The 57,671-nt window shown below is 61.0% G+C and carries 47 protein-coding genes and 3 pseudogenes (2 of these 50 cut by a window edge); 24 read left to right on the forward strand and 26 right to left on the reverse strand.

Annotated elements, in window-relative coordinates; all coding sequences use genetic code 11:
- The 6 genes and pseudogenes from CXY70_RS05000 to CXY70_RS05025 form a co-directional block, all read right to left on the reverse strand.
- On the reverse strand, positions 1 to 1,949 hold the 5' portion of the coding sequence (locus CXY70_RS05000; protein WP_104191289.1) for an FdhF/YdeP family oxidoreductase. Its footprint begins 400 nt before the window's first position; 1,949 of the gene's 2,349 nt are visible here — the first part of the coding sequence; it begins with the start codon at positions 1,947 to 1,949; its stop codon lies beyond the left edge, outside the window.
- Between the two features lie 67 nt (positions 1,950 to 2,016).
- Positions 2,017 to 2,301, reverse strand: coding sequence for a hypothetical protein (locus CXY70_RS05005; protein ID WP_104191290.1), 285 nt, complete (start codon positions 2,299 to 2,301; stop codon positions 2,017 to 2,019).
- A 289-nt stretch (positions 2,302 to 2,590) separates the two neighbouring features.
- Positions 2,591 to 3,049: a carboxymuconolactone decarboxylase family protein gene (locus CXY70_RS05010; protein ID WP_104191291.1), complete on the reverse strand. Its 459-nt coding sequence runs from the start codon at positions 3,047 to 3,049 to the stop codon at positions 2,591 to 2,593.
- 50 nt (positions 3,050 to 3,099) lie between these two features.
- Positions 3,100 to 4,002 carry an alpha/beta fold hydrolase gene (locus CXY70_RS05015; protein WP_104191292.1) on the reverse strand — a complete coding sequence of 301 codons (903 nt, stop codon included), beginning with the start codon at positions 4,000 to 4,002 and terminating at the stop codon, positions 3,100 to 3,102.
- A 1,101-nt stretch (positions 4,003 to 5,103) separates the two neighbouring features.
- A pseudogene (locus CXY70_RS05020) lies at positions 5,104 to 5,328 on the reverse strand (ferritin-like domain-containing protein); the annotation flags it as partial.
- A gap of 295 nt (positions 5,329 to 5,623) precedes the next feature.
- Entirely contained in the window at positions 5,624 to 6,292 is a 669-nt protein-coding gene (locus CXY70_RS05025; RefSeq protein WP_104191293.1) for a metalloregulator ArsR/SmtB family transcription factor, read from the reverse strand.
- Between the two features lie 100 nt (positions 6,293 to 6,392).
- On the opposite strand from CXY70_RS05025, the gene CXY70_RS05030 reads away from it, so the two are divergent.
- Together CXY70_RS05030 and ribA are read left to right on the forward strand one after the other, a co-directional pair.
- Positions 6,393 to 7,622, forward strand: a complete 1,230-nt coding sequence (locus tag CXY70_RS05030; protein WP_104191294.1) for an NAD(P)/FAD-dependent oxidoreductase — start codon at positions 6,393 to 6,395, stop codon at positions 7,620 to 7,622.
- A 101-nt stretch (positions 7,623 to 7,723) separates the two neighbouring features.
- Positions 7,724 to 8,314 (forward strand): annotated as a pseudogene (ribA, locus tag CXY70_RS05035) (GTP cyclohydrolase II); the annotation flags it as partial.
- 477 nt (positions 8,315 to 8,791) lie between these two features.
- On the opposite strand, the gene CXY70_RS05040 reads toward ribA, so the two are convergent.
- The 8 genes from CXY70_RS05040 to CXY70_RS05075 form a co-directional block, all read right to left on the reverse strand.
- Positions 8,792 to 10,312: a tripartite tricarboxylate transporter permease gene (locus tag CXY70_RS05040; protein WP_104191296.1), complete on the reverse strand. Its 1,521-nt coding sequence runs from the start codon at positions 10,310 to 10,312 to the stop codon at positions 8,792 to 8,794.
- Between the two features lies 1 nt (position 10,313).
- The gene (locus tag CXY70_RS05045; RefSeq protein WP_104191297.1) at positions 10,314 to 10,841 is read right to left on the reverse strand and encodes a tripartite tricarboxylate transporter TctB family protein; all 528 of its coding nucleotides are present in this window, start codon (positions 10,839 to 10,841) and stop codon (positions 10,314 to 10,316) included.
- Positions 10,838 to 11,830 carry a tripartite tricarboxylate transporter substrate binding protein gene (locus CXY70_RS05050; protein ID WP_198417296.1) on the reverse strand — a complete coding sequence of 331 codons (993 nt, stop codon included), beginning with the start codon at positions 11,828 to 11,830 and terminating at the stop codon, positions 10,838 to 10,840. The genes CXY70_RS05045 and CXY70_RS05050 overlap by 4 nt, the downstream gene beginning before the upstream one ends.
- A 156-nt stretch (positions 11,831 to 11,986) precedes the next feature.
- The gene (locus CXY70_RS05055; RefSeq protein WP_104191299.1) at positions 11,987 to 13,165 is read right to left on the reverse strand and encodes an acetyl-CoA C-acyltransferase; all 1,179 of its coding nucleotides are present in this window, start codon (positions 13,163 to 13,165) and stop codon (positions 11,987 to 11,989) included.
- A complete protein-coding gene (gene fabG / locus CXY70_RS05060; protein WP_104191364.1) occupies positions 13,165 to 13,941 on the reverse strand; it encodes a 3-oxoacyl-ACP reductase FabG in 777 nt (258 codons plus the stop codon). The genes CXY70_RS05055 and fabG overlap by 1 nt, the downstream gene beginning before the upstream one ends.
- 47 nt (positions 13,942 to 13,988) lie before the next feature.
- Positions 13,989 to 15,179, reverse strand: a complete 1,191-nt coding sequence (locus CXY70_RS05065) for an acyl-CoA dehydrogenase family protein (RefSeq protein ID WP_104191300.1) — start codon at positions 15,177 to 15,179, stop codon at positions 13,989 to 13,991.
- Positions 15,176 to 15,628: a thioesterase family protein gene (locus CXY70_RS05070; protein WP_104191301.1), complete on the reverse strand. Its 453-nt coding sequence runs from the start codon at positions 15,626 to 15,628 to the stop codon at positions 15,176 to 15,178. Before CXY70_RS05070 ends, CXY70_RS05065 begins: the two co-directional genes overlap by 4 nt.
- A complete protein-coding gene (locus CXY70_RS05075; protein WP_104191302.1) occupies positions 15,621 to 16,829 on the reverse strand; it encodes a CaiB/BaiF CoA-transferase family protein in 1,209 nt (402 codons plus the stop codon). Before CXY70_RS05075 ends, CXY70_RS05070 begins: the two co-directional genes overlap by 8 nt.
- A gap of 149 nt (positions 16,830 to 16,978) precedes the next feature.
- Between CXY70_RS05075 and CXY70_RS05080 the strand changes: the two genes are divergently transcribed.
- From CXY70_RS05080 to CXY70_RS05110, 7 genes are all read left to right on the forward strand, one after another.
- Positions 16,979 to 17,905 (forward strand): LysR substrate-binding domain-containing protein, encoded by a 927-nt coding sequence (locus CXY70_RS05080; RefSeq protein WP_104191303.1) that lies wholly within the window; start codon positions 16,979 to 16,981, stop codon positions 17,903 to 17,905.
- Positions 17,906 to 18,014: 109 nt separating this feature from the next.
- Positions 18,015 to 19,181 carry an acyl-CoA dehydrogenase family protein gene (locus CXY70_RS05085; RefSeq protein WP_104191304.1) on the forward strand — a complete coding sequence of 389 codons (1,167 nt, stop codon included), beginning with the start codon at positions 18,015 to 18,017 and terminating at the stop codon, positions 19,179 to 19,181.
- A gap of 9 nt (positions 19,182 to 19,190) precedes the next feature.
- Positions 19,191 to 20,171: a tripartite tricarboxylate transporter substrate binding protein gene (locus CXY70_RS05090; protein WP_199183370.1), complete on the forward strand. Its 981-nt coding sequence runs from the start codon at positions 19,191 to 19,193 to the stop codon at positions 20,169 to 20,171.
- A gap of 3 nt (positions 20,172 to 20,174) precedes the next feature.
- Complete coding sequence (locus CXY70_RS05095; protein ID WP_104191305.1) at positions 20,175 to 20,627, forward strand: MaoC family dehydratase; 453 nt, start codon at positions 20,175 to 20,177, stop codon at positions 20,625 to 20,627.
- Positions 20,628 to 20,801: 174 nt separating this feature from the next.
- Positions 20,802 to 22,166: an MFS transporter gene (locus tag CXY70_RS05100; RefSeq protein ID WP_158250913.1), complete on the forward strand. Its 1,365-nt coding sequence runs from the start codon at positions 20,802 to 20,804 to the stop codon at positions 22,164 to 22,166.
- Positions 22,167 to 22,240: 74 nt separating this feature from the next.
- On the forward strand, positions 22,241 to 22,993 hold the full coding sequence (locus tag CXY70_RS05105; RefSeq protein ID WP_104191306.1) for an SDR family NAD(P)-dependent oxidoreductase: 753 nt from the start codon (positions 22,241 to 22,243) through the stop codon (positions 22,991 to 22,993).
- The gene (locus CXY70_RS05110; protein WP_104191307.1) at positions 22,983 to 23,753 is read left to right on the forward strand and encodes an SDR family NAD(P)-dependent oxidoreductase; all 771 of its coding nucleotides are present in this window, start codon (positions 22,983 to 22,985) and stop codon (positions 23,751 to 23,753) included. The genes CXY70_RS05105 and CXY70_RS05110 overlap by 11 nt, the downstream gene beginning before the upstream one ends.
- 20 nt (positions 23,754 to 23,773) lie before the next feature.
- Here CXY70_RS05110 and CXY70_RS05115 read toward each other — a convergent pair whose 3' ends face one another.
- Positions 23,774 to 25,645: a helix-turn-helix domain-containing protein gene (locus CXY70_RS05115; protein ID WP_146066064.1), complete on the reverse strand. Its 1,872-nt coding sequence runs from the start codon at positions 25,643 to 25,645 to the stop codon at positions 23,774 to 23,776.
- Positions 25,646 to 25,899: 254 nt separating this feature from the next.
- Between CXY70_RS05115 and CXY70_RS05120 the strand changes: the two genes are divergently transcribed.
- The 4 genes from CXY70_RS05120 to CXY70_RS05135 all read left to right on the forward strand — a co-directional run bounded on the left by CXY70_RS05120 (position 25,900) and on the right by CXY70_RS05135 (position 31,226).
- Positions 25,900 to 27,033: an alcohol dehydrogenase catalytic domain-containing protein gene (locus CXY70_RS05120; protein WP_104191367.1), complete on the forward strand. Its 1,134-nt coding sequence runs from the start codon at positions 25,900 to 25,902 to the stop codon at positions 27,031 to 27,033.
- Positions 27,030 to 28,529, forward strand: coding sequence for an NAD(P)/FAD-dependent oxidoreductase (locus CXY70_RS05125; RefSeq protein WP_104191309.1), 1,500 nt, complete (start codon positions 27,030 to 27,032; stop codon positions 28,527 to 28,529). Before CXY70_RS05120 ends, CXY70_RS05125 begins: the two co-directional genes overlap by 4 nt.
- The gene (locus tag CXY70_RS05130) at positions 28,526 to 29,533 is read left to right on the forward strand and encodes an alpha/beta hydrolase (protein ID WP_199183371.1); all 1,008 of its coding nucleotides are present in this window, start codon (positions 28,526 to 28,528) and stop codon (positions 29,531 to 29,533) included. Before CXY70_RS05125 ends, CXY70_RS05130 begins: the two co-directional genes overlap by 4 nt.
- Before the next feature lie 187 nt (positions 29,534 to 29,720).
- Entirely contained in the window at positions 29,721 to 31,226 is a 1,506-nt protein-coding gene (locus tag CXY70_RS05135; protein WP_104191310.1) for an NAD-dependent succinate-semialdehyde dehydrogenase, read from the forward strand.
- A 231-nt stretch (positions 31,227 to 31,457) separates the two neighbouring features.
- Here CXY70_RS05135 and CXY70_RS05140 read toward each other — a convergent pair whose 3' ends face one another.
- The 3 genes and pseudogenes from CXY70_RS05140 to CXY70_RS18635 all read right to left on the reverse strand — a co-directional run.
- Positions 31,458 to 32,102, reverse strand: coding sequence for a TetR/AcrR family transcriptional regulator (locus tag CXY70_RS05140; RefSeq protein ID WP_158250914.1), 645 nt, complete (start codon positions 32,100 to 32,102; stop codon positions 31,458 to 31,460).
- Positions 32,103 to 32,151: 49 nt separating this feature from the next.
- Complete coding sequence (locus CXY70_RS18290) at positions 32,152 to 32,535, reverse strand: hypothetical protein (RefSeq protein WP_233205756.1); 384 nt, start codon at positions 32,533 to 32,535, stop codon at positions 32,152 to 32,154.
- Between the two features lie 280 nt (positions 32,536 to 32,815).
- Positions 32,816 to 33,004, reverse strand: a pseudogene (locus tag CXY70_RS18635) (alcohol dehydrogenase catalytic domain-containing protein); the annotation flags it as partial.
- 112 nt (positions 33,005 to 33,116) lie between these two features.
- Between CXY70_RS18635 and CXY70_RS05150 the strand changes: the two are divergent.
- From CXY70_RS05150 to CXY70_RS05170, 5 genes are all read left to right on the forward strand, one after another.
- Positions 33,117 to 33,995, forward strand: a complete 879-nt coding sequence (locus CXY70_RS05150; RefSeq protein ID WP_104191313.1) for an alpha/beta fold hydrolase — start codon at positions 33,117 to 33,119, stop codon at positions 33,993 to 33,995.
- Positions 33,996 to 34,038: 43 nt separating this feature from the next.
- Positions 34,039 to 35,568, forward strand: a complete 1,530-nt coding sequence (locus tag CXY70_RS05155) for an NAD(P)/FAD-dependent oxidoreductase (protein ID WP_199183372.1) — start codon at positions 34,039 to 34,041, stop codon at positions 35,566 to 35,568.
- Positions 35,569 to 35,606: 38 nt separating this feature from the next.
- Entirely contained in the window at positions 35,607 to 36,374 is a 768-nt protein-coding gene (locus CXY70_RS05160) for an SDR family NAD(P)-dependent oxidoreductase (RefSeq protein WP_104191314.1), read from the forward strand.
- A complete protein-coding gene (locus CXY70_RS05165; RefSeq protein ID WP_104191315.1) occupies positions 36,371 to 37,264 on the forward strand; it encodes an SDR family NAD(P)-dependent oxidoreductase in 894 nt (297 codons plus the stop codon). Before CXY70_RS05160 ends, CXY70_RS05165 begins: the two co-directional genes overlap by 4 nt.
- 103 nt (positions 37,265 to 37,367) lie before the next feature.
- The gene (locus CXY70_RS05170; protein WP_158250915.1) at positions 37,368 to 38,342 is read left to right on the forward strand and encodes a tripartite tricarboxylate transporter substrate binding protein; all 975 of its coding nucleotides are present in this window, start codon (positions 37,368 to 37,370) and stop codon (positions 38,340 to 38,342) included.
- 395 nt (positions 38,343 to 38,737) lie between these two features.
- On the opposite strand, the gene CXY70_RS05180 is transcribed toward CXY70_RS05170, so the two are convergent.
- A complete protein-coding gene (locus CXY70_RS05180; protein WP_233205748.1) occupies positions 38,738 to 39,775 on the reverse strand; it encodes a LacI family DNA-binding transcriptional regulator in 1,038 nt (345 codons plus the stop codon).
- A gap of 340 nt (positions 39,776 to 40,115) precedes the next feature.
- Between CXY70_RS05180 and CXY70_RS05185 the strand changes: the two genes are divergently transcribed.
- Positions 40,116 to 41,498, forward strand: coding sequence for an MFS transporter (locus CXY70_RS05185; RefSeq protein ID WP_104191317.1), 1,383 nt, complete (start codon positions 40,116 to 40,118; stop codon positions 41,496 to 41,498).
- Positions 41,495 to 42,922: an amidase gene (locus CXY70_RS05190; protein WP_233205749.1), complete on the forward strand. Its 1,428-nt coding sequence runs from the start codon at positions 41,495 to 41,497 to the stop codon at positions 42,920 to 42,922. Before CXY70_RS05185 ends, CXY70_RS05190 begins: the two co-directional genes overlap by 4 nt.
- A 317-nt stretch (positions 42,923 to 43,239) precedes the next feature.
- Here the strand turns inward: CXY70_RS05190 and CXY70_RS05195 are convergent, their stop codons facing one another.
- The 7 genes from CXY70_RS05195 to CXY70_RS05225 all read right to left on the reverse strand — a co-directional run bounded on the left by CXY70_RS05195 (position 43,240) and on the right by CXY70_RS05225 (position 52,916).
- The gene (locus CXY70_RS05195; protein ID WP_146066065.1) at positions 43,240 to 43,920 is read right to left on the reverse strand and encodes a hypothetical protein; all 681 of its coding nucleotides are present in this window, start codon (positions 43,918 to 43,920) and stop codon (positions 43,240 to 43,242) included.
- 359 nt (positions 43,921 to 44,279) lie between these two features.
- Positions 44,280 to 47,324, reverse strand: coding sequence for a glycoside hydrolase family 38 C-terminal domain-containing protein (locus CXY70_RS05200; RefSeq protein ID WP_104191319.1), 3,045 nt, complete (start codon positions 47,322 to 47,324; stop codon positions 44,280 to 44,282).
- A gap of 54 nt (positions 47,325 to 47,378) precedes the next feature.
- Entirely contained in the window at positions 47,379 to 48,263 is an 885-nt protein-coding gene (locus CXY70_RS05205) for a carbohydrate ABC transporter permease (RefSeq protein WP_104191320.1), read from the reverse strand.
- 3 nt (positions 48,264 to 48,266) lie between these two features.
- The gene (locus CXY70_RS05210) at positions 48,267 to 49,217 is read right to left on the reverse strand and encodes a carbohydrate ABC transporter permease (protein WP_369851870.1); all 951 of its coding nucleotides are present in this window, start codon (positions 49,215 to 49,217) and stop codon (positions 48,267 to 48,269) included.
- Positions 49,218 to 49,270: 53 nt separating this feature from the next.
- Positions 49,271 to 50,641 carry an extracellular solute-binding protein gene (locus CXY70_RS05215; protein ID WP_104191321.1) on the reverse strand — a complete coding sequence of 457 codons (1,371 nt, stop codon included), beginning with the start codon at positions 50,639 to 50,641 and terminating at the stop codon, positions 49,271 to 49,273.
- Between the two features lie 120 nt (positions 50,642 to 50,761).
- Positions 50,762 to 52,054 carry an ROK family transcriptional regulator gene (locus CXY70_RS05220; RefSeq protein ID WP_233205750.1) on the reverse strand — a complete coding sequence of 431 codons (1,293 nt, stop codon included), beginning with the start codon at positions 52,052 to 52,054 and terminating at the stop codon, positions 50,762 to 50,764.
- A gap of 169 nt (positions 52,055 to 52,223) precedes the next feature.
- On the reverse strand, positions 52,224 to 52,916 hold the full coding sequence (locus CXY70_RS05225; RefSeq protein ID WP_199183373.1) for a TetR/AcrR family transcriptional regulator: 693 nt from the start codon (positions 52,914 to 52,916) through the stop codon (positions 52,224 to 52,226).
- A gap of 274 nt (positions 52,917 to 53,190) precedes the next feature.
- Between CXY70_RS05225 and CXY70_RS05230 the strand changes: the two genes are divergently transcribed.
- The 4 genes in view from CXY70_RS05230 to CXY70_RS05245 are tightly spaced (at most 43 nt apart) and all read left to right on the forward strand, a layout consistent with a single transcriptional unit that may run on beyond the window.
- Complete coding sequence (locus tag CXY70_RS05230) at positions 53,191 to 54,816, forward strand: class I adenylate-forming enzyme family protein (protein WP_104191323.1); 1,626 nt, start codon at positions 53,191 to 53,193, stop codon at positions 54,814 to 54,816.
- Entirely contained in the window at positions 54,813 to 55,595 is a 783-nt protein-coding gene (locus CXY70_RS05235; protein ID WP_104191324.1) for an SDR family oxidoreductase, read from the forward strand. Before CXY70_RS05230 ends, CXY70_RS05235 begins: the two co-directional genes overlap by 4 nt.
- A 43-nt stretch (positions 55,596 to 55,638) precedes the next feature.
- Positions 55,639 to 56,937 carry an acyl-CoA dehydrogenase family protein gene (locus tag CXY70_RS05240; RefSeq protein WP_104191325.1) on the forward strand — a complete coding sequence of 433 codons (1,299 nt, stop codon included), beginning with the start codon at positions 55,639 to 55,641 and terminating at the stop codon, positions 56,935 to 56,937.
- Positions 56,937 to 57,671 carry the 5' portion of a phosphotransferase family protein gene (locus tag CXY70_RS05245; protein ID WP_199183375.1) on the forward strand. It continues 366 nt past the right edge of the window, so the window shows 735 of its 1,101 coding nt (coding positions 1-735); it begins with the start codon at positions 56,937 to 56,939; its stop codon lies off the right edge, out of view. The genes CXY70_RS05240 and CXY70_RS05245 overlap by 1 nt, the downstream gene beginning before the upstream one ends.

The following is a 57,671-nucleotide window of genomic DNA, read 5'->3' on the forward strand; positions in this document are numbered from 1 at the left end:
AGGCGTCCAGTCGGGCACTCAATGTATTCGAGCTCGTTGACCGTGATCATGGCTTTGCCGGTTGGCGTGTTGAACGTCCGTGAATCACGCGGCCCGTGGGGAAGGATGAAACCGTTGTCCCGGTGGAGTCGCTCATTAAAGTTGTCGAAACCCTCGATAACGTGTTCGATGTGATCGCGGATCGTGTCATAGTTTTCCTCAAACCCGGCCCAGTCGATGGGCCCATCGTCGCCGAATACCTGGCGCGCGATCCGAGTGACGATTGACACTTCGGAGAGTAGCTTGTCCGAAATCGGCTTGATTTTGCCTCTGGTCGCATGGATCGCGCACACGGAGTCTTCGACAGAGAGCATCTGCGGGCCCCCTGCCTGGATGTCGATCTCGGTGCGCCCCATGGTTGGCAAGATCAGCGCTTCGTCGCCCACCGTGAGGTGGTTACGGTTCAGTTTCGTTGAGATCTGCACGTTGAGGCCCACAGAACGGAATCCTGCTTCGGCAGCTGCGGTATCTGATACCGCGGACACCAGGTTGCCACCCATCGCAATCCACACCTTGGTTTTCCCTGCGAGCATCGCTTCCACCGACTGAACGGTGTCGAAGCCGTTCTCGCGTGGAGGATCGAAGTGAAATTCTTTCTGCAGGGCATCCAAGAATGCCGGAGGCATTTGTTCCCAGATACCCATTGTGCGATCGCCTTGCACATTACTGTGACCACGGATCGGAGAGGCGCCTGCGCCGGGCTTACCGATGTTTCCCCGAAGTAACAGAAGGTTCATGATTTCTTTAATGATGGCAACAGCGTCTTTGTGCTGAGTGAGCCCCATCGCCCAGGTGATGATGACTTTGTCTGCCTTCATATACCGCGCAGCAAGCTCGTCGATCTCTTCCGTCGTAAGTCCGGTTGCTCGAAGAACCGAGTCGTGATCGAGCGTGGCGACATGTGCCTTGAACTCCTCAAGCCCCGCGCAGTGTTCCTCGATGAACGCGTGGTCGAGTACCGTTCCGGGGTGTGCGGCTTCGGCTTCGAAGACGCGTTTGGAGATTGCCTTCATCAACCACCCGTCGCCGCCGGCGCGGATCTGCAGGTACTGGTCGGCGAGACCTGTTCCGTGGCCGATGATACCTTTCACCTTCTGCGGGTTCTTGTAGCGGATCAAGCCAGCCTCGAGGAGCGGGTTGACCGCAACAATATCCGCGCCGGCCTCCTTCGCCTCCTCGAGGGCCGTGAGCATTCTGGGGTGGTTCGTACCAGGGTTTTGCCCCATTACGATGATCAGGTCCGCCTTAGCGAAGTCCTTATAAGCGACCGTGTTCTTTCCGATGCCAATGGACTCGCCCATGGCTAGCCCAGTGGACTCATGACACATATTGGAACAATCGGGGAGGTTGTTGGTGCCAAGTGACCGGGCAAGCAGCTGATAGATGAATGCGGTCTCGTTGGCGGTGCGACCACTGGTATAGAACGTCGCCTCGTTGGCAGAATCAAGGGCTTTCAGCCGGTCGCCAATAAGCGTGAACGCATCATCCCAGCTGATCGACTCGTAGTGGTCTTTGCCTTTCGGCTTGTAAACAGGCTCGATCAGTCTGCCTTGCATGCCCAGCCAGTACTCCGACTTCTCCAGCAAACTGCTTATGGAGTGTGCCGACCAGAAGGTCGTCGGAATAGCCACCGGCGTAGCCTCCCAGGTAACGGCTTTCGCCCCGTTCTCGCAGAACTCGAACGTCTTGCGGTGATCCGGATCCGCCCAAGCACAACTCATGCAGTCGAAACCGTCCTTCTGATTCATATCGGTTAGCAGCTTCAGACTGCGACCAATACCCATCTCTAAAAAAGCCGGCCCCATGGAATGGGTGACACCGGGCACTCCGGCAGCCCACGTCTTCGGATCCCCAACCACCATTTCAGTGGCATTTTCGTTGATATCCTCGATCGGGGCTTTCGCACTCATACCGCACCACTTTCTTGTAGTCTTGCCGGTATTTCGACGACGTGTTTATCGCCGGAATAGATCACCATCAAACTTTCCTGGGGAAGCCCTCCGATATCATTCGCACCTCGGACGCCAGTTCGGCAGCGAAAAAGAGTGGAGCCCGATCATTTTCGGCAATCAGGCCCTGGGACACGAGGAAATCGGCGGCCAAATCATAGTCGCCATCGAATGCGCGAATGGTCACCGCGAGAGAAATCCCCTCATCCCTAACCTTCAGTGGTTTCACGCGGGTAAAAACATCTTCTTGCATAACTATCAAATCATCCGCCTTAAAGCAGACAACTTTTCGTCGGGCCACGCTCCCACTCATATTTCAGTCCTATCAGCTAAATGAGAACCATGCAACCGTGCCCCCGGCAGTACACATCGGTACCTTGGCCACGTTGAAATCATCAGAACTCAACGGCGCACGCCATTTGGAAATAAAACACCGAACACTACGGCGTACACGGCCGTCCCGATCAAGTCGGGGCCAGGCACCATTACGCGATTAGAGGCGAGAACGGTACGTTGACGGACGGCTGACAGCCGTCCAAGGTGCGGCCTTATGTTCTTTCACGTGTACCGCGGTACCCACCGATCGTGGGCGCAGCGGATTGTTAGGCCGTTTGCGCTGGAAGGCTCTGGTGAGTGCTGACCGCCAGGCGGTTCCACACGTTGATCGCGGCAATGGCCATCAACAGCTGCACGATTTCCCTCTCCTCGAATGATGTCCTCACCTTCCCCCACAATGAGTCCGACACACCGCCGTTTCCGATGAGCGTCACAGCGTCAGTGAGTGCGATGGCTGCGCGTTCGCGCTCGGAATACACGTTCGGCGCCTCTTCCCAGCCAGCCAACACATCGAGGCGGCGCTGATCGATGCCCGCGGCGCGAGCTTCACGCCCGTGCATGTCCAGGCAGTGCGCACATCCGTTGATCTGCGAAGCACGAATTTTTATAAGCGCCAACAGAGGTTCACCCAGACTTCCCGCGTGGATGTACTTCTCAAGGGCGATCATCGGTTTATAAGCCTCGGGATCGACGTCCGAGACGGAGAGGCGTTGCTCAAATGACATTGTCGTTATCCTTCTGTCCGTGTTCGTGGTGCGTGTACTCCGAAGGGTTCCTAGTGCGAGTGTCGCCCGATGAAGTCATCGATCAGATGCACAACAGTGTCCAGCTGTTCATCCAAGACGAAGTGCCCGGCGTCGAGCAGGTGCAGTTCAGCAGACGGAAGATCATCGAGGTATGCGCGCGCTCCTGCTTCAGGAAAGAACTGATCGTTACGCCCCCAGGGCAAAAGCATGGGGGGCTGATGCTCGCGCATCCATGCTTGCCACGCGGGATACAGCGCGACGTTGGACTGATAGTCATAGAGCAAATCAAGCATGATCTGCTCTCGCCCCGCTTGATCGAGCCAGTGTTGATCCAAAGTCCATACGTCCGGATCGACGGACTCTGGGTTAGCCGTTCCCTCAAGATGTTGGGAGCGCGTTGCCTCAGCTGTAAGCGCTCCGCGGATGACGGGCTCCATTTCCTCCTGATTTATCCAGTACTGAACCACAGGCTGCATATTCGGTCCCAGTCCGGACTCGTAGGCGTTGCCATTTTGTGCAACGACTCCCTGAATCCAATTCGGATGTCGCGCCGCGATGCGATACCCGATAGGGGCCCCAAAATCGAAAACGTACATAAAGAACTCGTCGATGCCAAGGGTGACCAGAAACGCTTCGATAACCTCGGCTGTGTGATCGAAAGAGTAAACAAAGTCGCCGCCGCCACTACTCGAGCTGGGAGCACTGCTGTAACCAAACCCCGGATAATCCGGTGCAATGAGGTGCACCCGATCGCTGAGCCGATCCATCAGGCGCGCGTACTGGTGCGACGCAGCAGGAAAACCATGCAGCAGTACGAGCGTTGGCGCGTCCGCGGGGCCAGCCTCCCGATAGAAGATCTCTAGCCCATCGACGGAAATGGTGCGATGCCGCACGCCCGTGAGCTGATCAGTTTCCGTTGTGAATTCGGCCATACTGTCCTCGTTTCGCTCGTCTATGTCTATAATTCACACTTTCACTCGCGGTAGCTTGTGTCAACACGTCCACGACGCGCTGCCATCCGTGCTCTCGGACGAGTCGGGAGAGCATTACTCGATCGTGGCCGCCATCACCGCTGCCAGCAGGCACACAACGTAATCGATCTCACAACCGCCCTCAGGCAACGGCTTGGCGATACCTCGGTCATCATCTGCGCAGTGTCCTGATCAGGATTTCTGACCCGACTGGATCGTCGCATCTAGTTGTACCGGGCCATCAAGTTGGTGACACTCGCTGGAGCGAGGTGGATCCACTGCCCGTGTGGATACATTCTGTGCCGTATTAGTTGAAGCCACGGGTCAAGGGTTTGGGTGCGCTCAGCGCTGCTGGTGACTAGCCAACGGTACGGTCATTCGGCTTGGAGTGTGGTTGAAGCGGTAAACCTTACCGTTGGTCCACGGGCAGCGCGGTTTGATGAAGCGCTGCTTCGCGCCGACGGCCGTCACGGCATCCTTGAAAGCACGGGATTTCCGGTACACGGTGCGGGCTGCACTGTCTCAGAATGATTTTCTTGGATCGCTTCCCGCAACAGAACGCACCACGCGATCTTCCCCAAAACACCCATTTCCGCGCGGTATCGGTCAGGGGTTGAGCTGCGCGCGGCACATTAACTGATTGTTGGAAGTATAAATCACTGAGCGATGGCCTTAGCAGAAAGACCACAAGCAGCCGTAATAGATCGAGCAGGAGGACCCATAATGACCAGAATTTTCGCGGCGATATCCGCGGGATCATTGATGCTTCATGACTACAAACACTGCCTCCGTGCCGGGATGATGGGAAATCGGACGGAACTGTTGAAGCACAAGCAGTCTACGAACGAGCACCGACGCGGTGAAATCACTTCTCACCACGTCACGGGCGCTATTCGGTTGTGCGATCCATGGTCAGAGTCGTTCACGACGTACTAATGCCGCCGTTCTCGTCACCGTTCTGCGAACAGGGCGGTCGTTGCCAGTCCCACGCTCCCGCGCGCGGCACCGGCCGGGCGGCCACGTCACCGCCGACGTGATGATCGACAAACGCCCCGCAGAGGCTTATGCGTGGGTCTGCACCGCCGATTGCGGCTGCCGATTCTCAGCGCTCACCATCCAGGCGTACTGCTCCAACTTCTCAATGAAAACGTGCAGAATATCGGCGCTGGTGGGATCTTCCTCGTCGACGTCATCGTGCACTGCTCGTATGTTCTCCACTGTGAGGTTCAGGCGTTGCGTAATGAGGTTGATGGCGTCCGTGGTGAGTACCTCGCCGGTGGAGGTCTCTCTTCATGATATGACCATCAACTTAAAGACCGTACCGAGCTGTAATGACCAGGCAATGCGACTGATCCTGTTGAGAGGACAGCTCACAAAAGAGAATGTTCACCAAAGCACAATCGTGTCGGGACTTCGTTTCGGAATATAAAACGACGCCGTGAAATTAGTCGTCTTTACAACCAGATGGTCACAACCGCTCTTTGGGAGCGAGGTGTCGACGAGACCACCGGACTCGTTGGGTGATGACGTTCACGACCCACGGATAAACCGGATAGACCGACGGAAAGACAAAGCCCTCCGCCTAATCGGCACTCCGGGCGATATGCACGCAACAGTATCCATCTCTCGGCGCAAATTGGACTTTGCGCCTGCTCTCGCCCGCACCTTCCGCGACGCCGACCAGTAGGGCTAGGTTGGCCGCGCAGATAGTCTCGGTGTGGCCCTTGGCCAGCTGGTGGAATGGGCAGTTGTGCAGAAGCAGTCCGCCATCACCATCGTCCTGAGGTTCGTATCCGATTGACTGCAGTACCGCATCCAATGAGCCGGCACTCATGCCCAATGTATGACCGTGTTCTACAGACACCCGAGTAAGCGACTCCTGGGCGGGCTCCCCTGTACGATCGGATTGCTCAATGGCGGAGATTAACAGCTCCCCGGCCAGAGCGTAATGTCGGCCCGGAACGGACACGACGATTTCGTTGGCCGCACGCCGGTATAGCTTGGCGGGCCGTCCAGCGCCAGGACCAGTTCGGCCCGTGCGGCGCTGGAATTCGGTGTCTAACAGCCCGCATCGAGCAAGTCTTTCCAGGTGAAACGCTACCGTCCCGCGCGGAACGCCCAGCGCTTCGGCCGCCTCATCACGGCCCATCGGCACGGCACTTTGAGAGACAAGATCGAACAAGGAGCGCCTCAGCGGATCGCTGAGCGACGCTATTGCAAACATGTCGTCCGACTGTGATTGTTCGTTCATAGTGATGATCGTAACTCTAAAACAAAGTATCTTGACAAAAGAAACGGGTGGCTCCTAAAGTTGGGCTACGAAGCTCGCCAGCTCACAGTAAAGAGGAAACATGTCGGATTCTCAGAGTTATGTCATCGTCGGAGCAGGGCTCGCGGGTGCGTCCGCTGCTAGGACGCTGCGCGAAGAGGGCTTCACCGGGCCAATCCAACTGATCGGCGCCGAAGCGCACCGGCCTTATATCCGGCCGCCTCTTTCGAAGGACTACCTCAGCGGATCCAGCGACCGCGACTCTGTATACGTTGATCCCAAGGATTGGTACGCGCAGCATGATGTTGAGTTACTCCTCGGCACTTCTGTCGCCCGCGTTGATGCCGGCCGCCAGCTCATTCATACTGACGCCGGTGATGAATTCGCTTACAGCAAGTTGCTCATAGCCACTGGCTCGTCACCTCGCCGCCTGTCGATCCCCGGGGCAGACCTCGAAGGGGTGCACTACCTGCGTACCCTAGAAGACTCCGACACCCTACGCCCTCTACTTGCGACCGGAAGCTTGCGACTCGTCCTGATCGGCTCGGGCTGGATTGGCATGGAAGTGGCTGCGACGGCACGCACCCTAGGAAACGACGTGACGATTCTCGAACGCGACCCAATCCCCCTGGCGAACGCGCTCGGCGACGAGCTCGGCCAGATGTTCGCCGATCTCCACGAACACAACGGCGTCATCCTGCGACGTTCGGTGTCCGTTGAAAGCGTTCTCGGAAAAGACGGCCGAGCTAGCGCTGTGAGACTCGAAAGCGGAGAGGTCATTCCCGCGGACCTCGTTTTGGTCGGCATTGGTGCCACGCCCAACGTTGAGCTCGCCAATTCAGCGGGGCTAACGATCGATAACGGCATCTCCGTCGATGCATCCCTTCGCACAAACGACCCGGCAATCTACGCAGCAGGCGACGTTGCCAATGCCTACCATCCTCTGGCGAAGCTGCAACTGCGCAGCGAACACTGGGCCAATGCGTTGAATGGTGGGAAGGTTGCAGCGCGGTCGATGCTCGGCCAAAACGTGTCCTTCGACGACATCCCGTACTTCTACACCGACCAGTTCGACGTCGGAATGGAGTACTCCGGATTCGGCCCTCTAACCCGGGGAGCCGATGTGGTGTACCGAGGCGACCGTGCTGGTCGCGAATTCATCGCCTTCTGGGTGGCGGATGGGAGAGTTGTGGCCGGAATGAACGTGAATGTCTGGGACGTCAACGAAGCCGTGCAAGGCATCATTCGGCGCGGCAACCAAGTCGATCACGCCAAACTTGCAGATGCCGACGTGCCACTGGAATCACTGTAATCATGGCCGAAACATGTTTCAGTACCAACTCTTCGAGGGCACCCACCCCCGCGCTCTCGGCGGAAGAAGACAGTATCCGTGCTGTGCGTGCAATTGCAATGTCAGGTGTCAGGTTTGAAGTTGAAACGACTGTTCCGACCAAGCACGGCACTTTCCAGTTCCGCGCCTACCGCGATCTCGTCACGGGCAGCGAACATCTCGCCATCGTGTCCGGCAGGCCAACCGACGGCTGCCTTGTCCGCGTGCACTCAGAATGTCTGACCGGCGAGGTTTTCAAATCCCAGAAATGTGAATGCGGCCCACAGCTCGACTCCGCCCTCAACACGATCAATCAATACGGCGGCATCGTGATCTACATGCGCGGCCACGAAGGTCGCGGCATCGGACTCGTCAACAAGCTCAAGGCCTACCGACTGCAAGAAGCCGGCTTAGACACGCTCGATGCGAACCTCGCGCTCGGACTCCCCGCGGACGGCCGTGACTACTCTGCCGCGGCTGCCATCCTTCACAACCTCCAGCTTCAGGCAGTGCGTCTCCTCACTAACAACCCCGACAAGGTCGACCAGCTCACCGAACACGGGATCACCGTCCTCGAGCGCATACCACTTACAGCAGGTGCTCATCCGGCCAACTCCGCCTATCTACGCACCAAACGTGACCGCATGGGACACCTTCTTCAACACGCGCTCTAATCCTGAAATCCGAAACCTCGTCGAGAACACTCTCGACTGACCTGACCGTGACCGTGACCGTGACCGCACAATCATCATTCGTACCCCACTCGGATTTCTGGGCTCGCGGTCGGTTTATCAAGCCCTATCATCACCGTTATAACAGCCGGCCGCCGAGGAGCCCAGCGTTGCGGAGCCCGTCGTCGAGGCAGAACCAGTCGACACCGCGCAGTCGCGCTGCGACACGCCCTCATGTACATAAAGGAGATGAACCAAAGCCCACTCTTCCACCGTAATCACCCATTAATCGTGCTCGGATGGCTCAGTTTTCACCGTCGATTCTGACTCGATTTCTAAGCGTCGCTGACATCCCCGACCGGCTGACCACCGACACCCCACATCACCACAGCCGCTCGCCGAGTGCGACAGGCTGAAAGCCGTTCTAAGAGGCGACTGACCCTCGTACTCGACACCGGAAGCGAGGTGAGCTGACTCCAACTACTTCGCATCCACACTCACGCGCGACAGAGTCTGTGCAGCCTTGACCCGACGCCGTCGGCTGATGAACGAGTAGGTCAGAGACACCGCGAGCGCCCCGAAGATCGTCGCCGAGATCGGATCAGTCACAAAGATACCGAAGCTGCCGTCGGATATGAGCATCGACTGCCGAAACGACCGTTCCAGGATCGGTCCGAGAATGAAGGCCAGTACGAGCGGCCCGGGGTCGAAACCGGTCTTGATCATAATCCAGCCAAAAACACCGAAGATCAGCACCACCCACATGTCGAACGGGTTGTTATTGATCGAGTACACGCCCACCATGACCACCATGAGCGCGAAGGTCGCGAGGATGCCGGTTCTCACCCGCAGCATCTGGATAAAGATACCGATCAGTGGGATATTGAGAATCACGAGCATCACGTTGCCGATGTACATCGACGCAATAACGCCCCAGAAAATGTCCGGCCGATCTTCGATCAGCGACGGGCCGGGTGTGATCCCCTGCAGCAGCAATGCCCCGTAGAGCATTGCGAGCACCACGTTGGACGGGATACCGAGAATCAGCAACGGTATGAAAGCGGATGTCGACGATGCGTTGTTCGCTGTCTCTGGTCCGGCAACCCCCTCGATCGCTCCTTTGCCAAACCGTGACGGGTCTTTCGCTCGACGCTTCTCGAGCGCGTAGGAAGCGAGGGATGAGATAACCCCACCTCCCCCGGGCAGAACACCGATCACGAAGCCGAGCAGTGAACCGCGCGCGATGGCGCCGGAGGAGTCCCGAAAATCCTTGCGTGACGGCCAGATGTTCTTGATCTTCGTCGTGATCGCCTGCGCCTTTTCGGTGCGTTCGAGGCTGTGCAAGAGCTGGCCGACGCCGAACAGACCCATCGCGATCGCCACGAAGTCGAAGCCGCCGAGCAGGGAGGGAATCCCGAAGGTGAAGCGGGCCGTGCCCGTGATCGGGTCCTGACCCACGGTCGAGAGCAGCAGGCCGATCGCGGCCATGCACAGGCTCTTCATCGTGGAACCCGTGCCGAGGGACGTCACCAGAAAGAGCCCGAGTACCATGATCGCGACATAGGAGGCGGGACCCACTGCGACGGCGACCTGCGCCAGCAAGGGCGCGAGAAATGTCAGCCCGATGATGGCGACGGTGCCGCCGATGAAGCTGCCGATCGCGCTGATTCCGAGCGCGGGGCCAGCGCGGCCCTGCTTGGTCATCTGATACCCATCGAAGGTAGTCACCACGGATGCCGCCTCCCCCGGAATGCGCAGCAGCACCGAGGTGATCGTTCCGCCATACATCGAACCGTAGTAGATGCCCGCGAGCATGATCACGGCACTCGTGGCGTCCATCGTGTAGGTGATGGGCAGCAACAACGCGATCGTGGCCGTCGGCCCGAGGCCCGGAAGCACGCCGATGGCGGTGCCGATTATCACACCCACAAAGACGAACAGTAAGTTCATGGGCTCGAAGGCAACGGAGAATCCGAGACCCAGGTTGTTGAAGGCGTCCATGTCACATTCCGATCAGTCGGGTGATGGTGCCCGCGGCGATGTCGTCGGGAAAAGGAACACCGAGCAGAACCGCGAAGCCCACGTAGAAGACGGCGGTGCCGCCACCGGCGAGCGTGAGGGCGAGCCGCCAGGATTCCTCGCCGAACACCCGCAGCCAAAAAAGAAGAAGCAAGAAGGCGGGCACGACGAAGCCGATCGCCGTGAAGAGAAGGATGAAGACCACGAGGCTCAGCACGCCGCCCATGAGCAGTGTCGTCCGCCGCGTCCACTTCTCGTAGGCCTCAATATCGGGAATGACGGTGAGTATGGCCGCCGAGATCGAGACCGCGATCGAGACCACCAAGGGCCAGAGCCCCGGCCCGGGGTTGGTGAGTTCGCCCAGTCCGAGACGCCAGGATCCGATCACGGCGGCGACCCCGGTAGCCAGCAGCACAACAGGGACGAGTCGGAAGCGGCCCTGGTACCGGCCAGCCGTTGCGAACGGAGCAGGCTCGGCGACTTGGACGGCCTCGAGGGTGTCCTCGCTCATTCTTGTCCAAGGATGGGTTCGTAGAGTCTCTGCATGTCAGCGAAGACCTTATCGAGGGCTGCTGCGCCGCTGAACTCCGCCGGAACGAACATCTCGCCGATCTGGTCGATGACAGTCGCGTCTTCCGAGCAGGTCTTGAGTTCTGACTCAAGGGTGGACACGATGGAATCTGGCATGCCCTTCGGTCCCATAACTCCAAAAACGGACACCGCGTTGACCAGCTCAGGGAATCCCAGCTCGGCCAGGGTAGGCACGTCCGGGTACCAGTCCGCCCGTTTGGGGCTGCTCACCGCGAGCGGCACGAAAGAGCCCTCGTCGATGCGCGATTGCACGTCTTGGTGGTCGGTGATGAAAAGCGCATCCACGTGACCCCCGAGCAGGCTGGTGGTCATCTCCGCGTTGCCCACGGCGGGAACGGCAATCACCTCAATGTCGTATTCCTCATATAGCCGCTGCAGCTCGATTGCCGCAGAGGTGGTCGCGCCCGGAACGGCAACACTGAGCTTGCCAGGGTTCTTGTCAGCCGCCGCAAAGAAATCATCGGCGCTCTCATAGGGAGAATCCTCACCGACAACCAACACGGTCGGCATCTGCGCCATCACACCAACCGAGGTGAAGTCTTCGATGCTGTAGTTGAGCTCGTTAATCATGGGGTTCATCACCAGCGGGCCGTTCGTACCGAGCGTGAGTGTGTAGCCGTCAGGTTTGGCGCTCGATACGTCCTGCATGGCCAGTCCACCGCTACCGCCCGGCTGGTTCTCGACGACAAATGTCTGCCCGAGCCCCGCCTCGAGGCAGGAGGCGAACGCGAGGGCCGTCACTGTGGACGGCCCTCCCGCCGCAAACGGCACCACGAAGGTAACGGGTTTCGACGGGTATCCGCCTTCGGCCTCCTGCGCCCCGGCAGAGCCGGAGGCGCTACAGCCCACGAGGCCCATCATGGCCAGTCCGGCGAGCGCGGGTAGGAATACAACAGTGTTCTTCTTCAAAGCTGACCTCATTGTCATCTGTTTGGTGCCTCATGGCGGAGTAATTAGCGCAGTGTTTCGCGTCAGCCCATTTCACTCTTGCAGAATCATAAATCCATTTCCAATACTATTTTGGGGTCGGATTGATACCCGTGGCATATAAAAAAGTGTCTAGGTTTAGACCCGTTCGAGCAACATCGCCGTTCCCTGGCCGAGCCCCACGCACATCGTGGCCAGCCCCCTGCGGGCGCCCTCGCGTTCCATCCGGCCCATCAGGGTGATCGCGATCCGTGAGCCCGATGAGCCGAGTGGATGCCCGAGGGCGATCGCCCCGCCATCACGGTTCACGACCTGTGGGTCGAGCCCAAGGCGCCGAATACAGGCCAGCGCCTGCACAGCAAAAGCCTCGTTGAGCTCGATCGCTCCCAGATCATTGACAGACCACCCCACGTGGTCGAGCACCTTAAGGGTGGCCGGCACGGGTCCGATCCCCATGATCTGCGGCGGCACCCCTGCCGATGCTCCGTGCACGATTCGGGCGCGTGGCGTGAGACCCAGCCGTTCAATGGCACTCTCACTCGCCACGATCACGGCAGAGGCTCCGTCATTGAGCGAGCTCGAATTACCGGCCGTCACGATTCCGTCCGGCCGCACGACCGAGCGCAGGCCCGCGAGGGTCTCGAGACTCGTGTCCCGACGCGGCCCCTCATCGTGCTCCACCAGACCCTTCTTCGTCGCCACCGGAACGATCTCGGCCGCAAAACGGCCGCCATCGATGGCCGCGGCGGCCCGCTCGTGGGAGCCAAGGGCAAAAGCATCCGCGTCTTCGCGGGTGATGCCATCGACACGGGCGAGCTCCTCGGCCGTTTCCGGCATCGAGAGAGTGGTCGTCGAGGCAAATTTCGGGTTCACGAATCGGGCACCGATGCTCGTGTCAGCGATCTCGCCCGGTCGTCCGAAGGCCTTGTCCGGCTTGGCGAGCACCCACGGCGCCCGCGACATCGATTCCACCCCGCCGGCCACGACGACGTCGGCGGCTCCGCTCTTGACCATCTGCGAGGCGAGGATGATGGCACTCAAGCCCGAGGCGCACAGACGGTTGACGGTGAGCCCGGGGATCTCGTCGGGATAACCGGCGAGCAGGCTCGCCATGCGCGCCACGTTGCGGCTGTCTTCGCCGGCCTGGTTGGTGTTGCCGAGAATTACCTCATCGATCACGGCGGGGTCGATGCCGGTGCGGTGCACAAGCTCGCCGAGCGCAAGAGCCGCAAGATCGTCCGAGCGGATGCTCGACAGGCCTCCGCCGTAGCGGCCGACGGGCGTGCGCACCCCTCCCACCAAAAAAGCCTCGGCCATCAACGCGCTCCCCCATTGATGTAAAGCGTTTGGCCGGAGACATAGGAGGAATCGTCGCTCGCGAAGAATGCGATAGCGGCTGCGACCTCGTGCGGTGCCCCGACCCGGCCGAGCGGCGTGCGCTCGGCGACCGCTTTCTGGTGTTCCTCCGCGGTGCTGCCGACCCGCTCGGCGGTGGCCGCGGTCATGGCCGTGGCGATGTACCCCGGTGCGACCGCGTTGACGGTGATGTTGAACGGCCCGAGTTCGAGGGCGAGCGTAGCCGTCAGCCCCTGAATCCCGGCTTTGGCCGCCGCGTAGTTCGCCTGTCCCCGGTTTCCGAGCGCCGAGCGGCTGCTGAGACTCACGATCCGGCCGTAGCGGGCGGGAACCATAAATTTCTGAGCGGCCTGAGCGCAGAGGAAGGCACTCGTGAGGTTGGTGACGAGCACCGAATCCCAGTCGGCACGCCCCATCTTGAACAGCAAGTTGTCGCGGGTTATGCCGGCATTGTTCACAAGAATGTCGAGTCGACCGGCGCGGGCGAAGACCTGGCTGAAGGCTTTTGCTACCCGGTCTTCGTCGGTGACGTCGCACACGAGACCACTGGCCGACCCGCCCGCCGCGACAACGGCCTCGGCTTGGGAGATCTGCTGGGCCGTTTCGGCCGCGCGCTCTCCATTCAGATCAAGGATGGCCACGTGCGCGCCTTCCGTTGCGAAGCGCAGTGCCGTCGCCGCCCCGATACCCTGCGCGCCGCCGGTAATGACCGCGACCCTGTCGGTGAGCCTATTCATGAAATCTCCCTGCTTGGTCTGTTGTGGGACGCTCGTGGGCCGGAGGCTCATGAGAATGCCGAAATTCCGGTGATGTCACGGCCGATTAGCAATGATTGGATCGAATCTGTTCCCTCGTAGGTGTGCACGACCTCCATGTCGGTGAGGTGCCGAGCCACGTGATTTTCGAGTAGCAGGCCGTTGCCTCCGAGCATGTCGCGGGCCTCCTGGCAGATCCAGCGCCCCTTCTGAGCCGTGTGCATCTTGGCGAGGGAGGCCATGGCCCCCGTCATCTTGCCCTGGTCAGCGAGCGTGGCCAGCCGAAAGCATAGGAGTTGCATCGCCGTGAGTTCGGCGAGCATATTGGCGAGTTTGTTCTGTACGAGTTGATAGCTGCCAATGGGCTTACCGAACTGCACGCGGTCGCGGGCATACGCGACAGCGGCCTCGTAGGCGGCGATGCCGTGCCCGAGGGCTTCCCAGGAAGCCCCACCGCGGGTGGAATTCAGAACGCGCACGGCGTCTGTGAAGGAGTGGCCGTTGACGAGCCTGTTCTCGGCGGGGATGCGCAGGTTGGTGATCACGATGTCCGGCTGCAGGATGGCTCGCTTGCCGACTTTGCCGGTGATGACGGTGGCGTCGTAACCCTCGGGGAAGGAACCGTCGGTGTTCTTTTCCATGACGAAGGCCTTGACCTTGGCGTCGGCTTCGTCGCGGGCCCAGATCACGACGACGTCGGCAAAGCTCGCGTTACCAATCCATCGTTTGGCGCCGTTGAGAACATAGTGGGCGCCGTCGAGTCGTGCGCTCGTTTCGAGCGCTACCGAGTCGGATCCGTGGTTGGGCTCGGTAAGCCCGAACGCTCCCACGAGGTCGAGCGCCGCGAGTCCAGGCAGCCATCGCTGTTTCTGCTCCTCGCTTCCGAGCATGTTGATAGTTCCCATGGTGAGGCCGGACTGCACGCCGATGAAGGTGTTGATCGAACCGTCGGCGCGGGACATTTCGAGGGAGGTCATACCAGCGCCCAGACGGCTCAGTCCCGGACATCCGTAGCCTTCTATTGTGCCGCCCACTATGCCGAGCCCGGCGATCTTCGGGATCAGTTCGAAGGGAAAGGCGGCGCGGTCCCAGTAATCGTTGATGATGGGAAGCACCTCGGCGTCTGCGAAGGCTCGCACTTTGAGGCGGATGGCGCGCTCCTCATCGTTGAGGAAGTCATCGACGAGGTAGTAATCACTGTTGATCTCGGAGTCGGTCATGCTGTTCCTTTCGGTTGGCTCTGTTGGCGCGGTTGCTGTGGGGCTGCAGCGGCGATGAACCATCGGGCGAGGGAGCCGCGCTCCGCGGCGTCGAGCCGCCGCGCCTCACCGTTTTCGGGGTGCAGTGGCACCATCACGGTCGAGGCGTCGAGCACCGGGTGGCCGGCCTGAATCCCCGAATACTGCAGGGTGTAAGACTTCGATCCCACCCGGCCGACCCATACGTCGATCTCGACGGCGGCGCCGAACTCGATCGGGCGCCGAAAGCTGAGTTGCAGGGCCGCCACGACCGTCGGCGAGCCGACGTGGTCGTAGCCGGTGAGGGCTTGTGCGCGCCAGGCCAGCCGCGCTTCTTCGATCAGGGTGGCCACGCGAGCGTTGTTCACATGGCCATTGAGGTCCTGGTCGCTCCACCGCACCCCTACCCGGGCACGGAACGGCTCAGTCAACGAGCTGCGCCTCGCGTGTGCCGAGCCACGAGCGCACAAGGGCAGAACTCTCGTTGAGGTGCGGCGGGGCCAGATCGTAGGTTACGGGGGTCTGCGAGAAGGTGACCGGATGCCGCACGGTGGGAATGCGGCGATCCCCGGTTCCCGCCAACACGACCGGCTCGAGGCCGAGCCTTTCGGCGAGCTCGATTCCGCCCTTCACATCCTGGATCGGTGCACAGGGCAGGCCCAGGTCGGAGAGAAACTCGAACCAGTCGGCGGCCGAACGCTGGAGAAGCTGGAGTTGGAGAATCTCCCGGAGTGGACCACGGTTGGAGTTGCGCTGCTGCGGCGAGTTGAATCTGGCATCCGTTGCCGTCTCCGGAATGTCGAGTGCCGTGCACAGCCTTGCGAATTGAGAATTATTGCCCGCCGCGATGATGAGCATGCCGTCACCCGTTGGCATCGGCTCGTAGGGGTAGAGGCTCGGGTGTTCATTACCCATGCGGGTAGGTATGACGCCGCCCGTGACATAGGCGGCGGACTGGTTGACCATGCCGGAAAGAGCGGATGAGAGCAGGTTGAGTTCCACGCGCTGCCCGCTTCCGGTGAGGTCCTTGTGATGAAGCGCCCCCAGCACGCCCATTCCCGCGTGCAGCCCGGTGATCACATCGAACATCGCGAGGCCCGCCCGGTACGGCTCGGTGTCCTGGCCGCCTGTGAGGCTCATCATGCCGGAGACCGCCTGCACGAGCAGGTCGTATCCGGGCAGTCCTGCACCAGCGCCGGTTCCGAAGCCTGTGATCGAGGCGTAAATCACCTTGGGATTGCGGATGACGACCGAGTCGTAGTCGAGAAAAAAGCGATCGAGTCCTCCTGGCTTGAAGTTCTCCACGAGCACGTCGGCCCGCGCGGCGAGTTCGTGTGCCACCGCAAGATCGGCCGGATCGTTGAGGTCGAGGGCGATCGAGTGCTTGTTGCGGTTGACCGAGAGGTAGAAAGTTGCTTCGTCGTCTCGCACTGGCGGGATCCATCCCCTGGTGTCGTCTCCCTGCAGACTTTCCACCTTGATGACCGTTGCCCCCATATCGGCGAGAAGCATCGTGCAGTACGGGCCGGCAAGAACGCGGCTAAAGTCCGCCACGATGATTCCGCTCAGTGGCCCGCCGCCCGGCCGACCGAATATGCTGTGCAGCTTCTTTGCTGCGCCAGATTCATCCATTGAATGGCTCCCTGTTCGTCTGTCGTGCCTCCACTGTTGCAAACAGAATTACGCTCCGTCCAATATCAATTGCGCGGTCTATTGATACCCTCGGGGCAATAATGCATAAATCATTGACAGTTTCATGAGCTTCTCGCAATAGTGGAGGCATGGAAATCCAGCAAATTCGAGCATTTCTTGCCGTGGCCGAGGAACTGCATTTCGGCCGCGCGGCCGAGAAACTCTTCATTGCGCAACCTCCGCTGAGCCGGGCGATCCAGAACCTGGAACGCGAGCTCGGAACGTTGCTCTTCGCCCGCAGCACCCGGTCGGTACGCCTCACGCCGGCCGGTGAGGCCCTCATACAACCGGCCACGGACATCCTCGATGGTGTCCGCCGAGCGGCGGTCGCGGTGGTATCGGCGGGAAAGGGCGAGACGGGCCGCGTGCGGGTGGCCTTCGCAGGAGCGTCGTCTCATGTCATGGTGGGCAAACTCGCCAAACTCGTGCGTGAGACCCATCCGGGAATCGACTTCGAGCTCTACAGTTCCAATTTCGCGATCCCCGCGCTCGACAAGGTGATCAACAAGCAAATGGAGATCGGTCTCGGTAGGTGGAACTTCATCCCGGCCGGCATCGAACGCCGCGTGATCGCCTATGAAAACCTCGTCATCGCGATCCACTCCAGCCATCCGCTCGCCGATCGGCAGTCGGTGTCCATGAAGGATTTGGTCGGCCAGCCCTTCGTGACCCTGCCGCGGGACCCCGGGGCGATCCTGCGCGACCACTTGACGCGGCTGGCGAGTACGGCCGGTTTCGTGCCATCCATCGTGCAGGTGGCCCCTGACACGTGGACCCTCGTCTCCCTGGTCGCGGCCGAGATCGGCATCGCGCTCACCGTCTCGACGGTGGCCGAAAACGTGCACTACCCTAGCGTGGTCTTTCTGCCCCTCGATGACGAAATGCAGCCCATCCTGTTGCAGCTCGTGTGGCGTACCGACAACGACAGCCCGGCGCTGCGCGAAGTCTTGAGGCTCTCTGAAGAGGTGCTCCCCGATCCACCCGTAGTTTCCCGCACCGAGATTCATGCTGAATAGAGATCAATAACCGAGCGATTTAGTATTGGAGCAAAAATAGATTTGCTGGCACAGTCGAGAGTGTGTTGCTGGTGACCCAGCACGCCGATTCGGCAAAGGAGCCACTCATATGCCCGCGACCACCTCGGATATTCTGAACCTCGACGGGCTGTTGAGCTCAGCAGAACGCGAACTGCGCGACACGGTTCGCGCCTTCGTGCGTGAGCGCATCGCGCCCTACATCCAGGGCTGGTACGACTCGGCGCACTTTCCGATCGAGATCGTGGAGCAGATGGGCGCGCTCGGGCTGCTCGGCATGCATCTCACGGGATACGGCTGCCCCGGCCGGTCGAGCGTGGAGTACGGCCTCGCCGCCATGGAACTCGAAGCCGCGGACTCGGGCCTGCGCACCTTCGTGAGTGTGCAGGGCTCGCTGGCCATGAGCAGCATTCATAAGTGGGGCTCCGAAGAACAGAAGAACCGGTACCTGCCCGAGATGGCAGCCGGCCGCCTGATCGGATGCTTCGGGCTCACCGAGCCGACCGCGGGGTCCGACCCGTCGAGCATGGCCACAACCGCCCGCCGTGATGACAACGGAGGCTGGATAATCGCAGGATCCAAGCGGTGGATCGGCCTCGCATCCGTTGCTCAAATCGCGATCATCTGGGCCATGACCGACGAGGGCGTGCGCGGTTTCATCGTGCCGACCGACACACCCGGCTTCACTGCGACGCCGATCGAGGCGAAACTCTCGATGCGGGCCTCCATACAATGCGACATCCTGCTCGACGACGTTCGGCTTCCCGACACCGCGCTACTGCCGGGGGCGCGCGGCCTGAGCGGACCGTTCGCGTGCCTGAATGAGGCCCGATATGGCATCATATGGGGCGCGATGGGCGCCGCGCGGGACAGCTACGAGGTGGCTCTGGCATATTCCCTCGACCGCATGCAGTTCGACAAGCCCCTTGCGGCGTACCAGATCACTCAGGTCAAGCTCGTGAACATGCTCCTCGAGATCCAGAAAGGCACGCTGCTCGCCATTCACACCGGTCGTCTGAAGGACGCCGGCGTGCTCGAGCCCGTGCAGATTTCGCTCGGCAAGCTGAACAATGTGCGGGAGGCCCTCAAGATTTGCCGTGAGGCCAGATCTATTCTCGGCGGTAACGGCATCACCCTGGACTATTCGCCATTGCGGCACGCGAACAACCTTGAGTCCGTGCGCACTTATGAGGGAACCGACGAAGTGCACACCCTCATCCTCGGCAGCCACGTCACCGGCATTCCGGCCTTCCGGTAGGCGGTCATCGTGCGCAAGTCCCACAGAAATCTTCTGCTGCCCTCTGCGGCCGTCGCTCTCGCCGTCGCTCTCGCCGGCTGCCAGGCCGGCGCGACGGGCGGCAGCGAAACCTACCCGTCACAGCCGGTTACGGTACTCATGCCGTACGCGGCCGGCGGCCCGTCCGATCTCACCGCCCGGTCGATTTCGTCCTGCCTCGGCGACGGTTTCGGCGAGACCTTCGTGGTGCAGAACAAGGCGGGAGGCAGCGGGGCGGTCGCCATGCAGGAACTCGCGAGTGCGAAGCCCGACGGCTACACCCTCGGCCTGGGCACTGCGGGGACGCTCGTAATGACCCCGATGGTGAACTCCCTGGCCTATTCTCTTGACGACTTCACCCCGATCGGCGTGATGGCCGAGAACCCCACACTCATCGTCGTCAGTGACGATTCTCCCTACGAGAACGCGGAAGCGTTCTTCGCGGCGGCCGAGAAACGTCCGGGCACCCTCACGATGGGCGTGCCCGGAGCAACGAGCCCGGCCGCGATCGAACTCAAGCGCCTCAAAGACCAATACGACGTCGAGGTCGTGGCCGTGCCCGCAACGGGAAATGCCGAGATGACTACGAACCTGCTTGGTGGTCACGTCGATGCGCTCTTCATCAACGATCACCCCGACGTTATCTCCCGCATCGATGAGGGCTCATTTCGGGCCCTGGCCGCGACGACGCCCGAACGGCTACCGTGGCTGCCGGAGTTGCCGACGCTTGCCGAACTCGGCTTCACCGATCTCGTGGATGCGACATCCGTCTTTGGACTGTTCGGCCCTCGCGATCTGCCGACACCCGTGGCGGACGCGCTCGAAGGCGCACTCGAGGCGTGTCTGACCGACCCCACGGTGCTCGAGCAGCTCGGGGAGAACCTCGTGCCCGCGGAGTTTCAGGGCGGCACAGCCCTCGGCGAGAGCCTGGCCGAGATACAGGCCCTTTACCGGCCGATCCTGGGAGGCTGAGTCGTGCGCGAAATCCAGGGCCTCACCGAGCTAGCGGCACTCGTGGGTGAGGAGCTCGGCGTGAGCGAGTGGCACACTGTGACGCAAGATCAGGTGAAGGCCTTCGCCGATTCGACGGGCGACCAGCAGTGGATCCACGTTGACCCTGTTGCGGCTGCGGCCGGACCATTCGGCCGGACCGTGGCCCACGGGTACCTGACGCTATCGATGATCCCGTACCTGACCAAGCAGGTGTACCGGGTCAAAGGGCTGCTTATGGTCGTGAACTACGGGCTGAACAAGGTCAGATTTCCGAGCGCAGTACCCGTGGGCTCGCGCGTGCGCGACCGGCTGACACTCGTGTCGGTGACGGCATCGGAGCGCGGTCACCAGGCCGTCTTCCGCCACCACATCGAGATTGATGGTGCGGACCGCCCCGCCTGCGTCGCCGAAACGGTGTCACTGCTGGTCGAATAGCCAGCCGATTCCGGCGCCCCGCCAAACGAGAGCACCGAAACCACGTAATTCCTCGGTGGTTGATCATACATAAGGAACCCAAATGTATGTGTATCCATCCATGGTTTTACGTGTCCGCAGCCGGGAGGCTGGCTGAGAGTAATCGTCATCACCGAAAAGCAAGGAGGCTTTACGATGACCCAAGCCCTGAGTCAGTCGCCAGTCAACGCCCCGCAGAAAACCCCGAAATCACGGATAAAGCGCGTGGTCGCCGCATCCATGGCCGGCACAGTCGCCGAGTGGTATGAGTTCTTTATTTACGGTACGGCCGCGACTTTGGTCTTCGGTTCCCTGTTTTTTCCTAAAACGGGCAATCCATTGGACGGGATCATTGCGGCCTTTGCCACGTACGCGGTCGGCTTCCTCGCCCGGCCTCTCGGAGGCATGGTTTTCGGTCATTTTGGTGACAGGTATGGACGCAAGAAGCTGCTGCAGTTCAGCCTCCTCCTGGTCGGCGCAGCGACGTTCCTCATGGGCTGCCTGCCTGGGTTTCAGGAGATCGGCTACTGGGCGCCCGCACTGCTGGTGCTCTTGCGGTTCCTTCAAGGTTTCGCCGTCGGCGGTGAGTGGGGCGGCGCCGTGCTGTTGGTCAGCGAGCACAGTCCGCAAAATCAGCGCGGATTCTGGGCCAGCTTCCCCCAGGCTGCCGCACCGGTCGGCAACGTGCTGGCGACCGTCGTCATGCTCGGGCTTTCCTGGACCTTGGACCAGTCCTCGTTCATGGCATGGGGCTGGCGGATCGCATTCTGGCTCTCGGCGCTGATCATCTTTGTGGGTTACATGATTCGCCGTACGGTCGAAGATGCACCGGTTTTTATCGAAGCGATGCGCAAGCAGCGGGAAGCCCAGCGCGAAGCAGCAACCCTGCGGGAGGTCCTGCGCACTTACCCTGCCCAGATCACCAAGGCGCTGATCATGCGCATCGGGGAAAATTCCTCGTACTACCTCATGATCGTCTTCGCTATCACGTACCTGACCGTCCACGTCAAGGTTGAATACTCGACTGTCCTGTTGGTGCTGTTCGTGGCCAACATCGTCCAATTCTTCGCCATGCTCGGAGGCGGATGGCTCTCGGACAAGATCGGTCGCAAACGCACCATCGGTATCGGGTACGCGGGCCTATTAGTCTGGGCTTTGACATTCTTTCCGGCTTTGGACAGCGGTAATTTCTGGGCCATCCTCGCCAGCACCACCTTTGGGCTGACCGTCCAGGCCGCCGCGTATGCACCGCAGGCAGCCCTGATGTCCGAGATCTTCCCGACACGCATGCGTTACTCGGGATCCTCATTTACCTACCAGATCGCCACCATCTTCGCGGGCTCCGTGGCCCCGATGATCGCCACACTGCTGCTGAACCAGTTCAACAGCACTCTTCCGATCGTTATCTACGTCGTCGGAATCCTCATCATTTCTACCGTGGCATTGTCCAGGCTCAAAGAAACACGTGGACTGGATCTCTCCTCCCTCGACCGGATACACGAAAACGAATTGGCCCGCTAACCTACCGCACCGCAGGCCGTGGACCCGCTGCTACAGCGGGTCCACGCCCATTTTCAAGAGAGAATCCGACCGCCATGAATACGAACGATCAGCTTACGAAGAGCACCCTCGCCATGGGATCGAACAGCCCCGTGGCGGTAGTTACCGGAGGGAACGGATCGATCGGCCGCGCCGTTGCCGAACTCTTCCTCGGCAAGGGGATGCGCGTCGTCTCGGCCGATCGCCAGCCCCCACCGCAAGATGCAACGCCATCCGGCAATGACTTGCAGATGCACTACGAAGCCGACGATAGAGAAGGGGCGCAGAAACTGGTCGAGGCGCTGCCTGACGATGCGGCGATTCAGCACCTTGTCCTGGCCGCTGGGATCTATCCAGAACGTGAGTTCGCCCGCATCAGCGAGGTTGAGTGGCAGGACTGCCTCGACATCAATCTCACCGCCGTCTACCGCCTGCTCATTGCGGCGCTGCCCCGGCTGGCTCCGGATGCCTCCATCGTTTTGATCAGTTCCATCGCTGGACTGCGGGGAAGCAAGGGCCATGCCCATTATGCGGCGAGTAAAGCCGGACTGCTTGGGCTTATGCGATCCGTGATGTGGGAGCTCGGCGGGCAGCGGCGCATCAACACTGTATCTCCGGGCATCATTGAAAACCGTATGACACAGTCGCTCCGCGACGGTGCAGGCGCGACGATCCTCACCAGCACGCCGCTGGGCCGATACGGAACTCCGGCAGAAGTGGCCGCAGTCATCGACTTTCTCTGCAGCCCCGGCGCCTCCTTCGTCCACGGCGAGAACATCAGCGTCAATGGTGGGTTCTATGTCAACTGAGAATCGGCCAGCCCCCTTGAGGGCTGTGGTGACCGGCGGAAAGTCCGGCATCGGCCAGGCCTGCACCGACGCACTGCTGGACCAAGGGCATCGGGTAGCAGTTTTGGACATCTCCAATGACACCGCCCCCCAGATCGACTCAGACACACAGGCGCAGTTGCTCAATCTGCGCTGCGATGTCCGCGATCGCCAGGCCGTCTTCGAAGCATTCGCCGCAGTACAGGACCAATGGGGAGGATGCGACGTGCTCATCAATTCGGCCGGAATCGCACGCCCCGGCCCGAGCGAGACACTCCGGCCGGAGGACTGGAACGTTATGGTCGACGTCCACCTGACGGGCGCCATGTGGGCATGCCAGGCGGCTTTTCCTGCCCTGGCCGCCAGCGACCGGGCGGCCATCGTTAACATTTCCTCGGTGGCTGGGCGCATGGGAATGCCCCACAGGGCGAGCTACAACGCGGTGAAGGCCGGCATCGAGGGCCTTACCCGATCACTGGCGGTCGAGTGGGCCCCGCACGGAATCCGGTGCAACGCCGTCGCCCCTGGATATGTCGATACCTCCTTCACTCAGCTTCTGGAGGAATCCGGCCAATTAGACAAGGCTCCGATTGTGAGTCGCACGCCGCTACACCGGTTTGCGCACCCAACCGAAATTGCTGAGAGCATCCTATTCCTGGCTTCCTCGGCGGCGTCGTTCGTCACGGGCCACACCCTCGTTGTCGATGGGGGATTAACGATCGACGGCGCTTGGTACGAATAGCCTTTGACGCGCAGCGGCCGTTAGTGTTTTGCCGGGGAACCGTCCAGGAGCCTGGCGACTACCAACAGGACGTGGTGGTCGAGGGCCCGGCGCCCATTGTTCCAGTCTGTTCCCAGCAAGGATTCGATGCGTTCAAGGCGTTGGCGGACCGTATTGGGGTGCACCACCAGCTCCTGGGCCGTTCGGGCAATATTGCGCCCCTCGTCGAGATAGCACAATGCCGTATCGCACAGCTGTGTGCCATTCGACCGGTCGTAGTCAAGTAAAGGACCCAGGCTTCCGCGCAGGGCACTTTGAGTGACCTGTGAATCCGCGTTGGCGAGGAAAATGCCAATGGTTCCCAGAGACTGCCACCCTACGACGTTGCCGGCTTGGGGTAATGAACGTGCCGCCGTCAGCACGCGTTCGGCCAGGGCGAATCCTGCTCCGATTTCACTGAGCGCGGCGAGGGGCTCTGAGTGGGCCATGCGCACGCCGCCCCAACGCCGGGCTCCGGGCTTGCCGAGAAAATCGGCGATCCATGCAAAAACCTGCTCCGGAGCACCCAAATACAAGCGGTCATCGAAGTGACCCCGCAGCAGCTGTTCTCCGAGGTCCACCTCCAAAGCTTCCTCAAAGTCCGTCAACGACCGCAGCGCTCCGTCAACGATGGCGACCCGGAACGGTGAGCCGTCCTCAAGGCCGTAGGCAGCAGCCGATGTTGCTGTGTGCTGCCGCAACCCTTCCGCCGGCGGGCTGATCAGCGTGGCCAGAAGTTCCACACGCTGGCGCTGCCGGTTGTGCCGCGACGCGTCAGAATGTGAAATGAACGTTCCCAGAACCAGCGCAGCGCGCCGGAGAATCGCTTCGTCGTCGGCCGCGGTTTCACCCTCAACGAGCACGCCGCCCAGCGCTTCCCCCTCGATGACTGAGGCCATGACCACCACAGTGGTCCCGTCCTCCAGCGTTGCGGTGACGGGAGCGTTGGTGTGCCGGGACGCGGGGATCAGGGCCCGTGCCGCGTGGAGCTTTTCGCCTCCCACATCACCGGCATCGATGCGGACGGTTAGATCGAGCAGCCGTGCCGGGCGGCCCAGGATCTGGCTGATCCGGGCGGCCAGTCCGGGCAGGCCCTCCGAGGAACTCAGGGCTGCAAAAAGCTCATCGTCTGTGGCCGCCAACCGTTTGAGCCTCGCGATTGAGCTCTCCTTGTCCCGGTTCGCGGTCTCGAGCGATCCCATCGACTCGGTCAGTTCGGCCAGGCGTTCCAGGTTGTCCAGGGCGACGGCGGCCTGGTTAGCCAGGGCCTCCACGGCAAAGATTTGTTCCTCGCTGAACTCATGGGCCCAACGATCTGCCACCATGAGCGCCCCAATGATGTCCCCGCCGATGCGCATGGGCGCGCCCAGCAGCGCTTTGACCCCCTCTTTGGCAACCGCATCGTCAATGTGTTCCAGATGTGCAAGTGAGACAGCCGGCAAATAATCTGAAACCTGGATGGGGCCATCGGCCCGTGCCACGTTGCCAAGGACGCCGGTGCCAAAGGGCATGCGGATGTCCCGGTAGGCCTGGGTCCACACGCCGTCAGTCTCCGTAATTCGCGTTTCCCGCTTTTCTGGATCATTGAGGCTGATGTAGGCCATGTCCGTACCGACGATGGCCCGGGTACGGGTGACGATTTCACGAAGCACATTTCCACCCTCGCGCAGGGACGAGATAGCAGCGGCAGTCTCGGACAGGGCCAGCGTGAGCATCCGCTGTCCGCGTGCGTTGGAGGCCAGTGCGTGCACGGACCGCAGGCTCTCGCGCAGCCGTTGCCCCTGGGCATCCGCCGGGAGAAGGTCCAACCCCGTAAGGAAATCGGAGGACGCCGGGTCCAATGCCTGCTGCAAGAGGCCAGCGAGCAAGTGCATGAAACCCTCCTTGGAATTATCCACATAAAACCGGTTTCAGTATGTCATGAACCTCCATGGCTGCCCGAGGGCTCTCCTGCGAGACTGAACCAGGAACGTTCGCTACATCACACTGATTACCAAAAAGGACAGCAGATGACTCAGCAACTCGACCCTCGGACCGCTGGCAGGACCAACTGCAGGCAGGGGACGACATGATGAGCTCTCCACTGACAGATCTCCAGGGCGTGACGGTCGCAGCGGCCCCGACCGCAATGACAATCCGCGGTGCCGTCTTGAATTCCACCGGGGCGCAGCCCCCATATGCGCAGAGTCGGCCCATCACCGTGGACGAACTGACCCTCAGCGGACCAGCACGCGGCGAAGTGCTGGTGCGGATCGAGGCAGCCGGACTGTGCCACTCAGACCTGTCAGTGGTCAACGGTTCACGTCCGCGGCCGCTGCCGATGCTGCTGGGCCACGAGGCAGCAGGAATCGTCGAAGCGGTGGGCCACGACGTTGACTCCAACCTCATCGGCCAGCGGGTGGTTATGACCTTCCTGCCACGGTGCGGCCAGTGCGAGGCCTGCCTGACCAACGGAAAGCTGCCCTGCTCCGCGGGCAGCAAGAGTAACGAACAGGGAATCCTGCTCAGCGGTTCTTCCCACCTGACGCGCGGCGGCGAAACGGTGGCCCATCACTTGGGCGTCTCCGGCTTCGCCACCCATGCGGTGGTCGATCACCGATCCGTGGTGCCCGTCGGGGCTGACGTGCCGCCAGCGGTCGCTGCACTTCTGGGTTGCGCCGTACTCACCGGGGGCGGGGCCCTTCTCAACGCTGGACGCATCACTGCCGAGTCCACCGTCGCAATCGTCGGCCTTGGCGGAGTGGGCATGGCCGGACTCCTGGCTGCCCTTGCCACTGGCTGCCGACGCGTCATTGCCGTCGACGCCCAGGCCTCCAAGCTTGACCTTGCCCTGCAGTGGGGGGCGAGCGAGGCCTACACCCCGGAGGAAGCCTTGGAACGCTCCGTGGTCGTTGACGTCGTGCTTGAAGCGGCGGGCCATCCCCGCGCCTTTGAAACCGCCTACCAACTGCTGGGCTTAGGCGGAACGCTGGTGACCGTCGGCCTTCCAGCACCAGGTGCCATGTCCTCAATCGAACCGTTGCGACTGACGGCAAAGGCACAATCGATCGTGGGGAGCTACCTCGGATCAGCCGTACCGAAGCGCGACATCCCCGTTTTTGAACAACTCTGGCGCGAAGGAAAACTGCCGCTCGAACGGCTTGTCTCCCGGGAGATCAGCCTCGACGACATAAACGAGGGCATGGACGCCCTCGCCTCCGGCAGCGGGATCCGGCAGGTCATCAACTTTGGGACAACGCACGAAGAACGGAAGAACCGATGAGCAACCAGACAACCGACCACGACGTAGTGATCCTCGGCGCAGGATTCGGCGGCCTGGGCATGGGCGCCCAGCTGAAAGAGGCTGGTATCGAGAACTTCGCCATCTTCGACAAGGGCCCCGGCCTGGGCGGAGTCTGGCGCGAAAACAGCTACCCGGGTGCCGCCTGTGACACCGAGGCCCATCTCTACTGTTACAGCTTCTTCCCCCACTTACGAGTAAGCCGGATGTACGCGGACCGCAACGAGCTGATGGGCTACCTGGAGCGTTTAGCCACCCGATACACACTGGGCCCGCACCTGAATTTCAACACCGAAGTCACCTCCGCCGTATGGGATGGGGCAAACGCGCTCTGGCGCCTGCAGGTTAATGGCTCAGGTGAACACACCGCCCGCGTTTTCATCCCCGCCTGGGGACAGCTGAACACTCCGTTCGTTCCTGCATTTCCCGGCCTGGCCGATTTCCAAGGCGCCGCATTCCACTCTGCGCGCTGGGACCACACTGTCGACTTGACCGGGAAGAAAATCATCAGCATCGGCTCGGCAGCCAGTGCCGTCCAGTACGTGCCCGAGGTGGCCAAGGTCGCCGGATCGCTGGAAGTTTTCCAGCGCAGTGCCAACTGGATCATGCCCCGCAACCAAGTGATCTTCAGCAAGGAACAGCTTGACTCCTTCGAAGAAAATCCGGACACCTTTGAGCAAAGCCGCCGCAACCTGCACGATTTCCGGGAGAACGGGTTCGAACGCACACGCCGTGCCACCGACGCCCAGCGCGCCGGCGTCGCCCAGGCCGTTGCCCATCTCGAGGCGCAGGTGCCGGACCCAGAACTGCGGCGCAAACTGACCCCTGACTACGAGTTCGGATGCAAGCGGATCCTCCGCACTGACGACTACTACCCGGCCCTGATGGGTGGGAACGTCGAACTAGTCACCCAGGGCATCGACGCCATCGTTCCAGAAGGCATCCGCACCCGTGACGGGCAGATCCATAAAGCGGACGTCATCATTTTCGGCACCGGATTCAGCAGCCAGGCCTTCCAAGGCGATCTGCAGGTCATCGGTGCCTCCGGCGAGGACCTGAAAGAACGCTGGGCTGACGGCGCGGAGGCCCATCTGGGTATGAGCGTCGACGGCTTCCCGAACATGTTCATGATCTACGGGCCGAACACCAACCTGAACCACAATTCGATCATCACCATGCTGGAAATCCAGCAGGCATACATCCTTAAAATCTTGGTGCACCTGCTTACCGCCCCGCAGGCCTCAGTGGAAGTGCGCGGAAGGGTCCTGACCTCGTACAACGCAAGCCTGCAGAACGAGATGGAAGGATCCGCTTTTTCCGCCGACTGCTCCAGCTGGTACAAGAACGCCGCGGGCAAGGTCATCAACAACTGGTCCGGAACAGTCGAGGAATACCGTAGCCTCGCTGGGCACTGGAACCCGGGCGACTACATGCTCTCCGGCGCCGTGCTGCCAGTTCAGGAAATGGCGAGAGTATGAACTCGAAACTCTTGCCGGCGGTCCCGCTGGACGACGTAGCTGTCGACGCAGTGGACCTGATCCGGGCGTTCCGCGACGCCGGAGCGGTCAGTTTTCAAGACCAGCCCCTGGACCAGTCACGGGCTGCATACGAGGCGGGCTGTGCCGCAAACGGGGTTCCATTTAAAGCCCTGGAACGGGTCGAGGACCTTCACTGCGAGGTCAACGGCGGGTCCATCCGGCTGCGGCACTACCGTCCCGGAGGTAACGATTCGGAGACCGCACGTGCTGTCGTGGTGTACCTCCATGGTGGCGGGTGGGTGATCGGCTCGGTGGAAACGCACGACCGCCTCTGCCGCTACCTGGCCGCGGTCAGCGGACTTGACGTTGTATCCGTCGACTACCGGCTGGCTCCTGAGTACCCGTTCCCGACCCCGCTCGAGGACTGCATAGCAGCCCTGACCTTTGTCAGTGTCCGGGCCGGAGAATATGGCTGGGATCCGCATCGGATCATCGTGGCCGGCGACAGCGCCGGCGGCAACCTTGCCGCCGTCTTGGCTTCGGACCCGGGCTGCACCGTAACCGGAAGCACCATCATCGGCCAGCTGCTCTTCTATCCTGTGGCGAACCTGCTGCACGAGTCGGATTCCTACGCCCGTATCGCCGACGGTTTTCCCCTGACCGCAGGCTCAATGCGATGGTTTCGAAGCCTGTACCTGGCAGATCCGCAATTTGCACGCGACCTCCGCGTCTCACCTGGGCTTCGTCAACCCGCCGAACTGGCCGAACACGGCGCTCCGCCAGCATTCGTAGTGACCGTCGGACTAGACCCCCTGGCCGACGAAGGAGTCGAATACGCAGGTCTGCTGGCCCGCGCCGGAGCACCAGTGGAGCACCACCATCTGCCGCGCCACTCCCATGGACTGTTCACCGCAGCCGGAAAAATTCCCACCGGTGCAAGACTGTTGAACCGGGCCGCCAACTGGCTGGTCGAGCTCACCGACTCGGCGGAGAAGGCTAGCTAGCTGGTCTCCCCTACCTCCCCATCCACGGTCCGCCACTACCTGGACAGCGGCGTCAAGTTCGTCCTGGTCAGGGCCGACATCGCGCTTTTAATACGGGGCATCGAAGCCTCGCTGTCGAATACATACAGGCCGGCGACGGCGAAAACCCCGCCAGCTACTCCCCAGCCGTAACATTGAAGGACTCTCCATGACCGTTTCACCCGCCGACTCGTCTGACATTTCTGCAGCCCGGGAGGCTGCACTCATAGCCTCCGTGCCTACCGGTCTGCTCATCGACGGGCAGTGGAGGAACGCGTCTGACGGCGGCACGTTCAACGTATACGACCCCGCTACCGGGGAGGTACTTGCCACTCTCGCCTCCGCTACCAGCGAGGACGCTCTTGCAGCGCTCGACGCCGCGGGTAAGGCCCAGTTCGGCTGGGCCCGGACGGCGCCGCGTGAACGCGCCGAGATTCTCCGCCGCGCTTTCGACCTGGTGACTGAACGGGCCGAGGACTTCGCCCTGCTGATGACCCTGGAAATGGGCAAACCGTTGGCCGAATCCCGCGGCGAGGTCACCTACGGTGCCGAATTCCTGCGCTGGTTCTCCGAAGAGGCAGTCCGGGACTACGGCCGGTACCTCACCACCCCAGAGGGCAAGAACAAAATCCTGGTCCAACACAAACCGGTCGGCCCGTGCCTGCTGATCACGCCCTGGAACTTTCCGCTCGCGATGGCCACCCGGAAAGTGGCCCCCGCCGTAGCCGCCGGCTGCACGATGATCCTCAAACCGGCGAAATTGACGCCGCTGACCTCCCAGCTGTTCGCACAGACCATGCTCGAGGCCGGCCTGCCAGCGGGGGTCTTGAACGTGGTGTCTTCCTCCAGTGCCGCTGGTATCTCCGGTCCTTTGCTGACTGACCCAAGGCTCCGGAAGGTTTCGTTCACCGGATCCACCCCGGTGGGCAAGCGGCTGATGGCCGACGCCGCACACAACGTGTTGCGGACCTCGATGGAGCTGGGCGGGAACGCCCCATTCATCGTGTTCGAGGACGCGGACCTGGACAAGGCGGTCGAGGGGGCCATGGCGGCGAAGATGCGGAACATGGGCGAAGCCTGCACCGCCGCGAACCGGTTCCTGGTCCAGGAATCCGTCGCCGCTGAATTCACCACAAAGTTCGCCGTCGCGATGGGTGCTTTGGCGATCGGCCGTGGCACCGAACCGGCCGCCCAGGTAGGTCCGCTCATCGATGCCGGCGCCCGGGACGACGTTCACGCCTTAGTGCGCGCCGCTATCGACGCCGGAGCCACCGCCGTGACCGGCGGTTTCCCCGTTGACGGTCCCGGCTACTTCTACCCGCCGACCGTCTTGGCCAACGTACCCAATGATGCGGCGATCCTCCGCCAGGAGATCTTCGGGCCAGTCGCCCCGGTCACCTTGTTCTCCACTGAAGGTGACGCCATCCGTCTGGCCAACGCCAGCGAATACGGCCTCGCCTCCTATCTTTACAGCCGTGACTTCAGCAGGCTCCTGCGCGTGGCCGAGCAGATCGAATTCGGCATGGTCGGCTTTAACGCCGGCGTCATCTCCAACGCAGCCGCCCCCTTCGGCGGCGTCAAACAATCCGGGCTCGGCCGCGAGGGCGGATCCGAAGGCATCGCCGAATACACCACCACCCAATACATCGGCATCGCCGACCCGTACGCGGGCTAACCTGACGTTGGGATGGCGAGCCCTACTCTATGACTCCAGACCTAGCTCGGCTCCTCGTCGCCGCTGGAGCGTGATCAACAAAGCGAACCCAGCCCCACCGGCTCGTAGCTGCCGCGCATTGAAGTGTCGTTTAAACCTCGCTATCGTTCAACCGGCGCGTTGCAAGTCGGGTCCGCGAACCGGTAAGAACGCCAAAAGCATGCAGGGCTGCGCTGTCCTGGTTGGTGTGCCTCAGAGCCGGAAGAGCGGCTCGATTTGCACCTGCAGGCGCTTCTGGAGCCTCTCCCAGAGGTTCCGGGGTGCGAACTCGCGCACCGGCGTGCGCAGGACCTCGTGGGTGTAGGTGCCGTTGCAGTTCTGCGCGACGATCCGGGTATCAACTTGGGCTACCAGGTGGCCGGCCTTTTGCGCGCTGTCGAGGACGGCCGCGGTCAGTGCGATGATCCTGTCGCCCTGCGTGATGCTCTGGGCGCCCAGCTGACTTCCGGCTTTGAAGCCGTACTGCAGGTAGCTGGTCACGTTCTCCGGATCGGTCGTGTAGAACCTAGCCCGGGCCCGGTAGATTGCGTAGATCCGCTCGATGTAGTCCCAAGCGGAGGTCGCGTCGGCGGCCAGTTCCTTATCCACATCTTCGATGCCCTGGATCTCCAGGTCCACGCGTTTGCCGATCACCAGAAGCAGCAGCTCGTGCTTGTTGGTGACATAGCGGAACAGTGTTGCTTCCCCGACCCCGGCGAGTTCAGCGATTTCCTTCGTCGTCGCGTGCTCGTAGCCGCGCTCGTTAAAGATCTGCTCCGCTGCGGCGCGAATGTTTCGATAGCGCTCGATCCGCGCTTTCTCTCGCAATCCCAGGGGTGCACCGGGCGGTGTTTCCACCGAAGCCAATGATCTCATCTGCATTAACGTCCCTATCAGCGCATAGATGTCAGAGTAGCCATTCTTTGGCCACTGAACTACGAATTCCTAATACACATATCGACCAATTAAACACCACGATCTGGCGAATGGCCTTGCCGTCCACGAGTTCATCCATCGCCTCACTAATCTTGTCCAGGACAATCACCGATGATGTCAGCTTTGTGACCGGCAGTCTTCCTTCGCGCCTCATCTGCGCCCGCGAATGGCCGGCTGCCTCGACGACGACAAGGGCATAGATGCCAGGCTCCTCTGCTTCTCCCGAAGAATAAGCTCCCGTGGCCGCCAAGTTTCGTGTCAAGGTCAGTTTCTCCGGGTTTGCGTTGATACCAATGATGCGCGCCGGCGCTGACCACGTTGACGATACGGCGACTGCGGTCGGCGGGGCGGCCATACCCACTCCCCCGAGCCCGACGATCATAAGGTCCTGTCCGTCCTGGGGCTTGCCTGCCTTGAGGACAGCGCCGCCGCCGGTCAGCCCGGCACAGCCAAGGACCGTCGCGACGGCGGGAGCAAGTCGCTGTCGACCGGGACGACCGAGCGCCGGTTGAGCCGGCGTGGGTTGCGTACCCGGAGACGCCGAGGTGGTGGAGGACTCCCCGCCGTTGCGGGTGAGCCGGTTGCGAACCGACGGCAACGATAATGTCGGCGGCCTCGTGGCCCAGCACCATGGGCACCGGCCGGGGACGGTCCCCGTTTACGACCGACAAGTCGGCATGGCAGACGCCCGCCGCCTCCATTTTGATCAGGACCTTCTGCGGTCTGGGCTCGGCGAGATCGAGTTCCCAGACAACCATCGGCCGCGACTCGGCACAGGGACGGACGAAACCGACGGTCTCAAGAACCGCACCGGTGATCTTCATGTCGACTCTTTTAAAGGGTTGTGCTTCATATCATTCATATGCTTTTATGAGAGTGTAATCCGCACGGAGTGTACTTTCAATATTCGTCTCGGCTGGAGCGGATCCTACGACCATGAACGCCGGCAGCCACATATCGAAGGGATTGGTTTTGAAGATTCATCCAGATGCGAACGAGGGTCTCGTCAGGGTCGGCGGGTTCACCGTACCTTTCCACGACACAGTTGCGCCCCATGATGCCCGGGCCACTGTCGTCCTGATTCATGGAACGGGCGGAAACGCCAGGACCCACTTCCACACCCTGTTTCCGATGCTCGCCGCCAAGTACCGTGTGCTCGCCGTCGACCTCCAGACTCCCCGTGAAGGTCTCACTCTTGGGACGTTCTCAAGGCAGGTCGCGGGCGTTATCGAGCATTGCGTCCCCGCCCGGTCGGTCCACGTCGTGGGGTATTCACTGGGCGCCCTGGTCGCTGCTGACTTGGCCGCCTCGAACCCTCACACCTTGGCAAGCCTGACTCTGGTCGCGGGCTGGACCAAGGCCGATTCCCAACAGAGGCTCCGGAACCGGATTTGGATGCGGCTCTTCGAAACGGATCAGGACCTCCTACGGGAATTTGCCACCTGGACCGCCTACGGCCATCCCTTCCTTGCAGGCCGCTCTGAAGCCGATGTCCGAGCCCTCGTCGAAGCCCGCGTCTTCCCGGACGGAATCGCCGAACAGATGAAGCTCAATGCCAACGCCGACCTCTGCGGCAAGCTGGCGAGCATTACCGCCCCGACACTGGTCGTCGCCGGCGCCCATGACCAGATGGTCCCGACCCGCCAGACCAAGTTGCTCTTCGGAGGCATTCCCAACGCCCGCTACGCCGTCATCGACAGCGGGCATGCCATCCCGCAGGAACGCCCCGCCCAGCTTTTCCAGATCATCAACGAGTTCGTGACGGATCCCGAATCCGTCCCTGCCGGTGAAATCCGGGAGCGCATGTTTGTCTAGTCCATCGATACCAGCACATAACAAGACACAATTTGGAGGAATAGTGGCAAGCACTCCACTGGGATATCCGGCACCCGACTCGCCGGTCGACGTCATCATCATTGGGGCCGGCTTCGGCGGTCTCGGCCTGGGTACGCAGCTTGCACGCGAAGGCAAGAGCTCGTTCATCATTCTGGAACGCGCGGAGGAAGTCGGAGGCACCTGGCGCGACAATCACTATCCCGGCGCTGCCTGCGACGTGCCCTCACACCTATACTCGTTTTCATTCCGTCCCAACCCGGAGTGGTCGCGGATGTTCGCCCCGCAGAAGGAGATCCTCGACTATCTTCGACACGTCCCCCGGGATGAGAATTTTCACGAACGGATTGTTTTCGGCGCCGAGGTGACGAGCGCACGCTGGGATGAAGCCGCCGCATTGTGGAACGTCGCCACCCCCAAGGGCGACTTCTCGGCCAAGAACCTGGTAACCGCCGTCGGGCACCTGTCCGAACCAAAGCTGCCGAATATTGATGGATTGTCTGACTTCTCGGGGAGCTTGTTCCACTCGGCCGAGTGGGCTGACGAAGTCGATCTGGCGGGCAAGCGGGTCGGCGTCATTGGCTCGGGAGCAACTGCCATCCAGGTCATGCCCGAGGTGGCGAAAATCGCCTCGGAGGTCGTTGTGTTCCAGCGCTCGGCACCGTACGTGACACCACGTCCGGACCGCGCCTACAGCGATCAGGAAAAAGGCCTCTTCCGCAAGATGCCCGAAAGCATTCAGGAACTGCGCGAAGAGATGTTCTGGTCCAACGAGGAGCGCTATGCCCAGCGTCGGGGCACACCTACCTTGGTTTCCGCCGCCACCCAGGTAGCTCTGGACCATCTACACCGGCAGATCCAGGATCCGGAACTGCGCCGAAAGCTGACCCCGGACTACATCATCGGTTGCAAGCGCGTTCTGAAATCCAACGACTACTACCCGGCGTTCGTCCAGGAGCACGTCCATCTGGAGACTGACGGCATCGAACGGGTCGAAGGCAACCGGGTCATTACGAAGGACGGAGGGAGCCACGAGCTCGATGTGATCGTGGCCTGCACCGGCTTTGAAACCACAGACCTGCCTATCGCCTACCGGATCTTCGGCCGCAATGGCCTGCCGTTGAGCGAACGCTGGTCCAACGGCATGCAGGCCTACGCCACGACGGCGGTGCACGGATTCCCGAACCTCTGGATCATAAACGGTCCCAACACCGGCCTGGGACACAACTCCGCGGTCTACATCGCGGAGGCACAGATCGATTACATCATGGCGGCGGTGAACTTCCGCGAGGCGGCCGACTTACCTGCCCTGGAGGTCGCCGAAGAGGCAGAGGAAGCCTTCATGGATCGCGTGGACCGTCTGGCGGAAGGCACCGTATGGCTGGAGGGCGGCTGCCGGAGCTGGTACGTGGACCACCGCAACGGCCGACTGACCACGCTGTGGCCGGAACCGGCCTACACCTTCCGCCAAGTCAACGCGCATTTCGAACCCGAACCGTATTTGACGGGATCTGAAGACGAAACCGTTGAACAGGTTTTGATCGCGGCTCGCTAGTGCACGTCGTTAACGATCCAGGAACGGAAAGCATAATCATGAACGAGCAGCACTACAGAACAGTCGTCATCACCGGTGCGGGCGGTGGCATTGGCCGCGGCATCGTGGAGTCGTTCCTGACCAGCGGAGACAGGGTCATCGCGGTGGACGCGTCAGAGACCGCACTAGCCGACCTTGAAGCGACGCTGGATCCACAACAGGATGGATCGATCCTGACCATGTGCTGCGACGTCACCGAACCCCAGGACTGGAAGCGGATCGCCGAGGCCGTCGAAGCCTCACCCGCAGCGCAGGCCGTTCTGGTCAACAACGCCGGCATCTCCCCAAAACGAGACGGCCAGAAGATCCCAGGGGACGAAATACCATTCGATGAATGGAACGCGGTCATGGCCGTGAACCTCACCGGGCCATTTTTGGGCATCCAGGCGCTGGCACCTCACATGAAGAGCACTCGATTCGGCCGGATCATTAACATGTCTTCGCTTGCAGGCCGCGACGGCGGCAGACTGGGCGGTGTCCACTACGCGGCCACCAAGACGGGCCTGCTGGGCATTACCCGCTCCTTCGCCCGGGAACTCGCGCCGTTCGGCATCACCGTCAACGCCATCGCCCCCGGACGGATCGGAGTAGGCATGGTTTCGTCGGTGTCAGATGAGGTCAACCAAAACTATCTGACCCGTATCCCGGTCGGGCGTCTGGGCTATGCCAGCGACGTCGCTCAAGCCGTCCAGTACCTGGCAACACCCGGCAATGGCTTCGTCACCGGAATTACGGTTGACGTCAACGGCGGGTCGTATATGGGATGAACGGGCCCTCTCACGTCTTCAAAATTTCGGGCCGCGCGGGGTCCTCCGGCGCCAGATCGGCCCGCGCTTCCCTGCGCGGAAAAGTCGTCCTGATAACCGGAGGCGCCGGCGGCATTGGCGCGGCCACGGCCGAGCGACTGGCTGCCGCGGGAGCCCTTGTGTCGCTCGTCGACCGCGACCAGCAGCCCCTCGGACACGTCGTGTCCAGGCTCGGCGGGAATCACCTGGCCACGGCAGCGGACGTCACGGACTATACCTCGCTGGAACTCGCGGTGCAGCGAACAGTCGAACACTTCAGCCGACTGGACATCGTCTTTGCCTGTGCCGGTGTGGGCAGCGCCTCCACTGTCTCCGCCTCCCGTACCGAGGACCTGCTGCGGATCGTGGATGTCAACCTCGGCGGAGTCATCAGGACCGTCAAGGCCACCCTCGAAGAGGTCACGAAGCACGGCGGCTACTTCCTGCTCATGAGTTCGGCGGCCGCGCTGAAGAACGTGCCGCGCGCAAACGCCTATGCCGCCTCGAAGGCGGGCGTGGAGGCCTTCGGCGGGGCACTGCGGCTGGAAGTCGCCCATAAAGGCGTAAACGTCGGCGTCGCACATCCCGCCTGGGTGCGAACGAACATGATTTCGGGTGCATCCACACGGGCCGGGGAGAGCCGCTCTCTGCCATGGCCCTTCAGCATCGTTTCCAGCACGGATACCTGCGCCGATCTCCTTGTCAACGCGATGGCCAGCCGCCGCCGTAAGGTTTTCATCCCGCGGAGCCTTGCCCTGATGGACCCGTTACGCTGGCTCTCGACCGGGCCCGTATGGGACAGCTTCATGAAGCCGCGGGCCGCGCTGAGCGTTTCCCGGCTGGAGTCCCACGCGTGCGTAACGGGTGAGTAAATTCACCACAACTAGTTGTGCCATTCGTCATAATCATGTATTACTGAGAGGGCACTCCGTGCGGATTGGACTCTCAACTTCACTTCGACCACCAGAGGATACCTTGAACAAGAATCGACTGCGCCATGTCACGGCCGCCGCCGCTATCGCCGGACTGGCCTTGACCGCCACCGGGTGCTCGGTATCCTCCCGGGCAGCCGAGGACTACCCCACAAAGCCCGTCACCTTTCTCGTGCCCTACGCCGCTGGCGGCCCGTCTGACACCACGGCCCGCGCGTACAGTTCCTGCCTGGAAAAGCTCCTCGGCGGAACCTTCGTGGTGGAGAACCGGGACAGCGGCGCTGGCGCCGTAGCCATGCAGAAACTGGCCAGCGCGAAACCGGACGGACACACCGTGGGCCTGAGCACCAACGGGCCGCTGGTCCTGAACCCGATGTCCAATGAGTTGTCCTACTCCCAGGCGGACTTCCAAGCCGTGGGCACGATGGCCGAGATTCCGACGCTATTCGCGGTACCCAAAGGCTCCCCGTACAAGAGCCTCCAAGATCTGTTCGATGCCGCGAAGGCCGATCCCGGACAGATCTCCATCGGGGTCCCCGGCGCCACTAGTTCGTTGGCCATCGAGCTCAAGCGCCTCCAGAAGGACACCGGCATCGAGTTGGCGATGGTGCCTACATCGGGCAGCGCCGAGCTCATTACTAACCTGCTGGGCGGCCACATCGACGCCGGGTTCGTCAACGACCACGTCGACGTCGAAGCCCAGGTGAAGGACGGTGCGATTGTCCCGTTGGCCGCGGCGGGCGACGTGCGTTCCGAAGCCTTTCCCGACGTTCCGACCACGGATGAGGCCGGCTATGACGTCAAGACGACATCGGTCTACGGCCTCTTCGGACCTAAAGGCCTGCCCCAGGATGTCTCCGAGAAGCTCCAGAATGGTGTCGAAACCTGCAGCCAGGACAAGGACGTCATAGCCCAGATCGGCGATCGCTTCGTGCCGGATTCCTTCTTGGACGCAGCGGCGACCACACAGGTTTTCCAGGACATGCGCGCCCGCTACGAGTCCCTTCTGGCAAAATAAGAACCGACGACCCAACCGTCGCATCCCGTTGAAGATTAGTGCTCTGCGACCCGTCGGCCTTCGACGCCCGCATGTAGTCAACAAGCATGCTGATCCGTGTCACTTATACGTTCGATTATGGGACAACCCAACCGAATCGCTCGAGAAACCAAAATTTGTCACACAACCAGCAACACAATTTGAATGTCGTAGATGAGAGCTACGTGAGCAATATGACAGTGCGCTTCCCTGCACTAACCGGGGGCAAGGCCGGCAACGACCATGCTGAGCAGGTGTTTATAACCGTCGCTCGCACTCATTGGCCGCGTTGATACCCACCACGCCCACCGGTCCTCACCGCGCCGCGAGCCGAAAATCAGCATTCAAACGCTTAACCGAACGATATTGAGGCCAAATCATCCGGTTTCGTCCGCTCGAGCGCTTGTCGATGTACGGATGATCAGTGTCGGCTCTAGCCGCTCTGAGCTGATGGTCTTCCCATCCATGACTGAGATCAACATTTCCAGTGCCCGACGACCCATTTGATGCATGGGTGAACGCACGGTCGTAAGTGGCACCATCATTTCACGAGCTAAGGGAGTGTCGTTATAGCCGACTAGCGCCACATCATCTGGAACACTCAGTCCACGGTCCCGTAGCACCCCGAGAGCACCGATGGCCGCGAAATCATTCGTCGCGAAGATTGCATCCGGGTATTTTCTGGTCGCGAGTATGGCCTCAGCGCCTGCCCGCCCGCCCGCCGCATCGAAACCCCCGTGGACAACGCGATCAGGCGGAATGAGTATTCCTGCATCACGGTAAGCGTCGATGACGCCCTGTGTACGGTCCTGCCCGGTGGAGGCGAAAGACATCCCGGCCAGGATTGCCACGTCGCGACGCCCGAGAGCTAACAGGTGTTCGCCTACCAGCCGACCTCCCAGATAGTCGTTGCAGGTAACTGAGACGTGGTCACCTGAGTGCCGGCTGACCAAAACCGTGGGCACTCCTCGCGACCGTATCTCATCAAGGAAGGGATTGTCGAGGTGAGCGTCACCAAATATTAAGCCGCCCACACGGCGCTCAAGCATCATTTCCGTACGAGTCCGCTGGTCTTCCTCACGGTCAAGAGAATTGGTGACGAAGGTAGATAGGCCATTCTCAATAGCGGCTTCCTCAATGCCTTCATAAACGGTGGCCAGAACGAAATCTTGAAGACGTGGAACGATGACACCGACGAGATTCGATCGTGCAGTGCGCAGATTCGACGCGTAAACATTCCGGTGGTAGCCACGTTTACGGGCGGTATCACGGATTCGCTCGGCAGTATTCGGTGCCGCCCAGCGAGATACATCAGCATCTGCCGCTGTGAGGACCCGTGACACAGTTGATACGTGAACGCCCACTTCTTCTGCAATCATTCGCAGCGTTACGGGCCGACCTTGCTCAACGCCCACGCCGATCTCCTTTGAGGCAGTGACACTCGATTCTCGAGACTTCGAAAGCTTAGCTCGGTATCCGCTTGAACGGCTGCTCTCACAGAGACATCCAGTACTCAAGGATTGTCGCACGGACAAAATGTCTGACAGGGAGGAGACGCGCCCCTCCCAATCCATACGACACAAACGATTGCGCGATATCGGAGGAACTGCTAACTTCTTGCATAACGACCGTCGCAATAAGTTGCCGATTGCGACCACGAGTCTGCCATCGCTGGTCAGCAGCCCGAACAATTTAGCGGCGCTCATGCATGGACTACCTGGTACTAGTGAGGCACACAACTTTGAGAAAGACGCCATGACCACTCGAGACGCGCTCCCCAGATTGGTATCCCATAAGGTCGGCAGAGCAAAGAAAAGTCTGAAGCCGAATTTTAGATTCACGATTTTCGGACTGGTCGTGGTCATCACCGTCATTAACTATGTCGATCGTGGCGCAATTTCTTACGCGGCAAACCCAATGATCGATGAGTTCAATCTGGATACGGTCGCCTGGGGGCAAGTGCTTGGCTACTTCGGCTATGGATACATGTTCGGCGCCCTCATAGGCGGAGCATTAGCAGACCGGAAAGGACCACGATGGGTATGGTTCTGGGCTGTTCTTTTGTGGTCGATATTCGAGGTCGGTATGGCTTTTGCAGGCAATATCGGGATAGCACTGTTCGGCGGATCCGCGCTGGCTGGGTTCGCGGTTTTCCGCATCCTCTTCGGAGTCGCCGAGGGCCCGACGTTTTCAACCATCAACCGCACTATGGCGAACTGGGCGACAGTCCGCGAACGGGGCTTTGCTGCGTCTCTGGGGCTGCTCGGGACACCCCTGGGAGCGTTACTGGCTGCTCCAATAGCTGTTTTTCTGCTAACAGCAACCGGCGACTGGCGGTGGATGTTCATCATCCTCGGCGTAGTGGGTCTCGTCTGGCTTATTTTCTTCCGACGGGTCTTCACCGACCTCCCGGAGGACAATCCGCAGGTTTCTCCTGATGAGCTGCGCAGGATCCGAAGTACCGACGGAATGCTTCACGATGAGCGAAGTATTGTCACTGAAGAGGAAAAAGTGCCTTGGTGGTCCTTCTTCAAAAGCCGAACGCTTGTCTTTAACGCCATCGGTTACTTTGCCTTCCAATACGTGAACTTCATGATTCTCACATGGACTCCGAAATACCTGCAGGATGAATTCGGGTTCAATCTCGGCTCTCTTTGGTACTTGGGAATGATTCCCTGGATAGGCGCGTGCTTCACGGTACTTCTCGGCGGTAAAATTTCCGATTGGCTCCGTCAAAGAACCGGCAGCCTATGGATCGCGCGTAGCGGTTTCGCTGCGGGATCTCTGCTACTGACGACGCTGTGTTTCAGCCTAATTCCTCTGGTCGACAGCGTATGGGCGGTTCTGCTCATCATGGCCATCGGAAACGCGCTCAATTCTCTGCCTAATGCGGTGTACTGGATTGTTATCATCGACACCGCCCCGACCCGGGCGGGAACATTTGGCGGGATCAGCCACTTCGTCACCAACATCGCCACGATTATCGCCCCGACCCTGACTGGCTTCCTCGTAGCACTCCACGGTTACAACTCAATGTTCATAGCAACCGCAGTGGCGACTTCCGTCGGTATGCTGGCTATGATTTTCGTCAAGCCAGGGGTACGCAACAAGCAGCCCCAACTATCGGCCACCGCATGAGCGACATGAAATCCGCAGCAGGGTCAGGTCCGTTCGGCGGTCTCTCTATTCTCGAGATAGCAGACCGGATCCGTAAAAGGAAGATTACGGCGCTGGAGGTAACCGAGCAGGCGCTGACTGCGGCTCACGAAAACGGTACAAAACTAAACTGCTTCGTCACCATCGATGATGAAGGCGCACTGCGGGCTGCACGACTCGCCGACCGGGAACTGGACTCAGGACTGGATCGAGGGCCGCTGCACGGAATTCCTGTCGGAGTAAAAGACGTGATCGCCACCTCTGGACTGGCGACAACAATGGGATCGCGCCATTTCGCCAATCATGTACCTATGGTGGATGCTGACGTCGTAATTTCACTGCGGAGATCCGGGGCGGTGATCCTTGGGAAGACGCAGAGCCACGAATTCGCCTACGGACCAACCGGTGACCGCACAGCGACCGGTCCGGTCCGCAACCCCCACGACAACTCCCGAATGTCGGGCGGTTCCAGTGCCGGCTCCGGGGCTGCCGTCGCAGCCGGAATCGTACCGATTGCATTGGGCACAGACACCGGCGGATCCGTGCGAATCCCCGCGGCACTCTGCGGGGCGGTTGGCCTACGCCCTACCCAGGGCGCACTAAGTGCCCGTGGAGTATTTCCGCTTTCACCGAGCATGGACACAGTAGGTCCCATGGGCGGAAGCGTTCTCGACACGGCGATAGCCTGGTGGGCCCTGTCCTCCAGACCAGGTACTAACGGAGTTGGAGGGCTTGAATGGAATGAGCGTTTCATTCCTCACCCTGAACGAGCCAACAATCTTCGCTTCGCCCGTGTGACCTCCGATTTGTTGCGCAGGACCGCATCGGAACTCATAAATTCAGCGGAAACCGTGCTGGAAGAGCTGTCAAGATCAGGGGCCCACGTCGCGACACTTCCGGTTCCAGAAATCGACGCGTGCTGGGACCCATACGTAGCGATCCAATCCGCCGAAGCATTCGCGATCCATAGCAAACGGGTCGAAGACTCACCAGAACTATTTGATTCGGAGGTCCTGGAACGACTCCGGATCGCCGCGGAGGTCAAAGGATGGACCTACGTCCAGGCGCTGGAGAAACGGCGTCTACTGCGGGTCGCCACCCTCGAGCGGACTTTCTCCTCTGATATTTTGGTAATGCCAACTGTTCCCATAGAGGCTCCGGCCATTGGCCAACGCCGCCTTCCCCCCGATAGTAGCTGGGCTAACCCTCGGGAAGCGCTCCTTTCCATGACGGCACCTTGGAGCGTCTTGGGCTTTCCAGCCATCAGCATTCCTGTCTTCAGCCCGTGCACCGACATGCCACACTCCATACAGCTCGTCGGAAAGCCGGGACACGAAACTCAGCTTTTAGACGCTGCGGCACTACTCGAAGTACGCCTCCGGGAGAAAGCGCCAGCGGGCGCATAATCAAATTCTTCCCCCGGCCAAGGACAGAGCCAGAGATAGAGACAGAAAGCTTTCCTGCCCACGTCTTGAGAGAAAAGTGTTTTTGTTTACCGATTCTTCGCCGTGGCGTGGCCCAGCGCGCAAAAAGTGATGGTTTTACAATCTCCGAATAGACCACCCGGTGACTCGCGCACGATGCGATGGATCGAGGCGTTTGCGGCCGGTCTCCACCGCGGGTCGCCCTGTGCATCGAACGCGGACGACGCGGCCTTTCGCGCTCTTGCCGACGTTGCCGAGATCACAAAGCGGATCGCCAACGTTGATTGCAGGGGTGAGCATTATTCGTAGATCGATATCAGACTTGGGTCGTCGAGTTCGATCTGGGCGACCCCGTTGTACAACGTGATCACGCCCGATGTGCAGAGCGTTGAACCGTGTGCAATGGGTTCGAGTACACCGACGTCCCAGACGACAATCTGGAAGCGCTCTGGATCAGGGTAGTCGAGCCCGAGGTTGAGGAAGACATCGTCCTCGGAGTAGCCGTCGCCAGAGAGCGGCCCGCAAACGCGCTGCTCGGTTCCGGCGTAGCCGACCGCCGCGTTCCAGGCGATTCCGCCGCCGGGCTGTTCGACGGGCGCGGGGACAGCGGCTGCAGCGCTTCCACTTGTGCACAGTCCGTCGGCGCGCAACAAATCGATGGCTTCCGGCTCGAGGTTGTGGTTGAGTGCGTCGCAGGAGTCAGGTCCAAGCATCCCCTGTGCTGAGACTCTCGCGGAGGTGTAGTCAACGAGGATGTTGAATTCGTGCAAACAGTTTTCGGTTAGCCATTGAAACTTCGAATCAGTCGCGCCAGAGGTGTCATCGATACGTACGTCCTGCAGAGCACTCGCAAATACGCCTTCGCAGTCGGGCACCTGGTTTGACTTGTTGCCACTTCCGTAGCTGCAGCCTGTGAGGAGGAGCGTCGATGTGAGCATGCCGACGGCAATCCAGCGAGCAGCGCGCAATGGTGGGGCCACGGCTCTCCTTGGTTCGGCTTCGGACGGTTCCAGTAGGAGACTAGGCCCTTGGACGTGCCGGCGGTGGCCGAGATTTACCCCCGGTCTGGTGGCAGATCATCTTCGCCACACGCCGACTGGTGGGAATGTCCCTCCGGTGCTGACATTGGCGTGGTGTCCGGCGGTGGGGCGTTTCTGGGAGGCTAGTTACTCCGGGACGGTCCCAGTCCTGGAGCCTCGGGGCTGCGGGCGCCACCGGCAGACCAAGAGCGAAGATGTCATCCAAAATGTCGAATGCCCTTGATCGAAGTATTTTTCCCGAGCGCCCCGCTCTAGCGGGGTGGAACATCCGACAGCCAACGGCTCTCCAGCACGAACTCTCATCGGCTGAGGTGTCGAAATTTGACATCCTCTGGTGCGGTGCGGCGAAGGCGCAGCGTGACGAGCTGGAACGGGCGGAGCGAGAGCGAAATGGTTTCGTCTGAACGCCCGATCACAGCGTTTGGAGTGGTTTCCCGCTCGAGCAGGTCAGTCTCCGTGACTTCCGACCAGTCGAATCCCGGAGCCAGACCGCCGCGTGCACGCGCGCCCAATGACTCGTAGAGCCGCACGATCACGTCGCCGGAACGGTCCTCCGCGAGCTTGACTGCCTCGACGACGATTGCCGGATTGGTCACGACGATCAGGGGCGCCATCGGGCCGGCTCCCGCGACCTCGCGCAAGGGCAGGTTGACCCTGTATCCCTCGTCGACGGCATCCGCTATCTCGGCACCCACACGCAATGAGACGACGAACTCCTGCGCGCCCTGGTCCGAGACTGGGTCGGGAAAGAGCGGCGCGCGCAGAAGGGAGACGCGTACCACGGTGCTCGTCCCGCCACTGGTCAGTGCGGCGCGTCGGATGTCGTGCCCATAGCTGGCATCGTTGGCGACGGCGACACCGTACCCCGGCTCGCCAACGTGAACCCAGCGATGGGCAACGGTCTCGAACCGAGCGGAATCCCAGGAGGTGTTCGCGTGGGTCGGCCGATAGACATGCCCGAACTGCATTTCGGAGGCGGCGCGATCGGCGTGGACAGCGAGGGGAAAGGCGAGCTTCAGGAGTTTCTGGGACTCGTGCCAGTCGATGGCCGTGTGGATGTCGAGGGCACCGGTCGCGCCGTTGAGTCGGAGGGTCTGGACCACGGAGGAGGAGCCGAAGGACCTGTCGACCTGGACGCCGAAACCGTCGTCGGTGACAGCGACGCTTGAGGCCTCGGTCAGGTCATGACCGACGTTCTTGTAAGTCTCGTCGATGTCCCAGGCGTCCCACTGGATTGGTGTGTCCCGGAACAGCTGCAGCAGGTTGGCGGCCTCGCCGACGGGGATGACTTCACGGTCGGCAGCGAGGTCGCGCATCGACACAATGAGTCCCCGATCGTCGATGACGACGCGCACCCGGTCATTCGCGAGGACCAATCCCGCGCCGTTTTCGGTGACCTTGGCCGCTCCCTTCCTCACCGCGGTTGCGGCGGCGAGGCCCGGGACACCGTCACGTGTGTTCGGCCCGGCATTGAAAGTGAGCGGATGACTGCCGCTGCCGGCCAAGATTTCGATCGATCGGTTGATCTGCTCAGCCAGGATCTTGGCTACGGCAGCGTAGTTGCGCTCGGCTTCCTGATGCACCCACGCGATCGATGTGCCGGGGAGGATGTCGTGGAACTGCTGCAGAAGCACAGTCCTCCAGACGTCGTCGAGGGCGTCGTAGGGATACTCCGCATCGTGAAGGACTGTCGCAGCAGTGGCCCAGAGCTCTGCTTCTCGGAGCAGATGTTCGCTGCGGCGATTGCCGCGCTTCGTCTTGGCCTGGGAAGTGTAGGTGCCGCGATGGAATTCAAGGTACATTTCCCCCGACCAGACCGGAGCCTCGATGTATTCGCGGTGCGCGCTCTGGAAAAACTGCTCCGGCGTCGTCATGGTGACGCGTGGAGATCCCTCGAGGTCACGCGTGCGCGCCGCAGCCGCCAGCATCTCGCGGGTTGGGCCTCCACCGCCGTCGCCCCACCCGAACGGCAGGAGCGAGGTAGTACCCACCCCCTTTTCGGCGTACTGCCGTTCGGCCTGGGCAAGCTCCTTGCCAGAGATTTCCGCGCTGTAGGTGTCGACCGGGGGGAAATGAGTGAAGATCCGCGTGCCATCAATGCCCTCCCACCAAAAGGTGTGATGCGGCATCCGATTGGTCTCGTTCCACGACATCTTCTGCGTGAGGAGCCAGCGAGATCCCGCCGCGGCCACGATCTGCGGTAGCGATGCGGTGTAACCGAACGAATCCGGAAGCCACACCTCGAGCGGCTCGACTCCGAGCTCCTCCATGAAGAACTTCTTGCCGGCGACAAATTGCCGCGCGAGCGCTTCACCGCCGGGCATATTCGTGTCAGACTCGACCCACATTCCGCCGACCGGAATGAATCGGCCCGCCGCCACCTGCTTCTTCACTCGCTCGAATAACTCCGGATAGTAAACCTGCAGCCACGCGTACTGCTGCGCCGAGGAGGCAGCGAAGGTGAATTCCGGGTCCTCCTCCATCAGCGCCAGAACGTTCGAGAAGGTTCGCGCGACCTTGCGCACGGTCTCACGGACCGGCCACAGCCAGGCGGAATCGATGTGGGCGTGACCGACGGCGGCAAGGCGGTGCGCACTCGCGTACGCGGGACTGGCGAGCGCGTCGACGAGCGTCGCACGGGCCGCCTCTGCCGTGCCCGCAACGTTGTCGGGATCAAGAGCGTCAGCCATCCGGCCGAGCGCATGCAGGATGTCCGCCCGCCGCGGGAGACTGTGCGGAAGCTCCGTCATCAGGCCGATAAGGGTCCAGGCGTCCTGCAGGAGCTCCCATACGGCGACGTCGAGTTGTCCTAGTTCGAGCCGCCGCAGAACGTAACTGGTCGAGTCCCCCGCTGTGGCCTTGTCACCGAGCTCGGTGACGCCGAAGGTAAAAATACCGGCGATATTTGGATTGGCGGCCGCCTCAAGGTAGATGTCCACGGGATCCCCCGCTACTCCCGCCGGTATGTAGCTGTTGAGCGGTTCGATCGCCTTGATTATCACGCCATCACCCGTGTACGCGGTGCCCTCGGCCTGAAAACCTGGGAGCGTGGCGGAGAACCCGAGGTCGACGACGACCTCAGCCCGGGTGCCATCCTCGTCCCATTCGGCCGGCACCGATCCCGTGAGATGGAACCAGACAGTGCCCCAGGGTTTGCCCCACGCGCCACCGACAGCGAAAGGCTCGTAGCTCTGCCCGATGGCCGCGGCAAACGGCACCGGCTCATCGTCGACGGTCCAGGCGACGATCGACAGCGGGGCGCTACGGCGGTAGACGGCGGGCTTGATCCGCTCCCGGATGACGCGCTCGATTCGCGCTTCGAGGAGAACTCGATTGTCATGCATGATGGCTCCCTAGCCCGCGATAATGCTCGCCGCGCGGCGAGGCGTGATGGTGATTTAACCCTTGACTGCGCCCGCGAGAGCGAATGAACCGCCGATGCCGCGGGACACGAGAACGTACAGAACGATGGCCGGCACCGCATAGATGAGTGAAAACGCGGCGAGTTGCCCGTAGGCGATCGCGCCGTACTGGCCGAAAAAGCTGTAAATGCTGATTGCGGCGGGTTGCTTGTTTGGCGAGAGGAGCAGGATGAACGGCACGAAAAAGTTTCCCCAGGCCTGAAAGAAGACGAAGATCCCGACCACGGCGATGCCGGGTCTCATCAGGGGAACCACGATCAGGCGCAGGGCTCCCATCGCTGACGCGCCGTCGATCCAAGCTGCTTCCTCGAGGGTGATCGGCACCGAGTCCATGAAGTTTTTGGTCATGAAGATCGCGATCGGCAGAGACGAGGCGGCCATAAAAAGGATTGTGCCCGGGATCGAGTCGAGCAGATTGAACTGCACGAAGAGGCTGTAAACCGGCACCATGATTGCCGTGATTGGCAGCCCGGTCGCGAAGAGCACGCCATACATGAACGGCTTGTTGAATCTCGCCTGATATCGAGACAGCGGATATGCCGCGAGCAATGCGGCGACGATCGTAATTCCTGCCGTACCGACGGAGATGATCAGGCTATTCCACAGCGGAAGGAATGTGAGTTCGGGAGTGAGAACCGCCGCGAAATTGTCCAGCGAGAACTCTTCGGGAAACTTGGTCTGGTAGGTGGCCTTGTTGTCGACCGACGCGAAGATGAGCCAGCATAGGGGAAGAAGAAAACAGGCGCCGATCACGACGAGAACGGCATTGGCAAGGAACCCGATCACGTTCTTTTTGGGGGAGGCTACTGAGACCGGCCGATCGGACTTTCGACCCTTCGGTGGCGCGGCGATGACTGACATCGGCTAATCCTTCTGTGGACGAAGTGCCCGAATGTAGACGACAGAGAAGATCGCACCGATGATGAGCATCACAGTGGCAATGGCTGTGCCATAGCCGATGTTGCTGAAGCGGAAAGCCTCTTTGTAGGCGAGGATTGGCAACGTTGTGCTGTCGTTGCCGGGCCCACCCGCTGTCATCACGTAGATGAGGGTGAAGACCGACAAGGTGAGCAAACTGATGAGCATGGTGTTCGTTACGATCGTGTTCTTGATCATGGGAATGGTCACGAGCAAAAGTCGTTTTGAACCGCCAGCTCCGTCGATCATTGCCGCCTCGGTAATCTCTGGTGGCACGTCGTTGAGGGCGGCCTGGTAGACCATCATCGAAAACGCCGTTCCACGCCACAAATTTGCCAGGATGATCGCGAACATGGGAAAGCTGTACAACCAGTTGGGACCGGTCATGCCGAAGTTCGCCAGAATCTGGTTGAGGGTGCCGTCGAGGCTGAAGTACGCGTAGCAGACGAAGGCTGCGACGATCTCGGGCAGGATCCACGCGGCGACGATGATCGTGCCAACGGAAGCGGTGACCTTCTTATCGGCCTTCTGCATGAGGAGCGCGAGACCGAGGCCAAGGGCGTTTTGCGAGATAACGGCGGAGCCGAAGGTGAAGATCGCGGTCAGCCAGATTGAGAGGGGGAAAACGGGATCGTTGACGAGCTTGAGGTAGTTCTCGAAGCCGATCCATTGGGGGTTGCTCGCGTTGACCCCTGTGAGCGACGCGTTCGTGAACGACCCATAGATCGACCAGATGATCGGTCCGGCGAGAAACGTGATCATGATGAGAATCGCCGGCAGGAGCGGGATCATCCGCATGGCTTTGACGATTTCGCGCACCGGGCGGCGGCGGGAACCCGAATTCGATTTCGGCCGCCGCACGTGCGTGTCCTGCGGCGCGAGCACTTCTGCAGTCACTGTGTTCCTGTTTTCGTTTTTCTGTGGGCGCGCACCTGGGTGTCTCTGTACTGCTATTTCTGGATGACGCCCTCGGGGCCGACGATCGCTTCGATTGCCTTGTCGTAGGCTGCGGCCGCTTCCTCGGGACTTGCTTTGTCGGTGATGACTGCCTCGTTGGCCTTCTGGACCTCGGCCGAGATCTGGTTGTAGTCGGCCGTCGCCGGACGAAAGTTGGTCACCTCGACGATGTCAGTGACGGTCCGGACAAAGGGATTGGCAGCAATGTAGCTCTCATCGGCGGCGACATCCTTGCGAACGGCAATCTGCGAGTTCTCGTTGTCGTAAGCGAGTGCGTTGTCCTTACTCAGCGCCATCGCCATAAAGTCGAAGGCAAGCTGCGGATCTGCAGTTTTAGCTCCGACTGCAAGGGTCCAGCCGCCTGACATGCTAACGCCGCCAGGATTCTGGCCGTTCTGGGTCGGGAACACCGTTGCGCCCATGTCGTCGACGTACCCGGGCCACTCATATGAACCACCGGTCTGCCAGAATGACGGTGTGTAGGAGCCCTCGATCGTTGCACCGAGAGTCGCGTTTGGGAACATTTCCCCGAAGATGCTCTTCCAGATGTTGGGATCGAGCGCCTGCGCCGGGGTCAGAGCGAGTTCCTCAGTGTAGAGCTCGTCGACGAAGGCCAGGGAATCGATGAACCCCTGCGAGCCAGTGACCCACTTCGAGGTTTCCGAGTCGTAGAGCGAATCTCCCCCGAGTTCGGTGCCGTACAGGAGTTGGTAGAAGCCTTGCATGTTCGAGCCCTCGCCGGTGCCTGTTCCTGCGTAGAAGTTGAACGGCACGACGTCAGGACTGCTTGCCTTGATCTGGCGCGCGGCCTCCATAATGTCGTCCCAACTCTTCGGCTCCCACGGAAGTGCGATTCCGGCCGCCTCGAAGACGGGCTTGCTGTACCAGACCGCACGGGTATCGGTGCCGAGGGAGACGGCATAGATGCTGTTGTCGTCGCCCTTGCCTGCCTCCTTGGCGGCATCGGTGAACTGATCCCAGTCCTCCCACTTGGAAACATACTCATCGAGATTGAGGAGGTACCCGGCATCCGCGTCCGCGCGCAACGCAGTGGTGTCTTCGTAGAAGATGTCCGGGGCGGTCTCTGCCGAGCGCTGCGAGAGGGCGAGCTTGATCTTGTAGTCGTCATCCGTTGCCGCGATGGGCTGCAGTTCGACGGTCACGCCCTCGTTCGCGGCCTCGAAGTCCGCCTTCGTGGTCGTGAAAAGCGTGTCGAGAGCGGTGAAAGCATCCGTCTTGATGTACGCGACTTTGAGAACCTTGTCTTGTCCCTCAGATGGCGCCGATCCGGCCGTGCATCCGGTGAGTGCTACCAGTCCGCCTATCGCAAACGCCGATAGGGCGATTGATGCTCTTTTCTTCACGGTGCTCCCTTGCTCCGAGTACGAATGGACATGCGGTGTGTGGTGCCGACGCACTTAAGAGATTGAGATGCCTCGCTGCCGTGCTCCGACATAATAGTACATCGATTTGATAAACCTACGTCAAGGCCTTAACGCGTGTGTTTTGCTGGGTTCCGCTTTCTCGTTGGACAGGAGCAGCGCTCGGGGATTCGGAGCGAGTGCGTGATCGAGCACAAGGCATGCTGCCCCGATCGCACCGACGTCCTCCCCCACCGCCGATCCCGTTACTGAAATTCTGTGGATGCTTCGCGTGGCGCGGAGTTCCTCGAGCAACTCCGGGATCCTGCGCAGGTAATGGTCTGAGAGGCGGGACCAGAATGGTCCGCCGAAGACCACACGATCGACGTCGAGAAGGTTCGCTATGACCGCTACCGCTTTCGACATCCGAACGGCGGAGCGCTCTACAATCTCGATTGCGATTGCGTTGCCCGCCTCCGCGGCCGCGCACAATTCCGTGAACCTCGAATCGACAGTTCGGGTGTCGTTGGCGACACTCGTGTCATCGAGGACACCCAATCGCTCCGCCTCCTGGACGAGCGACTGAGGCATACAGGTCACCGCGATGCATCCGCGCAGCCCGCAGAAGCACGGCGGGCCGGCAGGATCGGTGACGATGTGCCCGATCTCTCCCGCGTTTCCAGAGCTTCCCCTGACCACTTCGTCGCGCATCACGAGACCGACCCCGATGCCGGTTCCCAGGTAAAAGAAGGCAAAGCTACCTAATCCGGATTCCCCGCCCGCCCACATCTCGGCTATCGCCGACGCAGTGACGTCCTTGTCGAGAATGGCCGGGAGCCCGACGCCCGCCTGGAGCGCGTCTCTTAGCGGAACCCGATGCCAGCCGTGCAGGTGTGGCGGGTCAACCACCGTACCCAGCAGATTATCGATGGGCCCGGGGGCCGCGATGCCCACCCCGCCGATCCGGACCCGGGGCACCCCCGAGTCATCGATCAGCTGCACGAGCCACGCGACGATCTGTTCGATGATGAGGTTCGGGTCCATGACCGCCGGGGTCGAGAAACTCGACCGACTGACGACGCTGCCATTGAGATCGAGCATGACCAAAGTCACGACCGTTGGATCGATGTGAACTCCGAGCGCATAGCGCCCGCCGGGATTGAGCCGCAACATCGTGCGGGGCTTGCCAGGCCCGGTGCCCGTTTTTCCGGCTTCCTCGATGAACCCGTTATCAAGCAGGCGCCTGGTGATGTTCGAAATGGTCTGGGGAGAAAGCCCGGTAGTGGTCACGAGCTCGACACGACTCAGGCCGGTGGCAGATCGACGGATGGCATCGAGAATAACCGACTGATTGAAGTCGGCCATCGCTGGGAGATTGGTGCCGCGACGCGCCGTCCCGCCCTTATGGTCGCTCATGTTACGACGCTAACGCTTCGACGCAGATTTTCGACGATGAAATGCTTCACAGCCTTGTGGATCATCGCGCAGTCTTGGTTGGTCGGCATGAACTCGATGTTAGTGGCCAGCCGCAGGGGGCTATTTCGACGCCGAGACTGGCACCACGAGCAACCGGAACCTTAAAATATCAATTGACGACTATCGGAGCATCACCCACGGTGGGCGCCGTGAAAACACTCTCTCTTCGAGAGCCTGGGCCAACCCCCAAAGTCATCCGGGCGATGTTGGCGTATCTGAGGGCCAGCTCTTCGGGCGTAAGCTCACCGTCACGGCGGTACCACTGCGCAATACCAGTACACATAGTCACGATGGCTCGACTGGTGTCTTTGGGATGCTCGGCGTCAAAGTTCCCCTCCCGCATCCCTTGGTTGATGATGTCGTCCACCATCTGCTGCTGCTTATCGCGAGATTGGATGTGCGCGGTTCGCGACTCGCCTTCCAGGCTTCGGATCTCACTAGCAGCGATGAAGGCGAGCTCACTGCGATGAGCGTGAAAGAGCGCCAGACATTCGATCAGAAGTCGAAACTGTTCCTCCACTGAAGAACCTGCCTCCGCTACGGCATCTTCGCTCCTGACCAATAAATCCTTCATCGCAAACTGAACAATCGCCACTAGCAGTGCCTGCTTGGAGGCGTAGTGGTGATATAGGCCCGGTACGGAGAGCTTGGCCCGAGCGGCCACAGTGCGAATTGTCGTGCCGTGATAGCCGTGCTCCACAAAACAATCTAAAGCCGCTTGCAGCAGGGGTGGCAGCATGTTTTCGGAGTATTTGCGCCATGCTGCAGCATCCTCGACTTTTTTCGCAGTCTCAACTTTCACGAATACTCCTTCACCTGTTCATGCCTGAATGCCATTGTCTGTCTTGACAGATGATGACGTCTACTCCAGACTAACTCCTACCGAGCGATCGCTCGGTAGGAGTTAGTAAAGTCAATTCCGGCGACGATGCCGGAGAGGGGCGGCTGCCGTGACTCGTTCATCTTTGACCAACCGTTGTGAGATCGGCTCTGCCGTACAGAGTCGTTCTCGGATCAACACCGGAGAGGATTCTCAGACCGCACCAGACGTGTTGAGCACGAAAGTACATGCGGGGATGCGGTATGAGTCCACCGTGGAGGCGTGGAAGGCCCGCGTCGCCGCCAATCCGGAGCGCGTCGCACTACGCTATTTCGATGGCAGGATGACTGCCGCCGAAGTCGACCGTGCCTCCGACGCTCTCGCTGTAGCGCTCGCGGCCCGCGGCACAATTCGCGGTGCCCGGGTAGGTATCTACCTCCAGAACACCCCGCACTATGCACTGGCCCTGCTTGCCCTCTGGAAATTGGGCGCGACGGCACTCTTGCTGAACCCCATGTACAAACGTCGAGAGCTGCGTCGCCTCGTTGACGACTCGGGTGCAATCGGTGTTATTTGTGCCGATACGGCTGTGTCGGAAACTCGTCAAACGCTTGCCGGAGGCACGGCTTGCTGGCTCATCAGTACCTCTGCGCGTGACTTTCAGACGCGAAACGATCCCCGTAGCTGTGACATGACAACTCGCCCGGCGGCTTCGGTTGACGGAGACGTCGCGGCGCTGATTCGCGAATTCGACGGCTTGCGACCCGCTGACATTGATCTGACCCGCTACGACGTGGCGCTCTTGACCTATACCTCTGGTACGACCGGGCCGCCAAAGGGCGCCATGAACACCCACGAAAACGTCTTGGCCGTCGCCACGACGTTTGGCCGATTTGCACGGCTCGCCCCCGGTGACGTCGTCATGGCCGTGGCCCCACTATTTCATATCACTGGCGCCGTGATTAACGCTGCGATCTCTCTATTCACCGACACAACCCTGGTTTTTACGGGCCGTTTTGACCCTGATGTCGTGTTAGAAGCCTTCGCCGAGCATAGGGTCAGCTTTACCATCGGCTCGATTACCGTTTTCAACGCGATTTTGGCGCTTCCACACGCCAATGCCAGCCATTTTGCCGCCGTTAAGACTCTGTATTCCGGCGGGGCACCAATCCCGCCGTCCACCGTGGAACGATTCAGAACGCGCTTCGGCGTCTACATCCACAATGCCTATGGACTAACCGAAAGTACGTCCGGTGTAGTTGCCGTCCCGCCCTTTACCGAGGCGCCGGTCGACGCCTCCAGCGGCACGCTGTCTATCGGCATTCCGTTACCGCACGTTGTAGCGAGAATCATCGACCAGAATGGTCAATCCGTTCCCCCCGGAACCCAGGGCGAGCTGGAATTATCTGGCCCTCAAATCATCCCGGGTTATTGGAATAATCCGGATGCCACCTCCCATGCAATGCCCGGAGGCAGGTTTCGCACCGGCGACGTGGCAATCATCGACACCCAAGGCTGGATTTATCTAGTGGACCGGCTCAAAGACCAGATCAACGTCTCCGGGTACAAGGTCTGGCCCCGCGAGGTCGAGGACGCGCTGTATGAACATCCAGCTGTCCATGAGGCCGCTGTGATTGGCCAGGCGGATGACTACCGTGGCGAAACCGTCGTCGCTTTCGTGTCCCTGAAATCAGGTGTGCCGGCCACCCCAGCCGAACTCATCGCCTTCACCAAAGAGAGACTCGCAGCTTACAAATACCCCCGCATCGTGCACATCATCGACGACTTACCCAAGACACAGACCGGAAAAATTCGCCGCCAGGAGCTCCGTGATGAAAACACGGCAGCCCAGGGCGTACCGTCCCAGAAAGACAAACTATGAGCGAGCAACCCGTCCAAGCGCACCGCTTTGAGGGCAAGATGGCCATCGTCACGGGCGCCAGTCGCGGAATCGGGCTGGCCATCGCCTTGCGGCTGGTGGCGGAGGGCGCCCGGGTCTGTATCACCGCCCGTAACGCCGAGGCGTTACACGCTGCGGCCGCCCAGTTCCCGAAAGGATCTGTACTCCCCCTCGCTGGCAAAGCCCACGATCCGGACCACCGCCTCGAGGTACTCAACGCCGTCGCCGAAACATTCGGCCAGCTGGACGTCCTCGTCAACAATGCGGGCATTAACCCCGTCTACGGTTCGGTGATGGATCTAGATCTGTCCGCCGCGCGCAAGATCACCGAGGTGAACGTCTTCGGTACCCTGGCCTGGATCCAGGATGCTTACCGCCACGCTGCCCTCGATTTCGCCGGCCGCGGCGGCACCGTCATTAATGTGTCTTCGGTCACCGGGCAGACACCGGCACCCGGCATCGGTTTCTATGGCGTCACCAAGGCCGCCATAGCGCATCTGACTCGCACCCTCGCCGTCGAAATGGGACCGAAGATACGAGTGAACGCGGTTGCACCGGCGGTGGTCAAGACGCAATTCGCTCAGGCCCTCTACGAAGGCAAGGAGGCGGAAGTCGCCGCGAGATATCCTCTGGGCCGCCTTGGCAACCCCGAGGATATCGCTGCCACCGTTGCCTTTCTCGCGTCCTCAGATTCGGCCTGGATCACCGGTCAGGTCATCAACCTTGATGGCGGCCTGCTCGCGGCCGGCGGCACCGCTTAACAGCCCCCACTCATCGGCCCAGGCCGCGAAAGGAAACAGAATAATGAGCACCCAGTCACTGCCCGCAGACGTCGAAGCTTTGCGAATCCGCACCCGCGAGTTCATCCGCAACACGGTTATTCCTGCCGAGCCCAGGCCGGGCGAGCACCTGGCCCAGTCCACCCGGGACCGACTCCAAGCAGCAGCAAAGGCCGCCAATGTCTTTGCCCCGCACGTCCCTAAAGAATTCGGCGGCCAAGGCGTCCCCATTCAGCACTGGTCCGCGATCTTTCAAGAGGCCGGATATTCCCCGATCGGCGCGTCCGCGCTCAACTGCATGGCGCCCGACGAAGGCAATATGCACATGCTGAATCTGATCGCCACGCAAGCGCAGAAACAGCGCTACCTTGTGCCCCTGGCCGCCGGTACGTCGCGGTCCTGCTTCGGAATGACCGAGCCGCACCCCGGCGCCGGTTCAGATCCGGCCGCCCTGCTCACCACAGCGGCAAAGGTCGACGGCGGATGGTCCATTAATGGTCACAAACGATTCACAAGTGGCGCCGACGGCGCAGCCTTTTGCATCGTGATGGCCCGCACCGCGGCTGTCGGAGACGCCCCGACCGGTGCCACCATGTTCCTGGTCGATCTCGACAACAAAGGCATCCGGCTCGGTGAAAGCATCCACACCATGGACCGTGCCATAGCTGGCGGTCATCCTCACATTTATCTCAACGACTGCTTTGTGACAGATGATGCGGTATTGGGGGCCGTCGGACTCGGCTTCAAATACGCCCAGGTACGCCTGGGCCCAGCCCGCCTTACGCACTGCATGCGCTGGCTCGGACTGGCCCGGCGCTCCCTGGACATTGCGTTGGACCGAATCGAGCGCCGCGAAATGTTCGGCTCTCCGATGAAGAACCTGGGTCTTGCCCAGGAACTGATTGCCCAGTCCGTGATCGACATCGAAACCTCCGATGCCATCATCGAGAAGACCGCCGCGCTGCTCGCGGCGGATCCACGGGCCGGATCCGCGATGTCCTCTATCGCAAAGGTGCACTGCTCGGAAGCGATCTTCCGGGTGGTCGACCGCGCCATCCAGCTCTGCGGTGGCGACGGTGTTTCAGATGGGCTCCCCTTGGCCGCCTACCTGAACGAGGTGCGCCCGTTCCGGATCTACGACGGCGCCAATGAAACCCATAAATGGGCCATCTCCCGGCGTGCCTCGGCGGCGCGCAAGCGGGCCGTCGATGCGGGCGAGCCGTACTTGGCTGACGTGCTCGGCTCCGACCTGCACGCCGCTGCCGCGGGTAGTGCCGACCTGCACGCCGCTGATCTCAACACTGAGCTGGCAGGAATCCGTTGATGCGCACCGCTCCCGACGGCGTTGAAGTCGTCGCCAACTGCGCCGAAGCAGCGCGGCTGGACTTGCCGCCTCTTCTCATTCTCGACGCAGTCGAAAAGTTCATGGATGTCCAAGGGCTCGGTATCGGGCCGCTGTCCTGGTGTCGGATTGGTGACGGGCAGTCCAATGTCACCTACCGTCTCCAGCGCGGCATGGAGGTGTTTGTGTTGCGCCGCGGCCCTCGTCCGCCCCTGCCGCGATCCACCCATGACATGGTTCGTGAGGCTCGGATCCAACAGCTGGTCAGAAAACAGGGGGTGCCGGTTCCCGAAATTCTCGCCATTTGTGAAGACGAGTCGCTGCTCGGCGTTCCTTTCTACATCATGTCTTTCCTAAGCGGCACCGTGATCACCGATCAAATCCCCGGCTACCTCGGTGCCATGGCGCAGCGCGAGGCGACCAGTGCCGCCGTTGTTGACACTCTGGTGCAGCTACACCAGGTGGATGTTTCCGCCGGAGAACTGGCCGCGTTCGGGCGCCCGGAAGGCTACCTAAAACGACAGGTCCAGCGCTTCTCCGCCCTGTGGGAGGTGAACACCACCCGGAATCTGCCCGAGGTCGTCAGCATCGGCAGTTGGCTGGAACGCAATATTCCCACCAGCCAGGCCGTCACAGTGATCCACGGTGACTTTCGGGCCGGAAACCTGATGTTTGAACCGTCGTCTCCGGCACGCGTGATGGCCATCCTGGACTGG

It is taken from the genome of Cryobacterium sp. Y82 (genome assembly GCF_002929495.1).
Taxonomy (GTDB): domain Bacteria; phylum Actinomycetota; class Actinomycetes; order Actinomycetales; family Microbacteriaceae; genus Cryobacterium; species Cryobacterium serini.

Excerpts from the sequence above, each read along its gene's own strand:
- CXY70_RS05005 (WP_104191290.1), bottom strand. The coding sequence starts at position 2,301 with ATGAGTGGGAGCGTGGCCCGACGAAAAGTTGTCTGCTTTAAGGCGGAT.
- CXY70_RS05010 (WP_104191291.1), bottom strand. The coding sequence starts at position 3,049 with ATGTCATTTGAGCAACGCCTCTCCGTCTCGGACGTCGATCCCGAGGCT.
- CXY70_RS05015 (WP_104191292.1), bottom strand. The coding sequence starts at position 4,002 with ATGGCCGAATTCACAACGGAAACTGATCAGCTCACGGGCGTGCGGCAT.
- CXY70_RS05025 (WP_104191293.1), bottom strand. The coding sequence starts at position 6,292 with ATGAACGAACAATCACAGTCGGACGACATGTTTGCAATAGCGTCGCTC.
- CXY70_RS05030 (WP_104191294.1), top strand. The coding sequence starts at position 6,393 with ATGTCGGATTCTCAGAGTTATGTCATCGTCGGAGCAGGGCTCGCGGGT.
- CXY70_RS05040 (WP_104191296.1), bottom strand. The coding sequence starts at position 10,312 with ATGGACGCCTTCAACAACCTGGGTCTCGGATTCTCCGTTGCCTTCGAG.
- CXY70_RS05045 (WP_104191297.1), bottom strand. The coding sequence starts at position 10,841 with ATGAGCGAGGACACCCTCGAGGCCGTCCAAGTCGCCGAGCCTGCTCCG.
- CXY70_RS05055 (WP_104191299.1), bottom strand. The coding sequence starts at position 13,165 with ATGGCCGAGGCTTTTTTGGTGGGAGGGGTGCGCACGCCCGTCGGCCGC.
- fabG (WP_104191364.1), bottom strand. The coding sequence starts at position 13,941 with ATGAATAGGCTCACCGACAGGGTCGCGGTCATTACCGGCGGCGCGCAG.
- CXY70_RS05065 (WP_104191300.1), bottom strand. The coding sequence starts at position 15,179 with ATGACCGACTCCGAGATCAACAGTGATTACTACCTCGTCGATGACTTC.
- CXY70_RS05075 (WP_104191302.1), bottom strand. The coding sequence starts at position 16,829 with ATGGATGAATCTGGCGCAGCAAAGAAGCTGCACAGCATATTCGGTCGG.
- CXY70_RS05080 (WP_104191303.1), top strand. The coding sequence starts at position 16,979 with ATGGAAATCCAGCAAATTCGAGCATTTCTTGCCGTGGCCGAGGAACTG.
- CXY70_RS05085 (WP_104191304.1), top strand. The coding sequence starts at position 18,015 with ATGCCCGCGACCACCTCGGATATTCTGAACCTCGACGGGCTGTTGAGC.
- CXY70_RS05100 (WP_158250913.1), top strand. The coding sequence starts at position 20,802 with ATGACCCAAGCCCTGAGTCAGTCGCCAGTCAACGCCCCGCAGAAAACC.
- CXY70_RS05105 (WP_104191306.1), top strand. The coding sequence starts at position 22,241 with ATGAATACGAACGATCAGCTTACGAAGAGCACCCTCGCCATGGGATCG.
- CXY70_RS05110 (WP_104191307.1), top strand. The coding sequence starts at position 22,983 with ATGTCAACTGAGAATCGGCCAGCCCCCTTGAGGGCTGTGGTGACCGGC.
- CXY70_RS05115 (WP_146066064.1), bottom strand. The coding sequence starts at position 25,645 with ATGCACTTGCTCGCTGGCCTCTTGCAGCAGGCATTGGACCCGGCGTCC.
- CXY70_RS05120 (WP_104191367.1), top strand. The coding sequence starts at position 25,900 with ATGACAATCCGCGGTGCCGTCTTGAATTCCACCGGGGCGCAGCCCCCA.
- CXY70_RS05125 (WP_104191309.1), top strand. The coding sequence starts at position 27,030 with ATGAGCAACCAGACAACCGACCACGACGTAGTGATCCTCGGCGCAGGA.
- CXY70_RS05130 (WP_199183371.1), top strand. The coding sequence starts at position 28,526 with ATGAACTCGAAACTCTTGCCGGCGGTCCCGCTGGACGACGTAGCTGTC.
- CXY70_RS05135 (WP_104191310.1), top strand. The coding sequence starts at position 29,721 with ATGACCGTTTCACCCGCCGACTCGTCTGACATTTCTGCAGCCCGGGAG.
- CXY70_RS18290 (WP_233205756.1), bottom strand. The coding sequence starts at position 32,535 with ATGGCCGCCCCGCCGACCGCAGTCGCCGTATCGTCAACGTGGTCAGCG.
- CXY70_RS05150 (WP_104191313.1), top strand. The coding sequence starts at position 33,117 with ATGAACGCCGGCAGCCACATATCGAAGGGATTGGTTTTGAAGATTCAT.
- CXY70_RS05160 (WP_104191314.1), top strand. The coding sequence starts at position 35,607 with ATGAACGAGCAGCACTACAGAACAGTCGTCATCACCGGTGCGGGCGGT.
- CXY70_RS05165 (WP_104191315.1), top strand. The coding sequence starts at position 36,371 with ATGAACGGGCCCTCTCACGTCTTCAAAATTTCGGGCCGCGCGGGGTCC.
- CXY70_RS05185 (WP_104191317.1), top strand. The coding sequence starts at position 40,116 with ATGACCACTCGAGACGCGCTCCCCAGATTGGTATCCCATAAGGTCGGC.
- CXY70_RS05190 (WP_233205749.1), top strand. The coding sequence starts at position 41,495 with ATGAGCGACATGAAATCCGCAGCAGGGTCAGGTCCGTTCGGCGGTCTC.
- CXY70_RS05200 (WP_104191319.1), bottom strand. The coding sequence starts at position 47,324 with ATGCATGACAATCGAGTTCTCCTCGAAGCGCGAATCGAGCGCGTCATC.
- CXY70_RS05205 (WP_104191320.1), bottom strand. The coding sequence starts at position 48,263 with ATGTCAGTCATCGCCGCGCCACCGAAGGGTCGAAAGTCCGATCGGCCG.
- CXY70_RS05220 (WP_233205750.1), bottom strand. The coding sequence starts at position 52,054 with ATGAGCGACCATAAGGGCGGGACGGCGCGTCGCGGCACCAATCTCCCA.
- CXY70_RS05230 (WP_104191323.1), top strand. The coding sequence starts at position 53,191 with ATGCGGTATGAGTCCACCGTGGAGGCGTGGAAGGCCCGCGTCGCCGCC.
- CXY70_RS05235 (WP_104191324.1), top strand. The coding sequence starts at position 54,813 with ATGAGCGAGCAACCCGTCCAAGCGCACCGCTTTGAGGGCAAGATGGCC.
- CXY70_RS05240 (WP_104191325.1), top strand. The coding sequence starts at position 55,639 with ATGAGCACCCAGTCACTGCCCGCAGACGTCGAAGCTTTGCGAATCCGC.